At 50.7% G+C, this 57,671-nt stretch carries 54 protein-coding genes (1 of these 54 running past the window's edge); 31 read left to right on the top strand and 23 right to left on the bottom strand.

What is annotated here, in order from left to right; all coding sequences use genetic code 11:
* The 9 genes from ACYVJM_RS29895 to ACYVJM_RS29855 all read right to left on the bottom strand — a co-directional run.
* Nucleotides 1-175 carry the 5' portion of a hypothetical protein gene (locus ACYVJM_RS29895; RefSeq protein WP_461151797.1) on the bottom strand. It extends 59 nt beyond the left edge of the window, so only the first 175 of its 234 coding nucleotides appear in the window; its start codon is at nt 173-175; its stop codon lies beyond the left edge, outside the window.
* A gap of 586 nt (nt 176-761) precedes the next feature.
* The gene (locus ACYVJM_RS29890) at nt 762-1,340 is read right to left on the bottom strand and encodes a class I SAM-dependent methyltransferase (RefSeq protein ID WP_461151796.1); all 579 of its coding nucleotides are present in this window, start codon (nt 1,338-1,340) and stop codon (nt 762-764) included.
* A 194-nt stretch (nt 1,341-1,534) separates the two neighbouring features.
* A complete protein-coding gene (locus ACYVJM_RS29885) occupies nt 1,535-2,812 on the bottom strand; it encodes a sensor histidine kinase (protein WP_461151795.1) in 1,278 nt (425 codons plus the stop codon).
* Nucleotides 2,813-3,060: 248 nt separating this feature from the next.
* Nucleotides 3,061-3,519: a response regulator gene (locus tag ACYVJM_RS29880; RefSeq protein ID WP_461151794.1), complete on the bottom strand. Its 459-nt coding sequence runs from the start codon at nt 3,517-3,519 to the stop codon at nt 3,061-3,063.
* 299 nt (nt 3,520-3,818) lie between these two features.
* Nucleotides 3,819-4,487 carry a TetR/AcrR family transcriptional regulator gene (locus ACYVJM_RS29875; protein WP_461151793.1) on the bottom strand — a complete coding sequence of 223 codons (669 nt, stop codon included), beginning with the start codon at nt 4,485-4,487 and terminating at the stop codon, nt 3,819-3,821.
* A gap of 60 nt (nt 4,488-4,547) precedes the next feature.
* On the bottom strand, nt 4,548-4,781 hold the full coding sequence (locus ACYVJM_RS29870) for a hypothetical protein (RefSeq protein ID WP_461151792.1): 234 nt from the start codon (nt 4,779-4,781) through the stop codon (nt 4,548-4,550).
* 303 nt (nt 4,782-5,084) lie between these two features.
* Nucleotides 5,085-5,378 carry a hypothetical protein gene (locus ACYVJM_RS29865; protein WP_461151791.1) on the bottom strand — a complete coding sequence of 98 codons (294 nt, stop codon included), beginning with the start codon at nt 5,376-5,378 and terminating at the stop codon, nt 5,085-5,087.
* Nucleotides 5,379-6,440: 1,062 nt separating this feature from the next.
* Nucleotides 6,441-6,845 (bottom strand): response regulator, encoded by a 405-nt coding sequence (locus ACYVJM_RS29860; RefSeq protein WP_461151790.1) that lies wholly within the window; start codon nt 6,843-6,845, stop codon nt 6,441-6,443.
* A gap of 882 nt (nt 6,846-7,727) precedes the next feature.
* Complete coding sequence (locus ACYVJM_RS29855) at nt 7,728-8,711, bottom strand: alpha/beta fold hydrolase (RefSeq protein WP_461151789.1); 984 nt, start codon at nt 8,709-8,711, stop codon at nt 7,728-7,730.
* A 193-nt stretch (nt 8,712-8,904) separates the two neighbouring features.
* On the opposite strand from ACYVJM_RS29855, the gene ACYVJM_RS29850 reads away from it, so the two are divergent.
* From ACYVJM_RS29850 to ACYVJM_RS29835, 4 genes are all read left to right on the top strand, one after another.
* Complete coding sequence (locus tag ACYVJM_RS29850; protein WP_461151788.1) at nt 8,905-9,603, top strand: response regulator; 699 nt, start codon at nt 8,905-8,907, stop codon at nt 9,601-9,603.
* A 511-nt stretch (nt 9,604-10,114) separates the two neighbouring features.
* Nucleotides 10,115-11,194, top strand: a complete 1,080-nt coding sequence (locus ACYVJM_RS29845) for an HlyD family secretion protein (RefSeq protein WP_461151787.1) — start codon at nt 10,115-10,117, stop codon at nt 11,192-11,194.
* A gap of 57 nt (nt 11,195-11,251) precedes the next feature.
* Nucleotides 11,252-11,923, top strand: a complete 672-nt coding sequence (locus tag ACYVJM_RS29840; protein WP_461151786.1) for a DUF4956 domain-containing protein — start codon at nt 11,252-11,254, stop codon at nt 11,921-11,923.
* 50 nt (nt 11,924-11,973) lie between these two features.
* Nucleotides 11,974-13,332 (top strand): TolC family protein, encoded by a 1,359-nt coding sequence (locus ACYVJM_RS29835; protein ID WP_461151785.1) that lies wholly within the window; start codon nt 11,974-11,976, stop codon nt 13,330-13,332.
* Nucleotides 13,333-13,532: 200 nt separating this feature from the next.
* Here the strand turns inward: ACYVJM_RS29835 and ACYVJM_RS29830 are convergent, their stop codons facing one another.
* Together ACYVJM_RS29830 and ACYVJM_RS29825 are read right to left on the bottom strand one after the other, a co-directional pair.
* Nucleotides 13,533-14,078 (bottom strand): RNA polymerase sigma factor, encoded by a 546-nt coding sequence (locus ACYVJM_RS29830; RefSeq protein WP_461151784.1) that lies wholly within the window; start codon nt 14,076-14,078, stop codon nt 13,533-13,535.
* A 410-nt stretch (nt 14,079-14,488) separates the two neighbouring features.
* Complete coding sequence (locus ACYVJM_RS29825; protein WP_461151783.1) at nt 14,489-14,986, bottom strand: hypothetical protein; 498 nt, start codon at nt 14,984-14,986, stop codon at nt 14,489-14,491.
* A 1,058-nt stretch (nt 14,987-16,044) separates the two neighbouring features.
* On the opposite strand from ACYVJM_RS29825, the gene ACYVJM_RS29820 reads away from it, so the two are divergent.
* Nucleotides 16,045-18,021, top strand: coding sequence for a peptidoglycan D,D-transpeptidase FtsI family protein (locus ACYVJM_RS29820; protein WP_461151782.1), 1,977 nt, complete (start codon nt 16,045-16,047; stop codon nt 18,019-18,021).
* Nucleotides 18,022-19,806: 1,785 nt separating this feature from the next.
* Here the strand turns inward: ACYVJM_RS29820 and ACYVJM_RS29815 are convergent.
* Together ACYVJM_RS29815 and ACYVJM_RS29810 are read right to left on the bottom strand one after the other, a co-directional pair.
* Nucleotides 19,807-20,910: an alpha/beta hydrolase gene (locus ACYVJM_RS29815; protein WP_461151781.1), complete on the bottom strand. Its 1,104-nt coding sequence runs from the start codon at nt 20,908-20,910 to the stop codon at nt 19,807-19,809.
* A 1,081-nt stretch (nt 20,911-21,991) separates the two neighbouring features.
* On the bottom strand, nt 21,992-23,116 hold the full coding sequence (locus ACYVJM_RS29810; RefSeq protein WP_461151780.1) for a Fic family protein: 1,125 nt from the start codon (nt 23,114-23,116) through the stop codon (nt 21,992-21,994).
* Nucleotides 23,117-23,793: 677 nt separating this feature from the next.
* On the opposite strand from ACYVJM_RS29810, the gene ACYVJM_RS29805 reads away from it, so the two are divergent.
* The 10 genes from ACYVJM_RS29805 (at nt 23,794) to ACYVJM_RS29760 (ending at nt 36,026) form a co-directional block, all read left to right on the top strand.
* Nucleotides 23,794-24,675: a hypothetical protein gene (locus ACYVJM_RS29805; RefSeq protein ID WP_461151779.1), complete on the top strand. Its 882-nt coding sequence runs from the start codon at nt 23,794-23,796 to the stop codon at nt 24,673-24,675.
* Nucleotides 24,676-24,678: 3 nt separating this feature from the next.
* Nucleotides 24,679-25,458 carry a LytR/AlgR family response regulator transcription factor gene (locus tag ACYVJM_RS29800; RefSeq protein WP_461151778.1) on the top strand — a complete coding sequence of 260 codons (780 nt, stop codon included), beginning with the start codon at nt 24,679-24,681 and terminating at the stop codon, nt 25,456-25,458.
* 4 nt (nt 25,459-25,462) lie between these two features.
* Nucleotides 25,463-27,472 (top strand): tetratricopeptide repeat-containing sensor histidine kinase, encoded by a 2,010-nt coding sequence (locus ACYVJM_RS29795; RefSeq protein WP_461151777.1) that lies wholly within the window; start codon nt 25,463-25,465, stop codon nt 27,470-27,472.
* A gap of 378 nt (nt 27,473-27,850) precedes the next feature.
* Nucleotides 27,851-29,026: a hypothetical protein gene (locus ACYVJM_RS29790; protein WP_461151776.1), complete on the top strand. Its 1,176-nt coding sequence runs from the start codon at nt 27,851-27,853 to the stop codon at nt 29,024-29,026.
* 275 nt (nt 29,027-29,301) lie between these two features.
* Nucleotides 29,302-30,540, top strand: a complete 1,239-nt coding sequence (locus ACYVJM_RS29785) for a serine hydrolase domain-containing protein (RefSeq protein WP_461151775.1) — start codon at nt 29,302-29,304, stop codon at nt 30,538-30,540.
* A gap of 239 nt (nt 30,541-30,779) precedes the next feature.
* Nucleotides 30,780-32,000, top strand: a complete 1,221-nt coding sequence (locus tag ACYVJM_RS29780) for a serine hydrolase domain-containing protein (protein ID WP_461151774.1) — start codon at nt 30,780-30,782, stop codon at nt 31,998-32,000.
* A gap of 72 nt (nt 32,001-32,072) precedes the next feature.
* Nucleotides 32,073-33,386, top strand: a complete 1,314-nt coding sequence (locus tag ACYVJM_RS29775; RefSeq protein WP_461151773.1) for a serine hydrolase domain-containing protein — start codon at nt 32,073-32,075, stop codon at nt 33,384-33,386.
* A 124-nt stretch (nt 33,387-33,510) separates the two neighbouring features.
* Nucleotides 33,511-33,768: a hypothetical protein gene (locus ACYVJM_RS29770; RefSeq protein ID WP_461151772.1), complete on the top strand. Its 258-nt coding sequence runs from the start codon at nt 33,511-33,513 to the stop codon at nt 33,766-33,768.
* A gap of 66 nt (nt 33,769-33,834) precedes the next feature.
* Entirely contained in the window at nt 33,835-35,316 is a 1,482-nt protein-coding gene (locus ACYVJM_RS29765) for a capsule assembly Wzi family protein (RefSeq protein ID WP_461151771.1), read from the top strand.
* Between the two features lie 272 nt (nt 35,317-35,588).
* A complete protein-coding gene (locus ACYVJM_RS29760; RefSeq protein ID WP_461151770.1) occupies nt 35,589-36,026 on the top strand; it encodes a hypothetical protein in 438 nt (145 codons plus the stop codon).
* A 188-nt stretch (nt 36,027-36,214) separates the two neighbouring features.
* Here ACYVJM_RS29760 and ACYVJM_RS29755 read toward each other — a convergent pair whose 3' ends face one another.
* On the bottom strand, nt 36,215-37,342 hold the full coding sequence (locus tag ACYVJM_RS29755) for an acyltransferase family protein (protein ID WP_461151769.1): 1,128 nt from the start codon (nt 37,340-37,342) through the stop codon (nt 36,215-36,217).
* A 151-nt stretch (nt 37,343-37,493) separates the two neighbouring features.
* Nucleotides 37,494-37,658, bottom strand: a complete 165-nt coding sequence (locus tag ACYVJM_RS29750; RefSeq protein ID WP_461151768.1) for a hypothetical protein — start codon at nt 37,656-37,658, stop codon at nt 37,494-37,496.
* A 1,144-nt stretch (nt 37,659-38,802) separates the two neighbouring features.
* Here ACYVJM_RS29750 and ACYVJM_RS29745 point away from each other — a divergent pair.
* Nucleotides 38,803-39,078, top strand: a complete 276-nt coding sequence (locus ACYVJM_RS29745) for a hypothetical protein (RefSeq protein ID WP_461151767.1) — start codon at nt 38,803-38,805, stop codon at nt 39,076-39,078.
* 211 nt (nt 39,079-39,289) lie between these two features.
* Here the strand turns inward: ACYVJM_RS29745 and ACYVJM_RS29740 are convergent, their stop codons facing one another.
* The 4 genes from ACYVJM_RS29740 to ACYVJM_RS29725 all read right to left on the bottom strand — a co-directional run bounded on the left by ACYVJM_RS29740 (nt 39,290) and on the right by ACYVJM_RS29725 (nt 41,193).
* Nucleotides 39,290-39,574 carry an RNA polymerase sigma factor gene (locus tag ACYVJM_RS29740; protein ID WP_461151806.1) on the bottom strand — a complete coding sequence of 95 codons (285 nt, stop codon included), beginning with the start codon at nt 39,572-39,574 and terminating at the stop codon, nt 39,290-39,292.
* On the bottom strand, nt 39,529-39,942 hold the full coding sequence (locus ACYVJM_RS29735) for an RNA polymerase sigma factor (RefSeq protein ID WP_461151766.1): 414 nt from the start codon (nt 39,940-39,942) through the stop codon (nt 39,529-39,531). The genes ACYVJM_RS29740 and ACYVJM_RS29735 overlap by 46 nt, the downstream gene beginning before the upstream one ends.
* 85 nt (nt 39,943-40,027) lie before the next feature.
* Nucleotides 40,028-40,183: a hypothetical protein gene (locus ACYVJM_RS29730; protein ID WP_461151765.1), complete on the bottom strand. Its 156-nt coding sequence runs from the start codon at nt 40,181-40,183 to the stop codon at nt 40,028-40,030.
* A gap of 47 nt (nt 40,184-40,230) precedes the next feature.
* Nucleotides 40,231-41,193 carry a glycosyltransferase gene (locus ACYVJM_RS29725; RefSeq protein ID WP_461151764.1) on the bottom strand — a complete coding sequence of 321 codons (963 nt, stop codon included), beginning with the start codon at nt 41,191-41,193 and terminating at the stop codon, nt 40,231-40,233.
* A gap of 817 nt (nt 41,194-42,010) precedes the next feature.
* Between ACYVJM_RS29725 and ACYVJM_RS29720 the strand changes: the two genes are divergently transcribed.
* The 14 genes from ACYVJM_RS29720 (at nt 42,011) to ACYVJM_RS29655 (ending at nt 52,744) form a co-directional block, all read left to right on the top strand.
* On the top strand, nt 42,011-42,388 hold the full coding sequence (locus ACYVJM_RS29720; protein ID WP_461151763.1) for a LytR/AlgR family response regulator transcription factor: 378 nt from the start codon (nt 42,011-42,013) through the stop codon (nt 42,386-42,388).
* A gap of 740 nt (nt 42,389-43,128) precedes the next feature.
* On the top strand, nt 43,129-44,010 hold the full coding sequence (locus ACYVJM_RS29715) for a helix-turn-helix domain-containing protein (protein WP_461151762.1): 882 nt from the start codon (nt 43,129-43,131) through the stop codon (nt 44,008-44,010).
* 62 nt (nt 44,011-44,072) lie between these two features.
* Nucleotides 44,073-44,849, top strand: coding sequence for an SDR family NAD(P)-dependent oxidoreductase (locus ACYVJM_RS29710; RefSeq protein WP_461151761.1), 777 nt, complete (start codon nt 44,073-44,075; stop codon nt 44,847-44,849).
* Nucleotides 44,846-45,358 (top strand): trehalase-like domain-containing protein, encoded by a 513-nt coding sequence (locus ACYVJM_RS29705; RefSeq protein WP_461151760.1) that lies wholly within the window; start codon nt 44,846-44,848, stop codon nt 45,356-45,358. Before ACYVJM_RS29710 ends, ACYVJM_RS29705 begins: the two co-directional genes overlap by 4 nt.
* Nucleotides 45,359-45,394: 36 nt before the next feature.
* Nucleotides 45,395-46,582, top strand: coding sequence for a glycoside hydrolase family 15 protein (locus ACYVJM_RS29700; protein ID WP_461151759.1), 1,188 nt, complete (start codon nt 45,395-45,397; stop codon nt 46,580-46,582).
* 85 nt (nt 46,583-46,667) lie between these two features.
* Entirely contained in the window at nt 46,668-47,411 is a 744-nt protein-coding gene (locus ACYVJM_RS29695) for a 3-oxoacyl-ACP reductase family protein (RefSeq protein WP_461151758.1), read from the top strand.
* A 12-nt stretch (nt 47,412-47,423) separates the two neighbouring features.
* Entirely contained in the window at nt 47,424-48,491 is a 1,068-nt protein-coding gene (locus ACYVJM_RS29690) for an SDR family oxidoreductase (protein WP_461151757.1), read from the top strand.
* 16 nt (nt 48,492-48,507) lie between these two features.
* The gene (locus tag ACYVJM_RS29685; protein ID WP_461151756.1) at nt 48,508-49,227 is read left to right on the top strand and encodes an SDR family oxidoreductase; all 720 of its coding nucleotides are present in this window, start codon (nt 48,508-48,510) and stop codon (nt 49,225-49,227) included.
* A gap of 9 nt (nt 49,228-49,236) precedes the next feature.
* Nucleotides 49,237-49,692 (top strand): hypothetical protein, encoded by a 456-nt coding sequence (locus ACYVJM_RS29680; protein WP_461151755.1) that lies wholly within the window; start codon nt 49,237-49,239, stop codon nt 49,690-49,692.
* Nucleotides 49,693-49,856: 164 nt separating this feature from the next.
* Entirely contained in the window at nt 49,857-50,666 is an 810-nt protein-coding gene (locus ACYVJM_RS29675; RefSeq protein WP_461151754.1) for an aldo/keto reductase, read from the top strand.
* A 1-nt stretch (nt 50,667) separates the two neighbouring features.
* Entirely contained in the window at nt 50,668-51,105 is a 438-nt protein-coding gene (locus tag ACYVJM_RS29670; RefSeq protein WP_461151753.1) for a nuclear transport factor 2 family protein, read from the top strand.
* Nucleotides 51,106-51,115: 10 nt separating this feature from the next.
* Nucleotides 51,116-51,370, top strand: coding sequence for a DUF5661 family protein (locus ACYVJM_RS29665; protein ID WP_461151752.1), 255 nt, complete (start codon nt 51,116-51,118; stop codon nt 51,368-51,370).
* Between the two features lie 11 nt (nt 51,371-51,381).
* Nucleotides 51,382-51,690, top strand: a complete 309-nt coding sequence (locus ACYVJM_RS29660) for a putative quinol monooxygenase (RefSeq protein WP_461151751.1) — start codon at nt 51,382-51,384, stop codon at nt 51,688-51,690.
* Nucleotide 51,691: 1 nt separating this feature from the next.
* Nucleotides 51,692-52,744 (top strand): aldo/keto reductase, encoded by a 1,053-nt coding sequence (locus ACYVJM_RS29655; protein ID WP_461151750.1) that lies wholly within the window; start codon nt 51,692-51,694, stop codon nt 52,742-52,744.
* Between the two features lie 654 nt (nt 52,745-53,398).
* Here ACYVJM_RS29655 and ACYVJM_RS29650 read toward each other — a convergent pair.
* Nucleotides 53,399-53,824: a response regulator gene (locus ACYVJM_RS29650; protein WP_461151749.1), complete on the bottom strand. Its 426-nt coding sequence runs from the start codon at nt 53,822-53,824 to the stop codon at nt 53,399-53,401.
* Between the two features lie 458 nt (nt 53,825-54,282).
* Here ACYVJM_RS29650 and ACYVJM_RS29645 point away from each other — a divergent pair, with 458 nt between their 5' ends.
* Entirely contained in the window at nt 54,283-54,792 is a 510-nt protein-coding gene (locus ACYVJM_RS29645; protein ID WP_461151748.1) for a YybH family protein, read from the top strand.
* A 118-nt stretch (nt 54,793-54,910) separates the two neighbouring features.
* On the opposite strand, the gene ACYVJM_RS29640 is transcribed toward ACYVJM_RS29645, so the two are convergent.
* The 3 genes from ACYVJM_RS29640 to ACYVJM_RS29630 all read right to left on the bottom strand — a co-directional run bounded on the left by ACYVJM_RS29640 (nt 54,911) and on the right by ACYVJM_RS29630 (nt 57,360).
* The gene (locus ACYVJM_RS29640; protein WP_461151747.1) at nt 54,911-55,591 is read right to left on the bottom strand and encodes a VOC family protein; all 681 of its coding nucleotides are present in this window, start codon (nt 55,589-55,591) and stop codon (nt 54,911-54,913) included.
* 144 nt (nt 55,592-55,735) lie between these two features.
* Nucleotides 55,736-56,560, bottom strand: a complete 825-nt coding sequence (locus ACYVJM_RS29635) for a helix-turn-helix domain-containing protein (protein ID WP_461151746.1) — start codon at nt 56,558-56,560, stop codon at nt 55,736-55,738.
* Nucleotides 56,557-57,360 carry an alpha/beta fold hydrolase gene (locus ACYVJM_RS29630; RefSeq protein WP_461151745.1) on the bottom strand — a complete coding sequence of 268 codons (804 nt, stop codon included), beginning with the start codon at nt 57,358-57,360 and terminating at the stop codon, nt 56,557-56,559. The genes ACYVJM_RS29635 and ACYVJM_RS29630 overlap by 4 nt, the downstream gene beginning before the upstream one ends.
* Nucleotides 57,361-57,671: the final 311 nt, after the last annotated feature.

Here is a 57,671-nt window from a genome sequence, read left to right as displayed (position 1 = left end):
GGGCGGCACATTTCCTGGCCAGAGATTTCATCCGTTTTTTTGCCTGAGCAAGCCCAAGGGGTTTCCTCGTGAAACCAGCGAGGGGATCATTTCGGCTGCTTTTCGGGGGTAGCTCCACTACAGCACACCAGTTCTGCCGTTCAGGGTCCCACACCTCAATATAATAACTGTTCATGCCAAGTGGCCAGGTAGTTCAGGACGCCTGGGAAAGTAAGTGGGTTTGCCTTCATATATTGAAGTAAACTAACGCCTTAGCCTGGATTGGGCGTATCCTTCGGGTATTGGTTGCCAGGGATACTAATAAGCCCTCCAATGGCACACCCCATTAATGAACAGGTAAATCCGGGCTGTCTCTAAACGCTTTTTATCAGACGATCAACTTTTACTACCTCTACAGGCTAGTTAGTCGCCTAAGCCCGGGGTTACCCTAATTGAGTTTTACGAGAACTCCCCATTTATCCCTTCATAGCCTCCTCTTAACAAAAAAAGCCTGCCATCAACTGTGAGCAGGCTTTTCGAGTCTATCCACCCCCCCGAGATTCATTTTAAAATGGGCATAAGATACCAGCAAGATACAACAAAAGCCGAGTAAGGGGGTAGGAGTCCGCAACGATTGTCCCCTTTGGGTATACTCGGGTCAAACTAGGCTGGTGATTGATCCGTTCAGAGTAGTTGGTTGAACCTGATAAAACCAGCATTTGCTGAGAATAGTATTGCCGCCCTGTCCCCAGCAATCGCTGCCTTTTCGAGTTATTAAAGGCCTATTTACCAACTTTGACGGCATGATAGTAATGGTTTCCCCCTTCATCGTCGAATTCCTCAACGATGAAGAGCATGGACGCTGCTAATAACGTTTTATACTGCTCGGCTCCTAGCGAGAGCGCCTCCTGTTCCGTCATCACATCGGTCCACTTGACGGCTTGTGAGGGGGCGGTAAACAACAGCTTGCCACCAGTCGATAGGGCAGCCGCTACTTTTTGTAGCACAAGTACCTGTACTTCCCCAGGTAAGAGAAACAATAGCCCCCAGGCGATAATGGCATCAAATTGGCGGTTGAAAAATAAAGAATCTTCTACGGCTTCGCAGGCAGCAGGCGAAGAGGGGAAATTGAGTTGGAACGTTTGGATCATTGTTGGGGAGGCATCAATACCATACACTTGCATGCCTTCCTCGCGCAGTACTCGAGTAATTGGCATCCCTGATCCGCAGCCCAAGTCGAGTACCGAAGCGTTAGGGGGCAATGTTTTGGCCCAATACCGAACCGATGCTTGGCCGATGGCTTGTGCGCGACTGGTGATAAAACGAGCCGCTATGGCTTCATAGCCGTTTGATTTATCCATTCCCTTCCTATCAAGAATAGCGGAGAGCGTTTGAATTTAAATTGCTAGTACCCCTGTAGCGAGAAACCGAGCGTTTTTATAAGACGATTCGGGCATGTTCGATAACGTGTGTCATTTTCTCAAATCGTGATGTTATCTCCGACTCGGTCATCAACCAGAGGCCTACACGGCTGACAGGCTGTAAACCTAAACGATTAGTGCTGCCAGTGCGTTGAAAGACGAATCCGAAACAGGGTGCCCATCCCAGGATAGCTTTCAATCTCCAAACCCGCCCGCAGCAGTTCACATAAGCCCTTGACGATCGATAAGCCGATACCTTCCCCCTGGTGAGCAAAAGACGAACCAGTCGCCTGGGTGATGGTGGCCTCCTCAGCGTCAGCCTCGGGGTTGGGTAGGCCAAAGGCCGCGGTTGATTCGGGGCTGGGGCTCAACACCTGAGGTAAAGAGCCGTTCTGGTTGGTGGTCGGCAGGCCCGGACCTGAATCCTGCACACTCAGCGTCCAGCGGGAGTCGCTCTCCCGGCTCCAGGAAATCGATACAAAGCCGGTTGGGGTATACTTGAGGGCATTGAGAACCAGATTCTGGACAATACGCTGCAAATGGTGCGGATCACATTCGACCGCTAACTGATCGGGACCATCCGCTTTTAAAACCAGGTTTCGTTCCTGAGCCAGGAGCTGGTAGTCTTCAACCAGGTCGGACAAAAACCGGCCCGCATTAAAGGGCTGGATTTGCAGCGGTTCCTGGCCGGCCTCCAGGCGAGCCAGGTCGATGAGTTGGCTCACCAGCGAGCGGCTATTGGCCAGGTTGCGTTGCAACATGGCCAGAAACTCGGTTCGCTCTTCTTCAGAATCACCCGCCATCTCCAGCAGAGAGGCCGCTCCCTGAATGATCCCAAAGTTGCTCCGCAGGTCATGAGAGGATTGGTGGAGTAAGGTACTGCGTTGCTTACTTACCTCATTTAACTCCGTCAGTGTTTTCTCCAGGGCTTCCACCCGGCTCGAGGCACTTATCCGCTGCAGGGTGGTGTACTGTTCCAGGCTTCCGGTGGTGATCTGGTTAGTAAAGGTGGCGATGTACTCATAAGCTGTTCTCAGGATCTCCCTATCAATTGAGGGGTAGACTTCCAAAAATAGTCGTAGCTCCTCCAGCAGCGTCTGGTTGAGGAGCTGCATTTCGGTCAACAATTCATGGAGACTATAGCCCTTCTGCCAGCGATGCAGTCCATGTTCAGCCGCTAGCAGGCTAACGGGGGCCTGCTGGGCTTGTCCCTTCAGGTGGCGCTCCAACTCATTGAGCATGAAAGGGGTTTTGTTATTAAACTCTTCCCGGCTTAAGCTGACAGTGCTGTTTAGGCTCGGATCGTTTTCGCAGGTGGTGCGCCACTTGTTGAGGATGGCTTCTCGCCGGATGAATAAGTAAGCGGCCAGGTTACCCAGCGATGGGGAAGAGTCGAAAGAAGAAGTCGTCATTTAAAGGGAGGGGAGGGAAGCGACCGACGGCCGGTTAGAGTGGCCATTGTTCACATGGGCCACCGGATGAGATGGTGTGTTCACCTATCCCCGGTAAATATACCATTATAAAGACGTTCCGTAGACGTCTTTCAGAGCGATATACCGACAAATTAATTGAGTTTTCTGACTACTCCGGCGACGCTACGAACCATTTTTGATACGAAGAGTAAAGGGCAGCTCCCGGATGAATATAGAACTTGGATGAATCACTGCCGCCCTTCAGCGGCATCCTTTATGTACACTGCACGTTTGTGCCAGTAAGACTGGATGGTTCGGATGAATTCATCCCAATCGTCCTTGCTCAAAGGCTTGGTCTGAAAAGTCCCCCCCCGGCGTTCCACCTCTTGACGGTCCCGGACCTGGGTAGACGAGCTCACAATGAGTACCGGCAGCTGATGAAGGCTCGCCGTGGGATCTTTCAGTTGGGTTAAAAAATCAAGACCATCGTGTAGGTGAGGCATATACAGATCACTCAGGATCATACCCGGCAAGGGCTGTGGGTCAGCCCTACAACGCTGGAGATACCGTAGCGCCGTTGGGCCATCGGCAAGGTGGCGTAAGGGTACTTGGGGCAACCCCCTTTTTAAGTGAAACCGAAGCAGGGTCCACACCTCCATTTGATCCTCCACAATCAACAACCAATCGGTCTCCTGGCTTAAGTTCATACTCGTGCTAGATTATATACCGGGTAACTGCCATACGGCTGTTTCAGAACGAATGCGGAAAGAAATTGAGGAAGTGGTCACACCTCTGCTGTTGGTAGTCATTTAGAGTTATGAAACGATTCATCTCGTGAAGTGCCCTGTTTAAGCAGTAAACACAGACGATTCTTACGAGTCTCATTGGGGAGGGTTTTATTAGACAACGATTTCTAGGTTCCGTCAACGACTCTCAGTAGCCTAAACGAGGCTGACTACCGGCTGGCTTTAGCCGTCAGCGGCCTATTGACAACGCACTCCACACCTTACTGAACCGACCACTGACCCGGGGGATTGGCTTCCGGCGTTGGGTAGGTGATGTGAGGCGAGGCCATCGCCAGCTGGTTGAGGGCCACATAGATCAACTTGACGGCTCCCTCAACCCGCTGCCACTCCGCTTCGCCCCGCAGGTCCAGACCTAGCATCGGCCGGTTAGTTTGGGCCAGCACCGTCAGATACGACAGGCCGCCCAGAATCACCGCTGACAGCGCCTGCGCATCGGCCCCTTCTACCTGCGCCAGTTGCTCCACTAACCGGGTGAGCTGCTCGTCGACCGCTTGGCTGCTGGTCTCCCCCAGGGGCTCGTTGGCTTGCAAGGTTGACTTGAGCACTTCCCGGGCCGCTTTCGATCGCCGGAACGCCCGGTAGGTGGCCAGGGTTTGGCTGTACCAGCGTCGAGCCAGATCGGCTTTATTGGCCGAGGGGCTTATGGCCAAGGGTGCCAGGGGTGGCAGGAACGCTTCGCTTTGGATGTAGTGCTGAAGCAGGCCCTCCAAGCCCCCGAAATAGCGATAGATCAGTACTTTGCTCACCCCGGCTTTCTCGCTCACCCGGCTAATGGTGGTTTCCTGAATACCCCATTCGGCCAGGACCTCTTCGAGCGCCTCTAGAATGCGCTGGATGGTTTGCAGTCGGTTTCGCTTTAGGAGTTCCATAAGGGCCAGGGCAGGGTCGCTCTTGAGTAGTTGAGGTGACAAAGTTAAAGCAGGGCTAGCTTACAGTACTGCTTTTTTCGATAGAATGTTTTGCCAGCCTGTTTTCAGGCATCGGTGGAGGAATGATGGAGTCAAGATTAGTGGGTTGTAGACACCTGTTGGGACGTATTCCTGACCAGCGAAGGAGTAGCCTGAGCGGCTTGTCGACAAGACGCCACCAAAGGGCTGCTGGCCCAGCCGTATTGCCTGGACCCGGTGGTCAGTGAGGGAAATACGCTTTTTGAGGGCCCTCATTGAGGCCGTCTTCCCAAGCGCTATTGTGGGACTAGTGTTTCACGATTTAGAATGGAGTCGGGGACGCTCCCCTACCGCTGGCTCAGGGTCAACATAGGCTTAGTAACCCGCATCTGAGCGTGTGCAAACGACGTTGACGTGGTCCTCCAGAGTAGCCCTCAGCGTACGTTCAACGCCCAAGGCCTTCCCGATTAATTACGGAACAACCGAGGGGTTGACCCCTAAAAAAAAAGCCCGGGTAGTACCCAGGCCTTCCCTATTGGGCTCACTGACTCCAGTTTAGGGAGTCTAGTAATGGGGCGATTAAACCCGTTTCATTTCGACCGGTTGCCCACACCGAGACGGTGCAGTATCCGTCAAGATACGTGTCCATTGGTCTTCCAGTTGGTGAAAGGGAAGGGTGAAGCTCGTTCCATCAAAGATGTCAACGGGTAGTCCAACCCGGTGCTCCTGTTCCACCCATTCCGCCTGTATAATGCGTCGACCTTTTGCCCCCAGGCTGCTGAGTACATCCAACGAGGCTTCTAACGAGTTAAACCACCATGAGTAGTTTTTCTGACTTCCATCAGGTCTTAATTCCGTAAAATTTATAATCATGAACTAATCAGTTAGTACGTATACAAAAAATTACGTGATGAAATATAGCGCTAAGTTAGCCAATCGAATGTTCACTTTATGTGTCAGCGCTACACAAATAATAACTTTAGATTAACCAATTTAAGTAGTTTATTAATCTTAATTCTAAGTAGTAATCCTTGTGCGACGGGTAGACACGGAATGGCCAGACGACTGCTTGTGGCCCGGTATTGGCTCTGATGGCGTGGGTGGGGCAGCCGCAGCTCACCGTATAGGTATCCGAACCTTGGCTTTTGGCAAAGCTTCTCTGCCCGCTTTCGCTGGTCCATTTAGGCGGTGTGAGCCGCTGGGCGGTCAACTCGTTCGACGGTCTCATGAGATACCTGCTTTTTAATGTTTGTGTAAGTTGATCTGCCGCCTAGGATTCGCCCTATCCGGCAAAATTGCAGTGATCGAAGTGGCGTGACTTCGCTACTCAGTGGGTTGGGTTACTCAATTAGTCTGGCTGCCTTGAGTGGGTAACTGGCGGAAAGTCAACTTGCGAGGGCCGCTAACCACGTACTCGTTCCAGCACTTTCGGCAACGGTAGGCTTTGGTCGCCATCAACCGGGAGAAGAAACGAGTCAGCCTGGTAGGGGTAATCCGTTCTTGGCCAGTCTTGCCACATGTAGGGCATTTCATAGAACGGGAAACGAGCCGATACAGATAGGTTAATGCTGCACCGATAACTAATCCGGCCATCGAGCAAAAAACAAGTTTCCTAGAATTGGAAAGCTAAACTGAATCCAGAACGACCCAACAGGGCTAGTAGACAATTGGGCTTGCTGATGGACATTCTGTTCGTTTGGTAACCAAAGAAAAGAAGTTTACGGCAATCAGGTGCCTGTTGAGGAGGTTGAGCCGCTTGGCCGTATGCGACGAATGGCCCGTCCGCCGTCGCACCGTTTCGGTTAGACAGTTACTTTCATCAACTTCAAAGATTGGCGAGCAGGGCTCCCTAATCAATTTAGACGTCAACCTAACTGCTTGATACGGGTATTTTCCCCGTATTCTCCTAATAGCCGGGGCATCGCTCTGTTGTTCTTAGGCTAAAGCCCACTGCTGACTCAGTGACTGCGCGATCAGCCGGAGAGGTTGCTGGCCTACCGGTTTAATCAAGTAGTCATTGGCACCCAGGCCCAGGGCCGCCTGACGATCCTGAGGATCAGTGGAGGTGGTGAGCATGATAATGGGTAGCTGAGCATAGCGGGGCAGGCGACGTAGCTGGGCCAGCAGCTCAAACCCATTGAGGCGGGGCATGTTGATGTCCAGCAGCATGAGTTTGGGTAAGTCCACACAAGCCCCTAACTGAGCCAACAGGTCGGTGCTATCCTGGATGAGACGGATCTCGATGGCTGGCCTTTCGTAGGCGAAGGCGGATTGAATAAACAACAGATCGTCTTCATCGTCATCGATTACCCACACCGGGGCATCAGACAAGAGGGTCATGGCGAATAAGTATAAGTACGGGATAAGCAAAGGTAACAAAAGTGAGCGAAAAAGTGATTCATCACCTACATATAGACAGGGCTAGAATTGTAAATAGTTACTTACGAAAAAGTTATCGTTCCTGTATGTCGGTGTGCAGGTAATGGGTGGGTCCGCTGTTTCCTTGAATGAAACAGGGAATAACTTACAGAAAATACTTAGCGTAAGTTTCTGCTCGAAGCCACAGCGATGGCTGGCTGTTCAGGACGATTGATCTTGCTTTCCTGTTTGGTTGCCAGTCCGGCTTACTTTTGTAAGAACGGAGGCTCCTCATCAGGTAAGGCCCTTCTAGCAGGCAGCGTCTTGTTTCAGTCGGCTCGATGACGCGGCAGCTGCTCGCCTATCAGATATGACCTATTGTGAATCAAAACGGGGCTTATTTTTTCATGGTAAGACGCCAGAGGTCATTTTTTTTAACTATCAGCTCAAAAGGTATACGATCCAGACCATATTGTGTGTACCAATACTATGATTCGTGACCAGGTACAAGCTTGCTCCTTAACAGGTGAGCAAGCGGCTTTTGACTTTGCTACACCGTAACTGACGAACGAATAAATGGCGTTTAAACTTGTTCAGTTCATAGGTGTAGCAGGTGGTAGGTAGTGTTGCTTAGGAAGTAGGCCATCGGGGCTATTTGTTACCAGTAACAGGAAGCCCCGATCTGGCTTAGAGCTATGCAGGGCGGGGCAACTTACGTTTGTAGGTGTATTCGTTTATTGGAACGCCTATCCCGAACAAACGTGAGTTTTGTCTTACCTATGGGAGCGTTTTCATGAGACGTCCTACTCAACGAGTAACATATGCCTGCCTACAATCGTCTTGCAGAGGCCAGGCACACCCAACTTAACGGCTCGTTGACCCCAGCAGTGACTGAATCATCGGAATAGCCTGACCAACGCGTTGAATACCGTGGCCCAGCCTGGGTAAGATAATCAGACTCGCCGCCGAAGCCAGCACCTGAGTCGCTCGCTTTAGGCTAGCCGGGTAGGGGTAGATCTGGTCGTCGGCCCCCAGCAACACATGTAGTTTGGTGGTAATGGCCCGCAGCTCGTCGTCGGCTAAGGCCTGGTGCCACCACGTGGCGGGGTTAAACTCTGACAGCGCGTACACCTGGTAATCCACCACCAGCTTCTCGTATGCGGCGGGCAGGGCCGGCGCCGACTGACTCAGGATGGAGTTTTGTAAAAAGGCCTGCACCGACTCGTAGCCAGGGCGATGCAGCGCCAGCCAGTAGTAGCGCAGCAAGGCGAAGCTGGGCGACAAGGCCTGAAGACCGGCGGGGTTCACCAGGATGGCCTGCTTGATTAGGTCAGGGGCCACCCGGCAGGTCTTCAAACAGATGAGCCCGCCTAACCCATGCCCCAGCAAGCTCACCCGCCCCGGGCCCAGTCGCCCCAGGACCTGAAGCGCCCAGTGGGCGTACTCATCCGATGCCAAAGCGGGACTGTGGCCCGCACTCAAGCCCGGTTGCCCATTGATCTCGACCAGACAAAGTCGGTACTTCTTTTTTAAGGGGGCTAAGTTGTGATTGATGTCCCAGGCCAACGCCGGGCTATGAAAACCTGAGAAAAAGACGAGTGTCTCGGCGAAGCGTCGCTTGGGTAGGTGTACCCAAACGACGGTTTGGCCCCAGTCGGTGGTCAGGGTAAGCCGTTGATAGGGCAGCCCATTAAGGACCTGGAGTTGGTGAGCCCACTGCTCGTTAAAGAGTCGAGCCTGCTGGGGGTTTCGATAACGGGAAAAATCAGGGACTACCATACGCAGGATCGCATCGTCGTTCAACAATATACGACCTGCCGGCTGGCGAGCTACATACTTTCGAGCCATCGGTCAAGAAGGAGCGATTTACGGCAGGATTACGTTCTGCCCCCTTAAGGGCAGGAGTCGATCTACAGTCTATAAAATATATCTACATAATAGACATATTGTTTAACTATAAATAGTCAATTCAATTTGTTATGTTTATTAAATAAACATAGCTTTATCTATCGTTCTGTTAATCTATCACGCCTCTTTACCCATGGATACGTATCTCCCAGTCTTGGTGGTGGACGACGACCCTGCCTACGCCCAGGTAGTGGAGCAAGCCTTAATGGCCTGTCAGCCATGCCCACCCAGTCAAGCTTTCCACCGAGGCACGGATCTATTCGCCTGGTTAGCCACGAACCGACGACCTAGTTTGATTCTCTTAGACATCAATATGCCCCTCACCACTGGCTTTGATGTGTTAGCCACGTTGCGCGGCCATGACCACTATAAGGCCATTCCGGTGGTAATGCTCACCGTATTAGGCCAGCGAGCCGATGTGGAAAAAGCGTATGCTTGTGGTGCCAATGCGTATATTATTAAGCCCGCGAGTTTTGCCGAGTTGCAACGCCGAATCAACGCGTTAAGCCCCTATTGGACGCATAACGCTCAATCCTCGCTCGTTGGTCGCGACTTTGAGCAACTCTTCAATCAATACCGGCGAGCCGGGTACGAGTCGATTCAACAGTGGCTGGAAGAGAGAAGTATCTCCCCTTCGAAGGGCTCAGCTAAAGATTCGAAGGAAACGGATCATCCCTACACGCCAGTAGCTGATCACTCATCGAGCTGTCGATTGACTGCTTCAATGGCTCCCCCAGCGCCCAGCATCACTACCCTTAGGGGTAGGCTAGGGTTCTTGCGCCAGCTTGTTGTAGCGTTGGGCCGGTCGGCCACTGGCAAGGGTTATGCCTAAAAATCGGAGCGTTGGAACCCTCAGCCTCTCTTCGCTGACGACTGGCTCATTGCGCTTTAAGAACGATGGGGCCAGTGCCAAATAACGAGTGGCTGCCGCTGTTGCGGGGTTAGCTCATCGGGTGCTTTTCCCTGGGCGTCGACGCGGTAAGCTCAGCCAGGCAGGTTTCATCCTGGGCGACTCGGCTGATGGGGCTTTTCAAGGGGCCCTCGAAAAGCGTCTGTACTTTCTTGGCTTTGAGCGTTTTTTTAAGATAGCAATCACTGAAAGCGGGTTTTATACGACAGCGCCTTTTTTACTATCTGTCCAATGTAATCCGTCGCCTACGACCGGATTACTAGCGGCCACCAGTTACTCCCCTTAATCACCGGTTTTAAGCACTTCTGGAGAGATTGTTTTTTTATTATCCCTCACCAACTATCCCTCTCATAGGTGACCTCGCCAGGCATGATGCAGTCCTATGGTGTGTGGAGTTGAACAGCGTTTGCCCCCTTCCGACAACGAACCGATCATGAAAAGAAACATGCTTCTTGGCGCTAGTTTTGTCCTGGTCATCGCCCTGGTGAAAGACCTGCTGCCTGCTACCCTACCGTATCCGGTTCGAACCAGCAGCCTGGTTATGCCCGCCAGCGAATGGACTTTGAGTCGAGTCCAGAACGGGAATTTGATTTCTACTTTAAAAGACAATCGCACGGGGCGACTGAGCGCCTTTTCCGCTTCGGTCTTTCAACGGGGGGACCTGGCCAATTTTCAGCTTGATCCGACGCTCTATCACCGAACCTACCTCCACAAAGGGGATACCGTTGCCAGGATGTACTCGAATCAGGATCAGGAGCGGCTAACGCAGCTGATGGGCGAATTGGATGTACAGAAAGCTGAACTTCAACTCGCCAGTTCGGGCCGTAAAGCGGCTGACATCGAGGAAATTGTTGATCAGCTGGCCCTGGCCAAACAGGAACTGGCCGCTCAAACCGCCTTAACAAAACGTATCGAGGCCCTGTATAGCGATTCCCTGGCCTCCGCTCAGGAGTATGAAACGGCCATTCATAGACGCCGGGTGTGTGAATTGACAGTCCAGGCGAATGAAGCTGCTTACCGGTCTGCCACGACCGGTAGCAAGCCCGAGCAACTTCAGGTAATCCGTAGCCGAATGAACACACTTCAACAGCAGATTCAGCACCTGCAAACTAGTCTCAAGGAACTGACGCTTGTCGCGCCGGTATCCGGGACAATTCTCCAGAAAAAATCGTTGGCAGTGCCCACGGAAGAAGTGCTTTTATCCGTAGCCGACCAGTCGGACTATGTGTTAGCGCTGCCGGTAAATTTCCTGGAGCGAGACTATGTTCAGCTTAATCAAGACGTAGAAATTGCCATTACGGGCACCATGAAAGTAGCCTTTGGACGGATCATCGGAATGGATAACACGGTTCAGCTGGTTGATGGCCGTCAGGCATTTTTCGTGACGGCCATCATTGATTCGAAAAACCTGCCGCTTGTTCCGGGTATGCTCGTTAAAACAACAATCTGGGGCCAATCGCTTACCCTAAAAGAGCACCTCGTACGGGCAGCTAAATCGCTTTTCATCTATTAAAACTACCCACAGGAAGGGCCCATTCTGACCTCATTTGCCGCTTAAACCCTCATTGTTATGCATCAGGAGCTTCAGCAGGTGTTTAATTTTTCGATTACCATTCGGGAGGTAGTCATCAATACTGTACTAGCGACTGTTTGTGGGGCCGCTGTCTCTTTTTTCTATATCGCAACCTTCCGAGGGGGTAACTATTCCATCCATCTGATCAAATCGATCGTGATGTTGTCCATGATTACGGCTTTCATCATGATGGTGATCGGCGATAATCTGGCTCAGGCCTTTGGGATGATTGGCATTATGTCGATCATCCAGTTTCGGTCGGCCATGAAAGGCGCACAGGATTTCATGTTTCTGTTCTTTGCGTTAGCCCTTGGATTAGCCTGCGGAGAGGGGTTATACGCGGTGGCTTTATCCGGGTGTTTGCTCATTGGCCTTATCACGGTTGGCCTATCATACGCCCTGGCCCACACACGGCAGAGCGATTTTATTCTGAATGTGCTTAGACAGTACGGGCATGGAGCGCCCCTCGACGACAGTGTCATTTTACACTCCTTTTGTAAAAAGTATAAGTTGATAAGCACCAAAGTGTCTATGAAAGGTGAGGATACATTGATGAAGCTATCCTACTCGGTACGGATAAAAAAAGGCTATAGTAGCGAAGGGTTTGTGGCCTCACTGAAAGAAGTTGACGGCGTCATCCAGGTCAATCTCATAGCCGAGGAAGTGTAGTCACGTCCGGCACAAGCAAGCAGATCCCATAACGACTAATTTCTACGAATATGGCTGTAACTCTACTCTTCAAAAGTAATGTGCTGAAAGTCAGTCGATACAGAAAGTACTGGATCGGGTTGTGGTGTTACTGGCTCAGCTACACGGCGTCCGCCCAAAAGAACTGGACGTTAGCGGATTGTCTGGCCTTCGCCCAAACCAATAACATTCAGTTGCAACAGGCCAATCTGATTCAGGACAAACAGGTTTTAGCGTTTCAGCGAGCAAGAAACCAGGCCCTGCCGACCCTTGATGCCCGGGTACGTTCGGCAGGTAACTGGGGCTTCCTCATTGATCCATCGACGAATGTGTTGTCGAACCAGTTCAATCTGGGCAACCAGGCTTCGCTTACCCTAAACCTGGATCTATTCAACGGATTCGCCAACGCCAATCGACTTAAGCTGAGCCGACAGGAAATAAGTACGGCCAACTATGCCTATCAGATAAGGCGTAATGCCATTTCGCTGGAGGTAATGGATTCGTTTCTGGAGGTATTGGTGGCTGGTGAACAACTGAGGAATGCAAAACAGCGATCCGCTTATTTGGCTAAACAGCACCAGAAAGTAAAGGCTCAGGTCAGCAAGGGCGTCCTAAGCAAACGCGATATCCTTACCCTTCAATCGCTGATTGCGACGGAGGATCTAACGGGGGTTTATGCGGAGGTCAGCCTGGAGAAGGCCCGTTTCAACTTAATGAAAGTCATGGGCTTACCGCTTACGGAGGCTATCTCGGTCGATACCATCCGTCTTCCTGACTACTGGCTGCCAGCCGAGCGAACGCTCGATGAGGTTATGGATGCTTCCTTGACATCCCTACCCGAGCTGAAAGCAGCCGAATCAATGGTTCAGTCAACCGACCACGCCTGGCAAATTGAACGAGCCAGTTTTAAGCCTGTGCTGGCCTTTACGGCCCAACTAGCCACCAGAACCTCTAATTATAAGCCCGAAGGGTTCAGTTCACAGCTAAGAGACAACCTGAATCAACAGGTTGGCTTTTCCTTCTACATGCCTATTTTCAATCGATTTTTAATGAAGAATACCGACCAGCGGGCCAAGCTGGATATACGCTTTTCGCAGCTGGCCTATCAGCAAGTTGACCGGGACCTGCGAGACAACGTGATGCAGGCGTTTCTGGCTTGCAAAGGAGCCGCCAGAAAGCTCAAGGCCCTTCAGATTCAGTACGATGCGATCAGTGAGGAATACCGGTATGCCGTAAAAATGCTGGAACTGGGCGGTATTGATGCGGTTGGCTATAGTGAGACGCGAAGTCGGTTGATTGCTGCGCAGTCCGAACTCCTGCAAACCAAATATGATAGTTTTTTCAAGGACAAGGTGCTGGATTTTTACCAGGGGAAACCCTTGTCCTTTTAGCCTTTTGTTGTACAACCAGCCTTGGCTGGGTTCAGAAAGGTATATACATATGATATGCCTTTTAAGCGGAAGGGTTCAGCGCTATCCTGAAGGATGAGCCCCAACTGGCACCCGAGCAACGCGGTTTCACCCCCTAGTCGGGCGGAGTGAGTAGCCTACAGGTTTAAAGCACATCGTGAACCCAACTAGAAGTCCCCCGCCTATTGGTTGGCTACTTGTTGATAGCACTGATAGGCTTTCTGGCGGGAACGCCTCAGGCGCATTTTAACCGCACTCTCCTGCAGCCCCAACTGGCGGGCAATCTGGTGGATCGGCAGGCCCTGCTGATACTTCATCTGCAGGAGATCAACCTCCTGCGAAGAAAGCTTGCCGAGCACCTGCTGAAGCAGCTCCAACCGTTCCCCCAGGAGCGTTTCCTCCTCGCTGTCCGCTAGTTGATGGGTCGCATAGTCCTCTACATTCGCCATGGGTAGGCGCTTGGTAGCTTTGATCTGGTCCAGACAGTAGTTGAAGGAGATGGAGTAAAGCCAGGTGGAGAAGGTGGACTTGCCCTCAAAGCGGTCCAGCCGGTCGAAGGTGCGCATAAAGATATCATGGGTGTAATCCTGGGCTATCTCCGCATCTTTGGTCAGCGACAGACACCGGTTGTAGACCTTGCCCACATAGCGGTTGTAGAGGGCCTCGAAGCAAACAGCGGGATTGGTGGTGAAATGCTGGCGGATGAGTTCTTCGTCGTTGAGTTTCATGGTTTACTAGCGAAAGAGGTTATGCAAACAAAAAATTTTCATTTTTGATGTAACGACACAAATTTGTTTAGACTTCCTCGCTAAAGAGAACGCATTTCGATGAAGTGTCCGTTTTACCCACTTTTCGGTTACGAATGTGTGCTGAAGCAGTCCGTCGGCCAGCAGATTCATCATCAAGCTCTGGGAGGGTACTGCTGATCCTAAGCAATACCCCCCTTCTGAGCGCAAAGAAACAGACGAATCAGCTGGCCGACAGTGCCCCTAGTTAACTGCTGTTTCAAAAGGTAGTCAGCCCACGAGCCGTCAGGTCAGATCAACTCTTTTCACCGAGTGAGCCGCCTTGGTTTCACGGCTGACTCCTAAGCGTAGCCAGTGCCCTTCCTATCAGCCCTGGTCGCGTCTTAGCCATGCTAGGGCAGGGGTTGCCCGCCTACTTTGTAGCTAATCACGCCGTGCAGGTCGGCCTGCAGTTTCTGGGCTAGCTCATGGAGGTAGAGAAAACCCCGGTGCGCTAAGGTTGATGGCCGCTTTTCATAACCATACCTCACCATTAACGGGTGGCTTTCCGCTCCCGCACCAATTTCCTTCCCCCCCTGCAGGGTACCGGTGAGTTTGACCAGCCCTGCGTTGACCGATAACTGACTCACAAAAACAACGTCTTTGCGTTGGTCAAAGGGATAGCCCGGGGCGCTGATCAGCAAACAGTCATTTGCCACCGAGAAGGGAATGGCTTGCTCGGCAAGGATCCGAGCAATAGTTAAATAGGCCTCCTTATCGGCCAGATCCGTGGTAATCAACACCGTGTTAGCTCCCGAGAAGGGGCGGGCTTGCCCATAGCTAAGGGTCAGGCTGCCACTCAGCAGCAGGATGAAGCAGTAGCGTAGCTGGCTCGTAATTCTGTGTACCATAAGAGAACTATCAACGTGTGTCATTACTTCGTCAGACGCCGCCCTCAGGGTAATCAGTCCTGATCATTATTCCTCACCGTCGGTGTGCCTGCGTACCGAGTAGGGTTGATTTCTGACTACAACCGGGTTTACTCGTGCCCTACAGCCAACTTACAGGCGGATCCGATCGTTGAAAAAGCGAATTCCGGCATACAAGTAGAGTACAGTACCGTGGGTTCCGGGTAACGTCACAAAAAGATTAGATGTAAGCACCCCTTGTTGGTCATCCAGTAACCAGTTTAGCAGGGCAGCGCTCTAGCCAACAAGAGCTAGTAGACAACCGGTTATTAAATGGAGTCGAAGCAAGGTTTTCTACACGGTTTGAAAAAGAACAGGAGTTTATTGATTATCGAAGGCTTGGCCATATAAGCTCGCTGTCACAAAAAGAGCGCCAAGTGATTGGGTGTGTTGAATATATATACTTAGCGGTAATCTTTTTTTGAACAGTAGTTATAGTAAACTACCCTTATAGCTAAGGCTTGTTATTCAACTCGGTTTATTAACCGTGTAAAGCGTCTACAAACGTCGCCCAGGGTAGTATTTTCTACACATATGAGGTTTTTAAGCCGCATCTACAGTCAGGTGCTGATCAGCTAGGGAGGGATAGTACCGGCTAAGAAAGGATGAACTGACAAAGCAAGAGAGGCAAAACAGGCGCCTTTTATTCAAAGATAAATAATGCTGCATTAATCAGTTGGGCCAGGCGCTCGGGCGTAGTCAGGCCAATGGGATACGAGTCACTCGATTGGGCAACCTTTTTCCGGCAAAGCCTATTAGCGTCTCGAATCAGGACAGGTGGGATTCAGTCCGTTTTCTACGCAATCAATCGCAGCGGCCGGTCGGATAGCCGGCCCGCACCACCGGGGCGGGGCTACTGGCCAATGGCTCTGAGCTTGCGCAGCAAGGGGCTACACTCCCCCGTTAAGTAGACTCATTCTCAGCTTGACCATGGGAAAACAAACGGAATTGGCCTTACCTTTGTTAACGGCAACAACGGTAACGGGTAAGCGTAGTCAATCATGTTGGAGGATCGTCAGTGGGTGGTTATTGGGCTCTTCTGTAGCGTGGGCCTGCTTTATTTAGCTCGCTTGTTCTATATGCAGGTATGGGATGATACCTATTCGCTGGGGGCTTCCAAGAACTCCATCAATCGAGTTTATGAGATACCTTACCGGGGAAAAATCTTTGATCGGAACCAGAAACTACTGGTCGACAACGAAACGGTGTATGATCTGTACGTGACGCCCAATAAAGTGACCATCGCCGACACCACGGCTTTCTGCCAGCTGATGAAGCTGACCAGACCCGCCTTTGACAGCTTGATGGGCGCCGCGAAACAGTACTCCAGGGTGAAACCCTCGCTCTTTCTGCGACGACTAGCCAAAAAGGACTTTGCCCATCTGCAGGACGCCCTAGTCGACTATGGGGGGATTCAGGCCCAAATCAGTTCCATTCGAAGGTACCCTGGCCACACCCTGGCCAATGTGCTGGGCTATGTCAGCGAGATTACCCGCCAAAAGCTCGATGAGCAACCAACCCCCTACTATCGGCTGGGAAACGCTATTGGCCAGACCGGATTGGAGGCCTATTATGAAGAACAACTGCGGGGGCGGCGGGGCGTTAAGTTTGTGATGCAGGATGTGCATGGGGTGCCTAAGGGATCCTGGAAAAAGGGCGCCTATGATACCCTGGCTATAACGGGCCACAACCTGATCACCACCATTGATTCAGATTTGCAACGATTTGCCGATAGCCTGATGAGCCATAAAGTGGGCGCCATTGTGGCCATCGAACCGGCAACCGGTGAGATTCTGGCTTCCGTATCGGCTCCTTCCTTCGATCCGGATTTGTTGTCGGCTCCCCACTTGGCGGCACACTATGGGGCTTTGGTCAGGAACCCTTACAAACCCCTCTTTAATCGACCGGTCATGGCCAGTTACCGACCGGGCTCCACCTTCAAATTGATCCAGGCGCTGGTGGCCCAACAGGATGGGAGCCTGTTACCGGGAACGGTTTACGGCCATGCCGGTTCGCCCATGCGCTGTCACTGCCGGGGCGGCAACAGCTTGCGGGGCGCCATCGGGAATTCGTGTAATCCCTACTTCTATCATGTGTTTCGTCGCATGCTTTATAACAATGCCGAATCCAATCCCTTTAAAGCCTCGGCCGTCGGGCTGGCTAAATGGCACGAGCGGGTAGAAAAGTTTGGCATTGGGGAAAAACTGGGCGTTGATCTGCCCAGCGAGCGGCGGGGCAATCTACCCGACGTGTCGTATTATGACAAGATGTACAAGGGGGCTAACCGCTGGAAGTTCTCCTACGTATCCTCGTTAAGTATTGGGGAGGGGGAGCTGCTGATCACGCCCCTGAAGCTGGCGAATCTCGCTGCTGCGATTGCCAATCGGGGTTGGTTTATCACGCCTCACTACCTCAAAGGCGTTGACCAAGCAGGTCACCAGCTGCCTGGTCAGTATCGGGTGCATCAGGCTACCGGCGTTGATCGTCCCTACTACCTACCCGTCATTGATGGCATGCGTCGGGCCGTTGTGAGTGGCAGTGCCAAATCGGCCAATCTACCGGGGCTGGATATTTGTGGTAAAACGGGCACCTCCCAGAACGCCCGACACGGGGCCAAGTTCGACCACTCCATCTTTTTAGGCTTTGCGCCGATGAACGAGCCCACGATTGCGGTAGCGGTGTTTGTGGAAAACGCCGGTTGGGGGGGCGATGTGGCCTCTCCCATCGCCGCTTTGGTGATTGAGCGGTACATCAAAGGGCATACTGAGTCAACCCACTTAGCGGCCCGGCTGCGGGCCGCCCGGTATCTGCCGCCTCTTGGGGGGGGGACGGCCTACAAAAAGCCGGTCGTGGTGAGCTCAGGCACGGCAGCTGGTGAGCGAGGGGTAAGCCGTCGCTTCTTGCTTCCCCAAGGGCTCAAGTCCAGACCCCTCCTAGGGGATCTTCCGTCATGGGCGGGGGCGGCAGCACCGAAGTAGTGGTCACCTGTCGTTTGTTGGCCCCTGGTTGAGTGGACAGTTCGATAGGGTTGATCAGCGGATTTCGGATTCGGCTGACGGGTGATTTCACCTTGAGTTGACCGCGTCCTGTCAGCTAGTTAACGATCCTCGAATTTCCAGTTTAGTCACTTAGCGAACTTTTGGTTATTAATTGCCAGTGAACTACTTAAGCACTATCCCGATGCTGTTTCGGACCGATTTCGATTGAGAATCCGGTCCTACTCGATCTGACTAATTCTTACGCATTTAGCCGCTTGGCCTATGTGCTGCCACATGACATCACGGCTTTTCCGAGGATGACCCGGCCGATCACCTGCTTTGTATACCCGGTGGATGTCATGCTGCTGACGCGTCGGTTCGTCATTACACTATACGGGCAGATTGCTGCTTTACTGCATGCGGTCAGTCTGGAGAGTTTTTCTCATAGCATCGATCATATGTTATGTTTAAGGGTCAGCCCTACCCTAAACGCACTTAAGTGGCTTTCTCGGCGTATACCAATATTTAACTCGTCTTAGCCTGCTACGGCTACAAGTGGCCGGATTTTATCGACAAGGCGGCTTACCCCTTCTGCGGCAATCCGCCCTAGGGCTGTGTATCGACCCGGCTGGCGTACTTTTACCGCGATGGGTTTACTAAGCCGCTTGGAAAATTAGCACATGCAGCGAGTTACTTCTGTAAAAGGGTTTTTTAGGGGTTCTTTAGCTAAATTGGCGGATTTATATGGTAAGCAATCGCAGCCGCAGACGGTGGGTTTCATAGTTCAAATAGCTGGATTATTAATAATCAGCGCCTTATAAAATAGGGTGTTTAAAAAGGGGCTTCAAAAAGGTTATTCTGCACAATCAAAGAGGGTAGCCGCCCTTATCAAAAAGGAAATCAGAATTGATAAATGCTTGGTTGTATCGTTGAAAATCAGAATTTGCCTATACATAGTTGCTTACCGTATAAATTTGTTCGTTTGGCAAAAATACCCCTTTTAGGGCGGGTAGGGTCGCTCTGGTGACAAACCTAGGTGAGTCAGGTCTAAATAAGGCACGCCTCACCCGTTACCAGTCACTTACATGCGTATCAACGTATATTACCATCAGTTCTCTTTGACTATTTATCCCTCCATAGCTAGACGGCTAAAACTCACACCGGGGCAGCAGTTAAGCTCAATTCACCAAGCGATGGACGTGCTCAATCAAAATGCAACCCACCAAGCCTTAGTGAAAATGGCGAATCAGCGGTGCCTAAACTAGGAGCCTGTGTCTGGTTGGCTCTGGTAACTTACGGCCGGAAAGTCTTTGTCTTGTCTTGCTTTCCGGGGAACCAATCATTACTAATTTCTCAACGGCTAGCCATAAATGCCCTCTTGAAAGGAGTAATCGAATCGGTTGTTGATCTCCAAGGGCGCGGCGAATCGGAGTATATGCAGCCGGAAGAGGGAACCAAGTGAAAGGCCTTCGAAGCCATGAATAAAGTGTAGGTGAATCAGATCAAAAAGCCACTTTTTTATTTTTTGTCCCCTTCTACAGAGTAAGTGGTGCCTACTCTATCGCCTTCCTAAATTAACCGTATGCTACTAGAAAATCTAGTCAAAATCCAATATGAATACGCATCTTAATGACTTATTAGGCTATGAACGGGCCGGTGCGAAAAAAAACTCGACAACTATTCCCATGGAAGGTTGTCGAGTTAAGTTTTAGGCTTATAAGCCAACCTGGGGCAGCTTAGAACATTGGATTACTGACCTGCTTACAGGTCAGTAATCCAATACCCTTATTTAAAGGCATTAAGCAATTGGGTGGCCGCCAGTTCCTGAGCAGCCTGGGCCTGGGGCACCAGGGCATACATGCCAAAGAATTCATGCGTTACACCCGTAAAGAGTTGGTACGTAACAGGCACGCCCACCGACTGCAGCTTATCCCGCAATTGCATGCCTTCGCTCTGCAGAGGATCAATCTCCGCCCCAATGATGGTGGTGGGGGGTAAACCACTTAGATTGGCCACATCCACCAGCGAGATCAACGGACTGTCCCCATCAGCGGGCGAGTTGAAATAATTAGCCACAAAATACTGCACACCGGCTTTACTCAGGGGCTTGGCATTAGCATATTGCAAATACGACGGGGTGTTCAGGTCGTTATTCGCCACGGGGAACACCGATAAGATATGAACCGGCAACCCAATGTTTTGATCGCGGGCCATCATGCTTACCGTAAGGGCCATATTCCCGCCCGCACTTTCCCCGGCCACCGCTACTTTAGCGGGATCACCATTGAGGCTGGTCGCATTTTGCTTCACCCACTTGTAGGCCGCAAAGGCGTCTTCGTGCGCGGTTGGAAATTTGTTCTCGGGCGCCAGTCGATAATCGACTGACACCACAATGGCCCCTGTCTCTTCGGCCAGTGCCAGGGTGGAGTATTCATACACTTCGGGACTGGCAATCACCCAGCCACCCCCATGATAGTAGACGATGACGGGTAGTGTTCCCGATACATTGTTGGGTTTATAAATGACAATCCGAATGGGTGTACCCCCCGCGCCCGGAATCATTTGCTGACTCACCGTAACATTGGCCGTAGGGTGAGGGATTTTATTTTTGTCGAGTAGCGAATTGACGGCATCTTTGAAGGAGGGTTGCTGGCGGGCCTGTTGAGGGGTTAACTGCTCGATGGGGGTGGGCGCCAGCCGGCCTAGTTCTTCGATGACGGCCTGCATCTGGGGGCTAATGGTTGGGCCCCAGTCGGACTTGGGGCCCGTCGGTTGGATGGTTTGACCCGGTTGGGGAAGGCGGTGATCCTGGCAAGCGGTGAAGGCCAGCATAACTGAACAAGCCAACAGGAGCCGTAATTGGAGATGAGCGACGAACTTATTTTTCATGAACGTTGATTGATTTAGTAAGTAAACCAGCGGGTGAAATAAGGGTTATTGTTTATTTATTCGCTGGCTATACTGATTTCGTTACGGTAGGGCGGTTAACACCCTCATCGTTGGAGTACTTTCCGACTTGCTTGGCCATTAGGGCCGTTGCCAAGAGCAATTCAGAGAAACGAAAGGCCTGTTCTTTCTGCCAGGCAGTGCCAATTCGTCTGGCAAGTGCTTGTGGGGCCTGCTTTTGTTTTCTCCCTTTTATTGAGTGGTCGAATGAAGCGTTGTAGCTTTACGCATGGTTTGAAACTCTTCTTAGAAGAGGACACGATTCCTTTGTCCAGTACAGCCTATTAAAACTCTTTATGGATCAGTTTTCAATCGTCTACCGCGATGTGGCCTATACCGTTGTGGATCAACAGCCAGAGCGTGGTGATTTGTTCTACCATAGGTTTCTCAAACAAGTGGATCGAGTAACCGACATAACCCCGAACGGCAGATTTATAACTGGCACCGAACTAGGGGTTTGTCGAATGATTAACTGCCTCTTAGCGACTGAGATTAGCTAACTATTGGCTAAATAACGATAAGAAGCCTGCGCTTGATGAGTCGTCAGGCCATGTAAAAAAGGCACGGCTGGTCTTACCCCTAAAAGCCTGACTACATGTCTTCAGCTCAGGAGCCGAGGCGAGAACTTAATTTGACAATAGGAGACCGAAAGGGCTTGCCTGCTTGGGCGAGTCCTTTTTTGTGCGAGTAGTCCTTCTGGGTTGTTTAGCGTGCGTCATTTCGGTCTGTCCCCATTTCTAATTGGATTGAGCTATACTTCGGATAGAGTGTAATAACGTTTTCACTTGGATTATAACGACTAATCATTAAGTTCTTCACAAAAATTCTGGCAATTCCCTACCTAAGTGAATCAATCCCTATGTGGTCGTTGGGCAATAGAATGAACAAACAGTAGCTTTTACCTTCTGCCGACAAGCTTATCTTGCTAAAGCGACAACGTATCAAATAACGCCCGAATTATGAAGCATATAGATGGGGCAGCCTTTAGTTTCCTCCTGCCAGGCTACGTATCAATATATCCTTGCTAGCTTTGAGACGTTGTCTGAATCAAGGGAGTAGGCCCAACCGGTTGGCTATGGCCTACATCCACAAACAGTTTCATCAACGCTTGATTGATGTAGTAATTACTTCGCCCAATCTTCTGTTTATGCACTAAGCCCTGCTCGGTTAGTAAGTCCAGATAGCGCGTGGCCGTCAAGCGTGTCACGTGCAAGTCCGCCATCAGAAAATCAATCTTGGTGTACGGATGCTGAAACAAGTTGTTCAGTAAGTCCTGACTGTAGAGCTTGGGCAACCGCTGTCGCAGCGTGTGCTTGTAGTGCAGCATTAGCTCCCGAATGGCCTCTACCAGCACAATGGTTTGTCGGGCCGTTTGTTCGACCCCATCCAGCATATACAGCAGCCAGCCCTCCCAATCCTGTTGGTCGCGCACGGCCTGTAGCCGTTCGTAGTAGCCGCTCTTATGCTGAATAATGTACCGACTCATGTAGAGGATAGGCAAATGGAGCAGGTCTTGCTGCACCAGATACAGCATATTGATAATTCGCCCCGTACGCCCGTTTCCATCGTAAAAGGGGTGGATGCTTTCAAACTGGTAATGCACAATTGCCATCTTTACCAGCGGGTCGGCATCGAATAGGGTGTCGTCGTTGATAAACGCTTCGAGGTTAGCCATCAGGCTGGCAATCTGGTCAGCTTCCTGCGGGGGCGTGTAGACGACCTCTCCGGTTTGTCCGTTCCGGAGGGTTGTGCCCGGTAACCGTCGAAAACCGGCATTATTCTGCTCCAATTCCTGCTGAATGGCGATAATGTGTCGCAACGTCAGCAGCTTTTGTTGCCGCACGAAGGCAAATCCTTTTTTTAGGGCACTGGCATAGCGTTGTACTTCTTTGGTTGCCGGACTGGTAGCGGTATCGGTGAAGAGTTCGGCTCTAAACAGATCGTCATGGGTGGTAATAATATTTTCAACGGCCGAGGAGTCTTTTGCCTCCTGAAGCGCCAGCGTGTTGATCAGGATCGATTCATTGGGAATCGTAGCGGCTACCCCCTTGAGTTCTGCCAGATACCGATGGGCGGCCGCCGCTTTGCGAAGCACGGGGCGGGTTTCCAGATCAATCGTTGGCGGAAGAGGTGTTAAAACAAATGCCATAAAAACGGTAGGGACAAAAACTTCCTGAGCACATATGCATAAAAAGGAGACGTTATCTATGTATATTATACGCAATATATATAGAAAATGTCACTTTTCTATATATGTTATAGTCGCTACGGTTAGGTCAATCTGGTCATGTGTTTTCCTAAAGCCGTTTGATGGCACAAGCGAGGTATTCTATCAGCTTAGGCAGTCTCTGTGCTCAACTTGGCTTTGTATAGGAATGGCATACGTTGTAAAGTTGTTTTTGTGGCCAATGTGTGTTGTGGTATGGTCAATCCAAGCTTAAGAAACTTATCGTCTCACGTAGGAGGGTTTTATAAGACACGGGCTTTAATTACCTGTCCATCACTATCCGGAGAATAGGCAGCTAAATAGACTAATTAAGTCTTACTCCATAGGATCAGCAGACTTGGCATTTTGACCAAGATAGAAAATACTCAATACATACAGGCATAAAGCCAACTCTCATAATCCAGATTTATGGCTGACCGGGGGAACTGGCCACTACTTTATTCAGGTCGTTCATGTACGTGGCCCCGTCGTTTATGCCTATTTATTGGTACCCTTAAATTCCACTGCTTACTTTTCAGGTAAATGCCATACGGTTGACACATAGCTTTACTCAGTGTTTGATAAATTGACGTACCTTGAGTAGCCTTTCCCGTCTACCCATGCTGCGTCCGATAGACCCCTTAAAAATCCCCCTGTTCATCTCCCTGCTGTTGATAGCCGTGTTTGCCTGCACAACCACCGATCATCAAAACAGTATGACCAACGCCGATACTTTATCCGTTCGGGCGACTCCTCTCCGTCCCAAACGCCGGGTTCACCAGGTAGTATGGCATGCCTATAACACCAACTACTATACCTATACATTTAATTCCCGCCAGCAGCTAAGCGCCTGTTCAGCCATTGAACACACGTTTACGCTGAAAGATCAGCCCCTCAACCAGCAACTTATGTACACCAAAGCGGGCCTGCTGGACCAAGTACGCGGTGAGCGGGGCTTCAGTCAATATACCTACAAGAACGGACTGTTGGTAGAAATCGTCTTTATTCAGGATAGTCAGCCTATCTATCGCTATCAGGTCAGCACCAATGCGAAGGGGCAGATTACTGGGCTACAGGGTAGGCCGCTCAACGACAGTGGCCTGATGGCTTACTCGACCCAATACCAGTTGGATCAACAGGGGCGGTATGTGCAACTCGACGTGCGCAACGACCACAACCTGCTTTATTATCGGATCATACGGCGGGACTTTGATTCGTCGGTATTCAGTCCTTATCAGTTAATACGGGGCGTACCCTATGACCTCAACAGGCACCCTTGGATTACCTGGGGAGAGGTCTTTCCCATCAGCCAGGAAGGAGCCCGGCGCGTAGAAATTTACCGGTACGCGCCCCCAGAAACGCCCGACCAATTAATTAAACGGGCAGATTTGTCGATTACCTGGCAAACCGACACCTCGGGTTACGTAACTGGGCAGTTCAGCACCGATGCACTGACGGGTATCCGGGATACCGTTTCAATCCACTACCTTACCTTACCCTGAGCCATGAGTGACCCGATCAACATTCTGATTATTGAAGATGAAGCGATGCTTGCCATGGACCTGAGCGATTTGCTGGAAGAAGAAGGCTATTTCGTGATGGGAACGGCCAACAACGGCCCCAAAGCCCTGAGCCTGCATCAGCTAAACCGGCTGGACCTGGCCCTGTGCGATATTCATATCAAAGGCGATTGGGACGGCATCGAAACGGCGGAACGCCTACTGGCCGAACGGCCCATTCCTATCATCTTTCTGACGGCCCTAACCGATAAAGTCACGCTCGACCGCGCCATGCGGCTCTACCCATCGGCTTACCTCATTAAGCCCGTCACCGTACCCGGCCTGCGGGCCGCTATTGAACTGGCCCTGCGAAACTTTACCCAGTTGGTGACTACGGCGCCCGAACCGCGGCCTTCCCTGACGAGTCGGCCTGCGGTCAAAGAGGAGGCCCGCTCCGAGCCCATTCTGCGGATTGACGACGCGGTGTTTATCAAACATAACTATCAATTCGTCAAAATCAGCCTCGATGCCATTGACTATATCCAGGCCGATGGCTCCTATACGACGATAGTGACCCCCCAACACCGCTACGTCTTACGGCTAACCATTGGCCACGTGCTGGACCGGCTTAACTTCCCCCAGCTGATTCGCATCCACCGCTCCTATGCGATCAATCTGAATCGGGTGAGTACCTTCAACGAGCGGGAGGTGTGCCTCACCACGCTATGCCTGCCCCTGGGCCGGCTCTACAAGCCCGACTTTTTGCGCCACTTCAACATTCAGTAGTTCTATGCGTGCCCGTCTGTTTCTTTTTTTCTTGATGCTGAGCTTCAGCAGTTGGGCACACCCCCTACCGCTAATAGATTACGATAGCCTCTTTCAACGGCGGATGGCGAGCCTTACGCCCGTGCAGCGATTGGTCTGGGCTGACCAGTATGCCGTATTTCTGAGCGAACATTCCCGCTTCGCTGAAGCCAGGACCCTCTTACAAGCTTCGCTCCGGGTAGCCCGCCAAGCTCATTTAACTGCCTGGACGGCCCGATTCTACGAGCACTTAGGGTATATGGAAGAAACCAACGGCAATCTTGTCCGGTCCGTTGATTTTTTCCTCCAGGCACTGGCTATCTATCAGGCCACGTATGCTTTTGAACAGCAACAACAACTCTGTGTCCACATTTGCGCCGTGTACAGTAACCTTCAGAATCTGACTAAAAAAGAGGCCTACCATCGGCAGGCGGCTAGGGTACAACGCCAGTATCATCAACTCTTCATGCTGACGTTTATGTATGCCGATAAAGCGGATGATTTCGTAAGTGCCGGCAAACTGGACTCTGCCCTGGCCTATAGTCGAAAGGCCATGACCGTTCTCTGGGTATCCCGGCGATGGACAAGCTTTTATAGTTACCTAGATGGTTACGGCATTTTGTTGACCAAAAAGGGGCAGTACCGCCAAGCCGAAGAAACCTTTCGCCAGTGTCTGGCCTACAGTCTCCAGCAGGGCGATAAGCGACGGGAACTCTACGCATACATCCACCTGCCCGAACCGCTGCGACGACTGAACCGGCTGGACGAAGCTGCACACTACGCCAACCTAGCCCTGAGCCGTATTGCCTATGACCCTGAACGCCAGGATGAACACCGTATGCACGTCTATGAATCCCTAACGCACATTGCCGAAGCCAGGGGCCAGTACAAACGGGCCCTGGCTTACGAACGGCTGAGCAATCTGGCCCGAAATGCGCTGTTGAGCGTAGAGAAAAACCGGCAGCTTGCCGAAGTAGAAGCCCGCTACCAGACCGCTCAGAAACAGGTGCGCATTAACCAGTTAAGTATTGATAACCAGCGTCAGTTGACCCAAATCAGTCGGCAGGCGGTCGGCCTGACTGGGCTAATCACCCTGCTGGGTCTGGTTCTGTGGCAATACCGCGTCATCCGGCGGGTGAACGCCCGGCTGAGAAGCTCCAACCAGCAGATTAGCGAAAATAACCGGCAGATCAGCCAGCAGTCCGACCGGTTGGGCATTCTAATGCAGGAACTGCACCACCGGGTCAAAAATAACCTGGCCATCATCTCGAGCCTGTTGCGGATGCAGTCCAAACGACTCGACGACCCCCGGGCGGTAGAGGCCGTACAGGATGGCCAACGGCGGGTAGAAGCCCTCTCATTGATTCACCAACAGTTTTACCAGAGCGAGAACCTGGCCGATGTGCCCATCAAAGTCTACGTGACCGAACTCACCGAGAACCTGTTGCTGGGCTACGGGTTTGACCCTGCCACCTTCGACTGTCAGCTCGAGGTAGCGGATATCCATCTGGATGTGGATGTGGCCGTACCCCTGGGGCTGATTCTGAACGAAGTGCTGACCAATGCCTTTAAATACGCCTACATCAACGTAGAGAAACCTACGCTGAATGTTCGGCTCCAGCCGGTAACGGATGGCTCGGGTACCGGCTTACTGATTGAGGTTCAGGATAATGGTCCCGGACTGGAGAGTCCCGGACTGGAGGGTCCCGGACTGGAGGGTCCCGGACTGGAGGGTCCCGGACTGGAGGGTCCCGGACTGGAGGGTCCCGGACTGGAGGGTCCCGGACTGGAGGGTCCCGGACTGGAGGGTCCCGGACTGGAGAGTCCCGGACTGGAGCGTTCAGCCCCGGCTGTTTCCCGGCGAAAAGGCTCCTTTGGCCAACGACTGATTCGTGAACTGACCGGCCAATTAGAGGGCGAGATGAGCCTGACGACCCGGCACGGCACCTACTTCCGGCTGTGGATTCCGACCCCGGCTTGGATTGGTCCGGCCTGACGTCCCTGGCCCGGTCTGCATTGGCCCTACCTTTTACCAATTCTTCCTATTTATTCTTTGATCCACAGCCAAAATCCGGTCGTTCATGCACCGGATTTTGCCGTTTATTCCCCTTTCCAGGCGTGGTGAACCATTACTATCCAATTTTAAGCAGACGCTTTTCTAAAAGTTATCGTAGTTCGATCATTTGGTATCGTTTAGCGGAACGGCTACTCCTTACTTTTTGCCTACGCTTAGGCAGCCAATTTCCCTTTTTGAAAATCTAACTACCAGTCTTAAAGCCCACTACTCTATTAGTTATGTAGACCCTGTAAGCAAAGTGCTCCTCCTTTACTCTTCTCGCTTAATAAAAGTCAATGTAAAAAAACAAACAGTACCATGGAATTGCAAAACACACCAAACAAACAAAGTCGAAGAAACTGGCTGCGGGATGCAGCCATCGTGACAACCGGTGTTGCTGTCATGCCCTCGCTGCTGACCAACTGTACCGATCACCTTCCGGGTTTAGGGGCCGAACCAACACCAGCAGACATTCAATTGTATGGCGTGGCGGCAGAAAACATAATCCGTATGCGACAATGGTATGATAGTGTCTACTTAATTAATAATACGTATAACCTGGAAGTGTATAGCTATTTTAAATCAGGCACGCCTCCCCGAAAGACTTGGATAGACATTGTCGAAGACATTGCCTATAACATAGGTATCAGAATGTTAGAAGCAGCCGTAGCGGAAATTCCCGGTGCCTCTGCTGCAGTAGCAATCATAGCTGATCAAATTACGAAATGGTCCAAAGGACCAGATACAGGAAAAAAAATAGATAGTACGCTTGCCGATTATATGGATGTGTATAATACACAGTATCTAACCGTCACCAAGAGACTGTCTTCATTGTCCAGTAATCATGACAATTACAAGAACATGCGGGAAGCGTTTGCGGGGGGGGGAGTTGAGTTTAGCGGCAAAAAATATACCATTGAGGATCTGGCGCAACAGCGCTTTCCAGATATGAACGACGTAAATGATGTAGACGATTTTGAAACATTGAAGGCTGCTGCAGTCCTTAAGTACAAGCGGAATATATGGAATACGATGTTTGTTCTGGCCGGAGAAATGAAGTTCGATAATCCATCGTCATTTTATGTAAATTTTAAATCCAAGGAACGGGATTTACCCCGGCCATATGCGATAGAAAACTATTACCCGAATCATAAAGCCAGGTATCTGCGAGGGTACTATTACAGTACTCTGTTTGGTGAATACTTCTATTATGCTTCTTTTTATTTCACGTTCGACGGGGATGAATTGTCAGAAAGTGCAGCGAAAGTATTATTTAAAGATGACGCCCCTGGTCATATAATAAATCCAGAGGCTTTGTTTGAACGCGATTACGTATTCAAACAATTTCATGCAAAAAAACCTGATTTTAAGGAATATTTTGAAATCAGAAGGGACACAGAGATAGGACCCTGTACAGGAGTTACAGGTTGCCGATGGTTTGATCCTGATGCCAATAATTACCAGTTTACAAGAGGAGATTTAGGTGACAAATAGAGGGTCCCAAGTACTATTAATGTTCAATGAACACAACGGTGCTAATGCCTTCTAGGCGCAGTCAGCGTTCAAAGTAGTAAAAGTATTCTACCGGGAGTGTCTCTTCATCCGCTTCTATAAGCGGACGATTTGCGGGCGGGGAGACACTTTTCACTACGTTAGTAGACTCTGCTTTTCCCACAGCTTCATTCCACTTAACTGATAATTTTCGTTTCACATCAATTATGTTAACTAATTCATACCTACCAAAAGTTACTCTGCAGTTGAGTAGGGTTATGCTGGCTTCTGCAGGACTTGTAGCCTGTTCTTCCCTGTTCGAGGACCATCTGTCACCCGCGCAACTCAGTAGCCAAAGCCGGGTGCGAAAAGCGGTCGACAGTGTACGCACCGCCTTGGAAAAAGAACTAAGCACTTCGGTACCCTCGCTAAACCTGTATATTCAGACGCCCACCGAGACAATCTTTGCCTCCTCGGTACCGGCGGGCATGGCGCCCTTCACAGAAAATACCAATTTCCGATTCGCCAGCAACACTAAAACCGTTACCGCTACGGCCATCCTGAAGATGCAACAGGATGGCTGGCTGACAATTAAGGCGAAAATTACCGATAGTATTTCCGGAACCAGTACGCCCTACGTTCCCAACACCCCAGCCTGGAATTTTCCTTACAAGAACGACATCACCATCGAGCAACTACTGCAACACAGTGCCGGGGTTGTTGATGTCGATAATGATCCCCTTAAAGATCAGTTCAATGGAAAAACCTATACCGCCTATACCCAAGAACTTAATCCGAATCATCAATTTACAACGGAAGAAATGGTGTCTCTGCTTCCCAAATACAAGCCTTACTGGGCACCGGGCACTGATTTTCATTACAGTAACACCGGCTATTCCATACTGAGTTATATCATTGCCCGGGTCTATTCGCTGAAAAGTGGCAGCCCCAAAACGTATGATGACTACCTGCAGGATCATATAGTTGGGCCGGGAACGAGGGTACCTTTGGCGCTTCGGTTTCCCGTCCGAGCGGATGAAACGGTATTGCCTACTCCCCGGGCGGAAGGTTTAGAACGGACAGCCGCTGGACAAAACATCATCTTCGGTGACTACAACATGAGTGCCCAGGTAGGGGAGGGTAATGGCTATGGTACATCAGCCTCACTCAATACGTTCATACGAACGCTGATGAAAGGCCAGAACGTATTAACGCCCGAAACCGTGAAGCTGATGCAAACCGATGTTAGCCCGGGCAAAGCGAACGGGAACCAGTATGCCCTGGGCAGCTTCTACACCCCAAATCTGGGCTTTGGCCATAATGGAGAGCGCTGTGGTACGCTGTCGCTTATGATGTATGATCCAGCTAGGGATGTATCAGTGGTAGCGTTTATAACGCTGGTCGACAACAGCCATGTTACAAAGGACGCTAGCAGCACATTTTTCAAATGTTTCAATGCTGTATACGGCGCGGCTTACGGTGGCCGGGCGGCCCTCGGCTATCCAGGTAGGCCATAGGCCTGTAAATTAATTCTGCTTAACATGTCGACTACCTCAAGGCAGTAACGACCCATACCCGTCGGCCTAGAAGGTTAGTTAGACCATTTCTTACCGGTTTATGGTAGACCTGCCGTCTTCTTTGAGCCACAATGATCCGAAAGACCGCGGTTGAACAGGGTGGATCCAACAGCCATTCTGATCCATTCCGTAGCGTCACAAAACTTAATGTTTAGCCGTTTTACTTAACGTCCATTCCCATGAAACGCCTGTCCCTGTTTACCCGGGTTATCCTTCTCATCCTGGGAAGTACCACGCTTGAGTCCTGTGTTCAAGATCATCTACCTCTTACCAATGTTCAGCTACAGCTCCAACAGTTGACCGATAGTCTCTATCAGCACTTAAATCAGACATTAAGAATAGAGAAAAATAAAGGGGGACTTTTTTTACAAGTCAATAGCCCGGCCGGATCGAACCTGGTTTCCACTAATATTGAGACTGGCGTTCAGGCAAATTCACATTTCAGAATAGCCAGCCTATCCAAAACCTTTACGGCAGCGGCCATCATGCTCCTTGAGCAGCGGGGTAAACTGAACATCAACCAGTTTATTCCGGCTTATCTGCCGGCTACGTCCGCTTATGACATTCCGAACAAAGATAAGATTACCATTAAACAACTGCTTCAGCACCGGGCCGGCGTGTTCGATGTGACCAATCAAGAATTTCCCGAAACCGTCAATCAGCCCTACGCCAAGAAAAACTACGTTTTTTATGTCCGGGAAGACCTCATGCAGGATACACATACCTTCACCTTTGACGAACTGGTTGGGGTTGTGGCCCAAAACAAGTTGGCCAACTTTGCACCGGGAACTACATTCGGTTATTCCAACACGGGCTATAACCTGCTGGGCAAGATCATTGAAAAAGCATCGGGCATGTCGTATAGCGAATTCATTCGGACCCAGTTTCTGGAGCCTCTGCAGTTAACTAATACGTATGGTGTGTGGCAGGGAACCGATAACCGGATGAGAGATCCGTTTATTAACTCGTACCTATATGTACCCGGCCAGCCTGTGGAAGCTACGCCGGAAGACAACTTGTCAATGCACGTAACCGAGGGCGATATGGTTTCAACGCCAGCCGATATCACCCGCTGGATCGAGTTATTGATGACGGGCCAGGCCGGTTTGACGCCCCAAACGGTGGCTAGAATGCAGGAGATGGAAGTGGCCGACGTATCCCACGGGGTCTACGGATTGGGGATTACCTTCAACCAGGGACTGGGCTTTGGCCATGACGGCGCTCATTTAAGTTTTGTTTCTACGCTGCGCTACAACCCGGCCAACAAGACGACGGTACTGATGGTCGCCAACTTTATCGCAATCGGTGGCCTACCAACTGCCCCTAACGCTAATTTCCTAGAAGTGGCATACGGCGTACGGTACACCGCCTTGCGAGCGGCTCAGCTCGTGAATCGTTAACTATGTGGGTAGGGCTTTCTCCCTACCGGGCCGTAATTGCCCGTCTTTTAAAAAACCTAGCCCTAAACCAGCATGAAAACAGTCTCTATTCAAGGCCTGAGAAATCGGGTTAATTTCCTGCCCATGACGACACGTACCATTATTGTTTACTTTCTCCTGACGGGCGGGCTGACCGGGTTTCTATTCGGCTGTAGTTTCATCAACCTGGATGATCACCGTGATTCGCCAGACCGTAAGATGCAGGAAGCCGTCGACCAGGTACGGTTGGATCTGGAAAAAAGTCTGGGCAACACGGTGCCCTCGATGAACGTGTATCTTCAGACACCTACCCATACGTACTTTGCTTCTTCAGTACCTGCCGGGCGGCAACCCCTCACCCCTATCACCTTCTATCGTTTCGCCAGTGTTACCAAAAACTTTACCGCCACAGCTATTATGAAGATGCACCAGGAAGGCTGGCTCGACTATAAAGCGCTTATCACGGATTTGATCCCCGGTACCCATCAACCTTATATACCTGCCAGCCCCGACTGGAATATGCCCAATAAGAGTCTGATCACCATTAAGCAGTTGCTCCAGCACAGTGCCGGGGTCTACGATACGGATAATGACACCATTCCGGAGTTAAATAGTAGCTACGTCAATTATTATCTGTCCCGGGACTCAACGCATCAGTTCACCGCCGAGGAAATGCTCAAACCGATCATCGATAAGAAGACCAGAGTACCCAGTTACTTCGATCCCGGCACCGGCTATCACTATAGCAACACGGGCTACGTCATCCTGAGTCGGATCATCGAACGAATTTATTCGCTCAAGAGCGGTCAGGCTAAAACGTACGCCGATTACCTGTATGACCACATCACCGGACCCACTAGCCGGGTACCGTTGCCGATCTCATTTCCCTTCCGGGCGGACGATGTGCAGCTCCCCCAACCCAACGTTGCCAGCCTGGTCCGGTGGGCCTCAGGCCGGGCAGATGGATTCGGCCCGGTTAACATGAGTGCTCACGTAGGTGAAGGAAATGGCTACGGTACCTTGGCGGCATTGAACACTTACGTACGCTCACTAATGCGTGGAGAAAATGTCCTGAAGCTGCAGACGGTCAAGCTGATGCAAACCGAGGTATCGACGGCTAATCCGGCCTATGGGTTGGGCACTTCCTATCGCATCAACCTGGGTTACGGCCATAACGGGGCTATTGCAGGCTATCTGACAACGGTGACCTACGACCCGGCCACCGAGGTGTCGCTGGTGGCGATGCTACCCTTGTGGGATCTTACTCAGGGGCCGAATGGAGACACGACATTTGAAAAATGCTTCACGGCAATGTATGACGCTGCCTATGCAGCCCGGGCAGCTTTGGGCTATCCGGGCAAACTCTGAGAAAGACACGGCCGCCTGCGTTGGTTAAGACCGCTCCCTTGTTGAGGAGTGGTCGCCAAGAGAGCTTTTTCTCAAGAGTTTCATCAGTTACCCATTGTGGCTATAACTTAACCCGGCTTTTCAAATGGTTGTGCTTCACTTTACCTGTTCCAATCCACTGGCGGGCCTGCTTGAGTCCAAGGTGAGTGGGGCTGATTTAGAATCCTGCTTAGACTTATTTTCAACGCTGGTAGGATTGGGTTGGCAGCCCATTGAGGTAACGCTTTTAGACGATTCAGAACCGGCTATTGAGCTGCCCGTTAACGCCTTTGATGGAGTCCGGATGAGCGAACCAATCCAGTCACTTCAGCAGCAATGGCAAGAACGGTTATCTGATTATTAATGTGTCTTGACATTACTGACCCTATCAATTCGTACCAGGCATCGTACCAAGACTACCCTAACCACCATGTTAAGGACGCCTCTACCCCTACTTACTTACCTGCTGGTTAACGGATGGTGCCAGGCCCAACCCATAGACTCTACGCGTACCTGGTGGGTTCAAGCAGAATTAGGTGGTTGGCTATCAACGGCACATAGCCAGCCGTTTTGGCTCCAAACGAATCAATCCGGCATTGTTCCCCGTCAGACACCCGCCTTTGCCTGGCGGGCAGGTATCGGGAAAGATTACGCCCGCAATGACACACTGCCCAAACGTCGTCATAGGTTTGGCTGGGGGTTTGGTCTGATTTCGGTCATCAACGTAGGTAACCGAACGCAGGTACTATTGCCGGAAGCGTATGTTAAAGCTAAATGGGGCCCGGTTGAATTATTGGCCGGGTGGCGGCGGCAACTGATCGGACTGGGCGATTCCACCCTCTCAGCGGGCTTCGTCGCCCAATCCGACAACGCGTTGCCCATTCCCAAAATTCAACTGGCTACCCGTGGCTACATACCCTTGGGCTTTCTGCGAAACTGGATAGCCATCAATGCGGGTTACGGCCATGGCTGGTTCAACGTTCCTTACATTCAGGCCTCGTATCTGCATCAGAAATACTTATACTGGCGTTTTGGAAAGCCAGCAGCTAAGCTGAAGATCCACCTAGGTCTAAACCATCAAGTGCAATGGGGCGGCCATGCCGAATACCTGAAAAACCAACCCGGTCTGGCGGTTAACGGCCAGCTACCGGCTTCGATGAAGTATTACCCATACGTTGTTTTTGCCGTCAATCCCGGTGAGTGGTCAACCGCCGACTATACCAGTTTTGACGGGGCCTACCGAATCGGCAACCACGTAGGCAGTATCGATGGGGGGCTGGAGATCCGTTCTGGCTGGGGTAACTGGCTGGTTTATCACCAGCACCCCTACGAAGATGTATCGGGATTGTTATGGTTGAATTTTCCCGATGGCCTGACTGGTGTGAGTTGGTCGAGGCCAGCCAGCCAGGTGACCCATGCTGCCGTCACATTTCGGCGCATCGTCGCCGAATACCTGACTACGCTTGATCAAACAGGCCCAACTTTTGATCTACCCAACTCCCGCTATCAGGGCGCCGATAATTATTATAATCACGGGCAATATCGGGAAGGCTGGTCGTACCTAGGCCGAAGTTTAGGGACGCCCTTTATCGCACCCGGTGTTGATCTCCAGCTCCCCACGCAGGGGGGCGTTTATTTCCCCAACAACCGGGTACAGTCTTGGTACCTTGGGGCTGCAGGTCTACTGAATAACCGCCTGGTATGGACAATCCGCTTTGCCTTTAGTCGTAATTTCGGCACGTTCAGTTATCCCTATAGCTCACCCTTAAACCAGTTTTCGGGCTTAGTAACGACTCAGTTACCACTTCGATGCTGGGCCGGGACACAGCTGATTACCTCGCTGGCACTTGATCAGGGGCGGCTAGAGCCCAATGCGGCTGGCGGTTATATCGGTTTACGGAAGCAATGGTAGCCGTTCGCTTGCGCATTTGGAATAACCCAAATGCTAAGGATTCGGCCTTGACAGTTATTAAAACAAGCCGTCTCTTTAAATGGCCAGTTTTTGAAGCAGACACATGAACGTTTCTTTGTCTTATGAAGGAGGGTTTTGTAAGAACCCGATTTTTAATATCTGTCCAACTCAATCAGTCCCATACGATCTAGACTCTCAACTAACTTCGTTACTATTTTTGCGGTTGACAACAAAGCGGAAGCGACCGGCACTGCTCAGGCTAACCGAAATCTATGCAATCGTATTCAACCCCCAAAGACATTATTCGCTTGGAGCGAATGAATAAAACCTTTACGAAATATCACTTAGGCGATGGCCGGGTGCTTCATCATTTTACGGCGGCCAATGACGAGCTGTTTCATGATCACCCCTGGTCTTTTCGCACGACCATTTTGTCCGGGGGGTACATGGAGGTAGTAGCCGAGCCAAAAGACGACGGGACGTTAGCCCTGATCCGTCACAAGCGCCTACCGGGGACAACCCACCATGTCCAGGCGGGAACGATCCACAAGCTGAGTGGTCTGCTGAAAGGGGACTGCTGGACGCTTATTGAACCCGGCAGGCCTGAGCGCCAGTCGGGCTTCTACAAGGCGGATGAGGCAGGCGTCTGGCACCGGTTCTGGAACCAGCGGAAATGGCGGTTACTGGTTGCGGTACCGAGTCCAGTCTAAATCACTAACTACCGAAACCAGCGTTTTTGCGAGACTGGGACTTTAAGTAGCTTTCCTGTAGTCCCGTACCAAGACCGGTACGGCCGAACTCGGATGGCATTCCGACCGACCGGATACCGCACTCATTCAAGGGCCTTAAGGCCGTTTAACAGGCTGAAAGGGTTCTATCTCGTTTCCTTCACCTAGTCTCACCCTTTAGTAGTTGACCCCACCAGTCGAAGTCGCTTACCGACTTGTATAGCTGGCAACTCAACCAGCCGATATAACACAAAAGAGAGCAGCACTAAAACAAGTAAAACCACTGAAACCGAAACAAGCGAAAAGCCCGACACGGGGAGCCCCTTGAAAAAACGCAGTAACTTATTCAAAAATGGTTGATGGATCAGATACAGACTGTAGCTTATCAGCCCAATAAAGGTCAGTAGGGCCATGGGGATGGACCTCATTTTGACGCGTACGTTTAAAAACCACACGACCACCAAACTCCAGAATAAAGCGGCAAACTGCAACCAGTAATAGCAAGTGGCTTCAAAATAGCTTGATCCGCTCAGCAGGATAAACGAGACGAACATGCTCACCAAGACAATCCTTTGATTGAGTGATTGCCGATCATGATAAGCCTCCGCCAAATATGCCCCGGCTGCCCACACCGCCCAGTAAGTGGGAATTGAATTGATCAACACAAAGTCAACCGGGTCGGCTACGAGCTTGAACTGGCTCACCAAGGTGGAGCTGATGGACAAACCGATTAGCAGCACCAGGATCCGCTTGATGCCAAACCGGTTTCGGAGAAGCAGGAAGATCGGATACACCATATACAACTGTACTTCTAAGGCCAGGCTCCAAAAGCTGGAGTTGATCCCGTACACGGTGGATTTATGTAAATTCTGCACCATCAACAAGTGGCTCACCAGATTAAGCATGCCCGTCTTGGTGGTCACGTAGTAGCCAATGCCCTGGCCGGCTATACAGAAAAACAACAAGGCGAGTAGATAAGGGGGATAGATCCGCCAGAATCGTTTGCTGAAGAAGGTGGATACCTGGAACGATTCAGGCTGGTTCAGGTAGCCCCGGTGAATGAGAAAGCCCGAGATAAGTAGAAACAACTCGACGCCGGTCCACCCATAGGCCACGGGCGAGAAATTAAGCACGACCGGTGCTATACCCGTGCCGGTGAGCGCTAGTCGCCCATGGGTATAGGTATGGCTAATCTGATCCGGAAACAGTTCTAGCTGGGTGTGAAACAGGAAGACCCCTAGAATGGCAATGCCTCGTAGGGCATCAATTTTTTGGATGTGTAGAGCGGGTGCTGTCATCTATACGGATACTCATTACAAGTGTAGTAACTGCCAAACCTCAAGGCACACGATACACGCTGACCAGGCGAGATGTTGGCTGAGCGGTCCTTCAAGCTACTGGTTTAACCTACCCCTTACCGGAGGTATCATAGGCTAGGCATGGGGCCGGTTACTGCTCCAGCAGCCTCTGAATGGGGTTAGCGGCCTGCTGGATGGATTCGTAGACGGCTCGTTTATACTGAGCCAGCCGTAAAGCGAACTGGGCGTAACTAAGGGGCTCTTCATCAATACAGGCCTGAGTTGGCTTTACGGACCTTGTGCGATTGGACTTCATAAGCGGAACTGAGGAAACGAGTTGTCAAGTACCTAAACTAGCTTTGACCAGCTAGCAGATGAAGTAAAACTACCAGCCAAAACAGCGTAGCTATTCCTATTTTCGGCTAAGTGCAGATTTTGAGGGCTAGATGGCTCAAATCAAGGGGTTTACCTAGCGGGCACAGCGACCAATTGAGCGGGTGGTTTCCTCGCCAAGCGAAGTAGCTAGTCTGAAGTCAAGTAAGTATCTGGACTATCGTCTTGCTATTGCTTCCCAGGGGACAGCGAATGACCACTCATTGAAGCTAGATTCATTTTGAGGAGCAATTTGTGAGAACTTATACCTCTTAGATTACAATTTAGAACCGTCGTCAGAACCTTTACTGAGTTGTGGCTGGTCAGATAAGGTTGAAGAAGTATCTTTGTAAACCTTGATTATCAAGGTTGTTGAAAATAAAATGGGACGAGAAAGGCTGCGCTTGAGCGCAGCCTTTCTCGTTATAGATTGTGCTACTAATAAGATCAGAAATTCTAAGCATACCCCGATTTGAGCGTTTTAGGAGACATGTGTTTTAACTTCTGGCCTACGCTATCCGTCGCTTATGCTCCTTTACTTTTAGGTTAAGCGGAGCTGCGCTTTCGTTTAGCCAACGGCACCTGGTCTGGCCGGACGTTCGCCATTATCCGACCCCGCCGGCCACTTATTTTTACGAGCCTGTTGAAAAAAATAATGTTCCCGATTAGGCACTTTGCAGAACGGAAGTGTACCCATAACGATTGAACGCTACCTAGCGTTTTATCGTCCTCCCATTCCGTTTATTGTTAGTAGCCTAAACGATAAGATTGTAACCATCGAGTCTTATCCGGTAGCCTTACTGGTCCTGATCAACGGTTACTTTTGGCAGGTCTGCTCAGTCAAAATGGGCAAGAGCGGTCCCTACGGCCGCTGGTTAGTAGACAAGGGAAGACGGGTCATTTCGCTGGAACTACTATGTACTTGATACCAATCAGTTGATTTAAGGGAAAGCGTACCCCAGCCCGATCTACACCGTGGATCGCTTCATCGAATACGGTACGAGCGGGCTGGGGTGCCAGGTACTGAGCTCATAGAATTATACAACAAACCCTTCGCCACCAGTAAGCTTGCTCACACCACCATTTGAATGGGTAACGCACTAATTAAACCAAACTATTATATCCTTCATTTACGGGAAGGGCAGTACTGTCTGACGGCCACCCAGGATTGGGTATACACCTTTCATCGAATTGAGTTTTTAAGCCAAACCTTAAAGCTACTGGTGCTGGGTGTGTTTGATGCCCAGGCGGATCGATTCCATTGGCGGCTGAGCGAGGCTGAAAAGCCCGCCTATAAAGGGGCAGTCGAGGGGATACTGACAAACTTAAAAGCGACTACCGTCTATAGAATGGGCTTTTTATAGTAGTTGACCGCATTCGTGCTTAGGCTAAATGCGGTCTCCATCTACTTGATCGTCCCGGGTAAGCCGCCTAGCCTATTGGCTTTACCCCTACTGTGGGTTAAGCCAATAGAGGAGTACCGGATTGGTTTTAGGAAATCGCTAGGGGAGAAGGCGTTAGGGATGCTCTCTTTTCTCGCCCAGGCGCTAAATCGACCCCCTAATGATTGGCTCCTTATTTGTCATACTGATAGGCTTTCTGCCGGGACCGTCTCAGGCGCATCTTAACCGCACGCTCCTTCAGCCCCAGCTGGTTGGCAATTTGGTGGGTCGGCAAATCCAGTTCATATGTCAGCTGAAGCATACCCGCTTCCTGGGAAGAGAGTTGATAGAGTGCTTGCGTAAGTAGCTGCAACTGTTCCTCCAGGGTAGCCTCCTGCTGGTCATCGGCTAGTTGATCCATCCGATACTCATCTAAACTCGACATGGGCAATCGCCGGGTGGCTTTGAGTTGGTCCAGGCAATAGTTGAAGAAGATGGCGTAAAGCCAGGTGGAGAAGGTAGAGTTTCCTGGAAACGGTCCAGCCGGTCAAAGGTGCGCATAAAGAAATCCTGGGTGTAGTCCAGGGCGGTGTCGGCATCTTTAGTTAGGGATAGACACCGGTTGTAGACTTTACCCACGTAGCGGTTGTAGAGGGTTTCGAAGCAAACGTTGGGGCGGGTGGCAAAATGCTGGCGGATGAGTGCTTCGTCATTGAGCAGCATGCGTTCATCGCCGCTAACTTGTTGCGTCAATAACTTTATAAGATGGAGGTAGGGCCACAAACTTGTTGCTGAAAAGGGCTTACTCTTCCCTTTCGTCGACGGACCGCTGGTTTTAGCCTGCATTGGGTGAGCCTACCGGGCTGGTCTTTAGAACAAATCAAGGTTAACAAAGACCCCTTGGTCAGGGGCTCCAACCGATTTTAGTTTATTAGTCCCGTTTACTCAATGAACAAAAGCTGGATTCTATCCGGATCAATGCCCCATGGGGGTAGGTCTGCTGCATGAAGTGCGGTTGTTTCTGGAAGCGATCTACATGCAGCAAACGGATGACCACGGGTACGAACCGATGGGGTTCATCAAGCATTCGAACGGGCAGGGCCTCCCGCCGCCGTGGTCGGCTGATAGCCCTACTTAACTTCTTGACTGGCTGGATAACCCGCTCAAGCGGTCCTGTACGAACAGTCGGGTGGAGCGGGGTAGTCGCTGCAGGAGCCAGTAGCTGAGGTAAAGCCTAAGGTTGTATTTTCTTAACAGAGCCAGCGCCGGCTTTTTCAAGGACTCGGGAATCGCCCCGGCGGGTTGCCCCAGCAGGGTCTCATACACCAGCGTCCCGTAATAGTCCCGCCAATTAATCACCCCTCGTCGATAGGCCATTCGTTCCTGCCGACTCCGCAAGGCGCTTCTCTGCCGGGCCAGCACATGCAACACCCTCTCCAGCATCAGCGGCACATTGGCCGACATATTGCCCCCGTGAATGCGGTAGGCGGCAATGGGGTGGGTATGGTGCCGCACCGGATGCTGGCGGGCAATGCGCAGATACAGATCGTAATCTTCGCAGGCTTTCAGGGAGGGGTCGAACCGAAACGGATCGAACAGCGAGCGTCGGTACAACACCGTAGCGTGCATGCCGATGTAGTTACTTTGCAGCAGCCGCCAGTAGTGATCCTGCCCCACCGGCATCTGCTCCCGGGCCAGCAGCCGGCCGGCCGCGTCGACCTTGTCATGGGCACCGGAGACAAAAGCGGCCTGGGAGTGCTGTTGCAGTTGACGCACGTTGACCTCGATGCCATCGGGATACAACCAGTCGTCGGCATCCAGAAACGCCAGGTACTCGCCCTGACTGAGCTGCAGGCCCGTGTTGCGGGCGGCCGATAATCCCTGGTTGGGTTGATAGACATACTGCACCTGGGGGAACTGGCTGGCCACCTGGCGGGTGGTATCGGTGGAGCCGTCGTCGACGACAATGATTTCGCAGCTCGACCAGGTTTGGTAAAGCACGCTCTCAACGGCCTGCGCCAGGAAGTGGCCCTGATTATAACAGGGGATGATGATGGACACCAGCAGCGGTCGGGCGGCAGGGGGTAAGGGGACCATGAGTGGATTGTGAACAACAGGGATTATTCCCGGTAAATTAGTCTTTTACCAGGATAAAACCGTACGCTGAACCGTACGAAGGGGTAATATGAGTAAGTGGTCCCTTTCCCTGCTTCGTAACGGGAAGATGGTAAGTATAGTCATGAGATGACAGCGGGTAAATATTCCCATCCAGATCCCGCCTAATTTCACCCGTCTCCTTTGGCTACCCCTCGAAGGGGGTCTTTGGCTAGCTGAACCGGCAACTGCGTGGCCGCTCTTACCCGCTGGGTAAGACCGTGTCATTGTGCCCTTCTCTACATCGGAGCTTTATCCTAATCCCGGATTTTAATGAATTAGTCAGGTGAGGCCGTTACAACGGTCTCGCCTAAACAATGACCAACTTAACGAGCGGGCTAGCGAGGCCTGTTGTAAACCCATCCGTTGGACCAGGTAGATAATGAAAACCCCACGGATCATCCATCGCCCCGGCGGCTCAAGCCCTCCCTAACCAACTCCTTTCTTACCCAGGGTAGTGACTAACCCGGTTGTTCATCCCTACCGCAAAGGACAGTAGGAGCCAAAGGCTTACCCAAGTGGCCCGCTAGCTAATAAGTCAGCTGGTAGTCGTTTCTTTCCCCTGAATCAGCGTCTAAACCCTTGACGACCATACCGACACTACACCAATAGGGAGAATTCGTAAAACGCCTGGTCCAGCTGAACCAGGCGTTTTATGCATTGAGTCCATGGGCAGACATCAGGACCGCTGGCCAACCCTGCCGGAATTTCCACCCCTGTCCCCTAGTGCCCTGCGGAGTGGGTCCATTTAAGGAACGCCATGAAACCCATACCACTTAAGAAGGGTCGTTTAGTCCTGCCCGGCTACGGCACCCCCCAACCCGTGGCCCAAATCCGCTGGCTGGAAGGCCAGGGCAACTATACCCGCCTCCATCTGAGCGGGCAAAAGAGGCCCTTACTGGTGAGCCGAACCCTGAAAGCGTTTGAGGAGCCATTGCCCGAGTTTCTGCGGGCCAACCGGGGGGCCTTAATCAACCCTGCTTATGTGGGCGCTGTATCCCATCCCAACGCAAGGAGCATGAGCTTGACCCTGCTCGATGGGCAGCTAATCCGGGTGGCTCGCGGCCGGGTCGAGAAGATGGCCGCTAAACTGGCCGCTTTTCAGGAGAGGTCTCCCTTATCCGGATCCGGTCAATAGCCTGCTTGTCCCTGACGAGTGGAGCAGACGTGGTCAGGGGGGCACTTACCCCGGCCGGTGAGCCGACCCAGGTGCCCCCTCGTTTCGCCCCAATCGGCCTTTTTAGCACGCTACACTTAATTTATTGGGCGGTATTACGGCCTCCTGATGAGCGGCATTCAGCAGCATGTTTGTGTAGAGGCGACACTTGAGTATTTGATATTCAGTCATTTGAGTAGTTCGACCGATTAAATGGCAGTCCGTATCATACCCTAAGGAAAATAAGAATTTGGATTACTCAATAGATGACTTTTTGAAGGAGCGATTTGTGAGACACACTAATCTTCTCTTTATAGTGCCCAGCTACGGGCACAACAGTCCTGGTTGAGCTCATGCTAACGGATGTGCTAAGTATTAGAGATAATCTTCCTAACAGATTTTATACATTAAAACCTGTTCGAATTCCTAGAACAAAAAGTAGATCTTTCTAAAAGAGCCTGTTATTTTAAGGGCATGAATCAAAGTTAACGAACGTTTTGTGATTCAGTAAATAAGCTTGTAATCGGTGAATGGCTAATCGAAGCTCGACGTGAGATTAGTACCCAAACCGTCCCAAACCGATCTCCTTCCGTTCCTAGTAACTGGGCCTCTAGTGAGCGATGAAATTAACGTCAGCCGAGTGTTTGCCTTACTGGTCGGCTACATTCAGTAAGACAAACAAGGCACTTTGATTCGTTAAAATCCACTACTAGTAAATCAGAATGATTCCTACTTACCAAATTGCTGATTTTCCATCATTCCAGGCTATTGATAACCAATTCATGGTCGAGCGATTCGAGCATCTACAACGCCCACCGAAATTGCAATGGCCGCACAAGCACAGCTTTTATGAGATTATGTGGCTGACCAGTGGTAAATCGATTAACGTCATCGACTATCACCAAATCACTATTGAACCTGATATGCTCTTTTTTATCTCGCCAGGGCAACTGCATCTGATGAACAAGGCCGAGTCGGTAACGGGCTATTCGTTGACGTTTACGGAAGACTTCCTTTTGCTGAACACACCGAATAAAGATGCCGTCATGGAGTTTGCGTTTCTGGATAATTCGTACGCTAATCCCTATTTCAAGTTAGATGAAGAGGCAATCAAGGAATTAAGACCGGTTATGGAACTGCTGTTCGAAGAGGCAATGCGCCAAGAAAAATCACCTTTTATCATCGCGAATCTATTGTTCGTTTTTCTCAAGCGGATCCAACGGTCCATTACGAATCAGGAAGGCAGCGGCACTGACTTGATCAGCGTGGTGCGGTTTAAGCAACTCAAAAAGCTAATCGAGCATCACTTTAAGCGGGAAACTAGCGTGGAATTTTACGCGGATAAGTTGAATCTGACGGCCCACCGGGTAAACGAAATATGTAAACAGGTCACTGGAAAACCTACCGGAGAGATCATCCGTGACCGCCTGCTGCTGGAAGCAAAACGCCTGCTTTTGCATAGTGAACAACCGATCGGGCATATTGCTGAACTACTCGGGTTTAACGACTTTTCCTATTTTTCCCGGCAGTTCAAAAAAAAAGAAGGCATGACCCCGGCCGAATACCGCAAAGAACTGTACCAAAAATACCAAAGCTACCACTGAAAGTGCCAACATTTTGATCATGTATGGTAAGAATTTTGCGAAAGCAACTAGTGTAACATACAATGAAAAAACTTGAAGGAAAAACGGCTATTGTCACCGGTGCTGATTCCGGTATGGGGCAGGCTGTTGGAATAGAGTTTGCCAATGAAGGCGCCGATGTCGTGGTTTGCTATCACACCGACCTACAGGGCGCAAACAAAACCGTTAATGCGATCCGGGGGGTTAGTAAAAATGCGCTGCTCCAACAGATCGACATTACCGATGAACAGGCGGTGATAGCCTTGTTTGCTAAAGCCATCGACCATTTTGGGAAAGTCGATATTTTGGTCAATTCTGCCGGCGTCGTCGGGGCTAAAAAGCCAGTGACCGAATTAACGGCAGCGGAGTTTGATCTCACGATCAAGTCAGACCTTTATGGTTCATTTTACATATGCCGCAGTTTTGCCCAACACCGGAAGTCTCAAGGTGGCAAAGGAAAGATCATCAACATCACGTCTGTACATGAGGAGATTGCCGCCAAAGGCATGGCCGATTACAATGCGGCCAAAGGCGCCCTTAGGAACTTCACCCGTACGCTCGCGCTGGAGCTGGCTGAACTGCAGATTAATGTCAACAATCTTGCACCCGGTATGATTGTAACGCCAATGAATTCTGATATCCTGGAAAACATGGAAGAGCGGGCGAAAAAAGGCCCCATGACCCCCTGGAAACGCGCCGGTTACCCTGAAGAGATTGGTAAGCTGGCCCTTTTCTTGGCTTCGCCTGATTCCGACTACGTCACCGGAGCCAGCTATGTGATGGACGGTGGTTTGATGCAGCAGATGGGTGCAGAAGTATGACCCCACGCCAACCTGATATTGCTGATCTCGCTGTGATCAGCGATCGCTATACCTGTGCCCTCACTGACAAGGAGGGCACAATTTCATGGTATTGTCCGGGTAGATTTGACCATGAAGCGGTCCTGTCATTGTTGGTGAACGAAGACCTAGGCGGGTTCTGGTCCGTTTCCACATCGGACAAGTCGTTTATAAGCCGCCAGTACCAGGGCCGTTCGAGTATCCTGCAAACGTCTTATGCTATTGGTGACAGGGGAATGACCATCACTGATTTTATGCCGATGAATTCCCTGTTTCAAGGTATCTGCCGAAAATTCTCAGAAACACCGCAGGCGTTGCTAAATGTATTGCTTTTAAGAAAAGACTTTGGCCTGGAGCCGGAGCAACTGGTAGCGATCCGAGATACGATCATCCACTTTCCGTCAACAGGCCTGTATCTATCGGCATCGCACCCCGTAAAGATTGTTGGTGAACGGCTACACTTCGAGGTGCCCGCCGGGCAAAGTGGTTGAGCGGCCCTGACAGACCGGCAAATTTTCGGTGCAGAAATGCTGGAGCAAGCATTTGAAGTTACGTCAGAGGCATGGTTGACCCTTGAAAAGCGGGTCAATTATCATGGAATTTATGAATACGAGGTCAGAAATTCACTTCGTGCACTCCAGCAGCTTACCTACTATCCATCAGGTGGTATCATCGCTGCGGCAACAACCTCTCTTCCTGAAGTGACCGGAGGTGAACGCAATTACGATTACCGTTATGTGTGGATGCGCGACGCTGCGCTGATCACGGGTGCTTTAGTACAATTGGATACGACCGGACGACTGGAGCAGGACTTCCTTGGTTTTATTGCTGGAGCAATGCGAGAAAATCACGAGATCCATGTTTCCTGCTTTTATGCAATTGACCGCACCCTGAATTCTGCCCACCGTGAACTACCACTTTCCGGCTATCTGGGCAGCCGTCCGGTACGGGTCGGCAATACGGCGGCCAAACAGTTTCAGTTAGATGCGGAAGCAAACATACTATTGGCGTCGAAGCTTATTTATGACAAGTCCCATGAAAAGTTCCATTGGGACTACGTGGTCAGTATTGCTGATTTCATCTGCAAGAATTGGGAACGGAGGGACAATGGTATATGGGAAGAAGAACAGCAACAGCATTACACATCCAGCAAAGCTTTTGCCGCTCGCGGGCTAGAACTGATGGCTGATTATCAAAATGATAAGGCCGTGGCCGAACGCTGGTTGAGGAATGCTCGTCTTATCCGGCAATTCATCGATGAACATTGCATGACCAACGACGGTGCCTATGCCATGTTTGCCGGTTCACAAGACGTGGACGTTACCACCGCGTTGTTTGTCCCCTGGGGATATGACCGGGCGGACAGTAAAGCCATGATCACGACGATTTCGCGTATAGAAAGGGAATATAGCCAGAATGGGTTGTATCGACGCAGGCTTGAAGAATTTGATTCATCAAAGGAAGGTATGTTCCTGGCAGCAAGCTGTTGGATGTCCCATTACTACAGCATTGCTGGCGATCTTCATAAAGCACAGGCCATATTGGAAGCTGTTTTAAAATGTAGCAACGACTTGGGCTTTTTCAGCGAGGAAGCCGATGTGGAACACGGGGTGATGCTGGGCAATTTTCCCCAGACCTTTGTTCACTCTTCGTTTATATGCGCGGTGCAAGGACTGCAAAAAGCCTTGCATGGAATGGATAGCACCGTCCGATGAGTGATGCACGAAAAGTACCAATAGCTGTACAGCAAGTTCTAACGGGTTCGGTACCTCGCCAATACCTTTGTACAGCTATTCGACTATGAACAATTCGACACTGAAACAACAAGTAGCCTTGGTAACGGGCGCTTCTCGGGGGCTTGGCCGGGCAATTGCCCTATCGCTTGCTGAAGCGGGCGCAACAGTAATCATCAACTTTAACAGCAGCCCTGAAAAAGCGGACCAGGTGGTAACCGAGATACAGACATCAGGAGGCACTGCCCTGGCGATACAGGCTGATGTATCGGATGAGCAGTCGGTCAATGACCTGTTTTCGACGATCAAACGGGAGACCGGCAACGTGGACATTGTGGTTAATAATGCCGGGATCAATCCGGTTAAACCACTGCTTGAGGTTTCCTTGGCGGACTTTCAGCGATCGCTCGCGGTCAATCTGACGTCCGCTTTTTTAGTCACACAGGCCGCACTTCCGGCCATGATCGAGAAGCAGCATGGCCGTATCATTAATATATCATCCGTTGCTGCCCAGTTAGGGGGTGTGATCGGGCCTCATTATGCCGCAGCGAAAGCCGGCATGATCGGTCTGACGCATTCCTATGCGACCATGCTGGCCCAGTACGGCGGTATTACCGCCAATGCCATTGCACCGGCGCTGATCGAGACCGATATGATCAAAGGCAATTCAAGTATCAAACCCACACTAATCCCTATCGGCAGGTTCGGCCAGCCGGAAGAGGTAGCAGATGTGGTGAGGTTGTTGGCAACTAACGGTTACATCAATGGACAGACGATCAACGTCAATGGCGGCTGGTACATGAGTTCATAAAATTAAATCACGATGCAAGAATCCAATGTAGCCTTGGTGGTCGGTGGTAACGGTATTATTGGCCGCAACACCACCCGATACTTAGAATCGGCCGAAAACTGGAAACAGGTGATCGTCACGTCCAACAGGCCGTTGGATTATGACACTACCGCATCAACGGTACAGATGGACCTGCGCGACCCATCTTCGTTAGACCGGAAGGCAGCAATGCTGGCAGCAGTCACGCATGTGTTCTACGCTGCTTACATGGAACGCCCGACATTGGCCGAACAGACCAGTGATAACCTGCTGCTGTTACAAAACCTGGTCGAGGGCCTGGAAAGGCACGCGCCGGCATTTAAACACATCACCTTTATTCAGGGAGGCAAGGCTTACGGCGCCCATCTGGGTAAATACAAAACACCGGCGTTGGAGAGCGACGCAAGGCACTTTCCGCCTAACTTTTACTACAGCCAGCAGGATTACCTGACCAAACAATCTGCAGGCAAATCATGGAGCTGGACAGCGGTGCGTCCTGATATCATGGTGGGCTATGCCGTCGGTAACCCGATGAACATGGCCAACCTGATCGCTGTGTACGCAACCTTATGCCGGGAGCTTGATGTGCCTTTCCGTTTTCCGGGATCGGATAAAGCCTTTGATGTGCTGGTCAATGTCACGGATGCCGAGATCCTGGGGAAAGGCATGGAGTTCGCTGCCCTCAACGAGGAATGTTATGAAAATATCTATAACGTAACCAATGGAGACATCTTCCGCTGGCGACAGATATGGCCAGCCTTGGCTGACTATTTCGGCGTGAGTACTGCTGATCCGATTACATTTAATCTGGTGACCTATATGGCCGACAAAGAAATGGTATGGCAGGCTATCGTCAACCGTTACAACCTGAAGCCCTATACCATCGGCGATCTGGCTAACTGGCCTTTTGGTGATTTTATTTTCAACGTAGAAGCTGACGCTTTCTTTGATGTCAACAAGTTCCGGCGTGCCGGATTTCACCACATGCACAAGCCCAGCGTTGATTCTTTCCTTGAAACATTCGATGAGCTGAAAGCCGAGCGGATCATTCCTGCCTATTGACTAAGAAAGTAAGAAAATGAGTATCCAGAATAAAACCGTGGTAATCGCTGGAGGAAGTTCCGGAATGGGACTTGCACTGGCCAAAAAAGTAGTTGCTGAGGGCGGCACCGTACACCTGCTGGGCAGCAGTCAAGATCGAATGGATAAAGCCGTTGCCCAGTTCACCGATGCGGAAAAGGTCAAGGGGCATGTGCTTGACATCAGCCATGAGGATCAGGTGAAAGCGCTAGCGGAGCAACTCGGTGCGATCGATCACCTGGTGAGTACAGCGGCAAGGCTCACCTTCAAGCCCCTCTCCGAACTCTCATCATCCGAAATCAGCGATATGATCGGTTCCAAATTATGGGGTCCCATCTTATTGACTAAATGCCTGGCAGGCAAAATCAACAAAGACGGCAGTATCGTCTATTACTCCGGGGCCGCTGCCGATAAGGGTAGCGCCGGTGCGGCCATCGTAGGCGCGGTCAATAGCGCTTTACATGGGCTGGCCAAGAATCTGGTTTATGAACTGAGCCCGGTACGGGTAAACGTGCTCTCACCAGGAGTGGTATCCTCACCCACTTGGGATTTTATCCCGGAACGGGAACGCGCCGGTTTTTACAAAAGTGCCGCCGAAGGCCTGCCTGCCCAGATCATCGGACAACCGGACATGCTTGCTGAGGCTGCGCTGTACCTGATGTCAAATCCCTATACCAACGGAACAGTGCTTACTGTCGACGGCGGGGCTAACGCATAAGCTTTATCAATGCCTTACTACGAAATACTCGATCATCCACCGCTTTATATTTCAATTACCGACTCGCGGGACGGACGGGATGAGTACCAGCAAGAACTGGATGCTTCTGCTTGCCAACTGCGATGCGGGGGCAACTGCGTATGGCTCCGGCTGTTCAAAATGGACCGTGCACTGCCTAAGCCATCGAGGGAGAATAATGAAGCCAGGAACGTATGGCTGGATGAAAACAGGAGTCTGATGCGGCAAAAGGTGAAAGCGGTCATCAATGTCGTGGATGAGCCATTCTATGAACAAGCCAGACGGATCAATATCGAAAAGGCTTACGGCGTCTGCGGCACCTGCTGCCGCAATGTGCCGGAAGCACTGGAATGGATCAAATTGAACGTGTCTCTGCCGAATGTAGCGTCACTGAGGAGGGATGCGATCATGACAGCCATCGACGAACGCCTTCAGAAAGATTTATAACGGTCAAACGAAAGAATTGGAATGTATGCCAGGCTTCCTGGTACCGAAAATCCGGGTGCTGTTCTGTTGCCGTTGCTTTTCGTCCGTCAAACCAGGGGCAGTTTGTGCATTTATCCTGTAATCAGGACCGATCAGGCTCAGCTATGACAACTATGTTGAAACGAATGATACCCTCCACCGGTGAACCGTTGCCGGTGATCGGGCTTGGCAGCTGGCAGACACTTGACGTGAGCAATAGCCAGCGTAACCCCATTTACGAGCAGATCTTCCAAACGCTTTATACCGGTGGGGGACGCCTGATCGACAGTTCGCCGATGTACGGCCGTTCGGAGAAGGTCATCGGTGATATTACCTCCACGATGGAGGTGGGCGATGAATTCTTTTACGCCACCAAGGTATGGACGAATGGCATGCAGGAAGGCATTCGCCAAGTTGAAAACTCGCTGCATCAGATGCGCCGGTCGCGGCTCGACCTGGTGCAGGTTCACAACCTGGTGGACTGGCAGACGCATATCCGGTCTTTACGTCGCTTTAAAGAACAAGACAGATTGCGCTATATCGGGATCACGCACTACACCGATGCCAGCCATGAAGCACTCGAAAAGATAATCAATACGGAGCCGATCGACTTTGTCCAATTCAACTATTCCCTGACCGAGCGCCATGCGGAAGAGCGATTGCTTGGTGCAGCAAGCGATGCCGGGGTTGCAACGATCATCAACCGGCCGCTTGGCGCCGGGCTTCCCTTAAAAAGAGTGGTGGGGAAGCCAGTTCCCCAATGGGCTGCCGAGGCAGGTATGGATACCTGGTCTTCGTTTTTCCTGAAGTATATCCTGGCACACCCAGCCGTTACCTGCGTGATCCCTGCGACCAGCAACAGCAAGCATGCGATCGATAATATAGCCGCCGGTAGCGGTCCGCTGCCTGATGAGGCGCTCCGCCGGCGAATGGTCGACTACATAAAACAACTATGAGATGAACAAACTGGCTGCTATAGAAGAGATCAGGCAACTGAAGGCCCGTTATTTCCGATGCCTGGACAACAAGGATTGGCCAGGCCTGGCCGCTTGCCTCACCGATGATGTCAGTTTTCACTATCCTCCCGGCAAGATCAGCGTGGCGGGAAAGGAGGAACTGATCGGTAATTTTTCAGAACGACATGCGCATACCATTACGGCCCATTCGGGCTCTATGCCGGAGATCAACCTTAACACGGCTGTTGAGGCCGACGGAATCTGGTCAATGACCGATCTGGTGGTCAATAGAGATGGTCAGGATAAGCCGACGACCACCCAGGGTTTCGGAAGATACTATGAAACCTATCAGTACCTAGATGGCCGCTGGCTGATCAAAAGCATCAGGCTGGAACGGATTTTAGTTATCACCCCACAAGTCAAGATTTTACCAATATAAAAAGAGCAAAATGGAACAGGAAAATAAACAGCATTTTACAAAAGAAGAAGCCTACCAGATCGGTTCGCAGCTAGGTATAGACTGGACAAAAACTATTATTGAGGAATTCCGGCAGGGCCTGGAGATCGAATTGGAACACGGACTACACGACCCCTCAACGGACGTGACGGGTAACGATCCCCTTTTAACGGGTAAGATCGCTCTGGCCCACCTGAACGAATTCCCGGATTATTATTCAAGGTTGATCAAATGCTTTAGCCATTAAGCCGATTACGGATGAGAAAAAATACAACGATCGCCTTGACGGCAGAGATCACTATTCTGAACGGATTTGAAAGCGAAGTTCTTTTGGCTGCTCAGAAGGTGTGGGAAGCTACGCGAAACGAGGATGGCAGTGAACTGTTCCTGCTCAATACCCGAAAGGACACAACGAATGTTATCCTGTTTTATGAAGTGTTTAAAACCCAGGAGGCCTTCGACGCGCACGTACGCGTTGACCATACAGTCGCTTTCCTAAACTGCTTAAAGGGAAAGGTCGTAGGTGATGGCCCGGCATTAACGTTTTTAGACCAATATACTGATTAACATGGAATACAGACAACTGGGCCATTCGGGATTACGTGTGCCCGTTTTGAGCTTTGGTACCGCCACCTTTGGCGGTGGCAATGATTTCTTTAAGGCCTGGGGCAGTACCCAGGTCAACGAAGCGGCTCGATTAATTGACCTCTGCTTAGAAGCGGGGGTCAATTTATTCGATACGGCCAATGTTTATTCGGCCGGTATGGCCGAGGAAATACTTGGGCAGGCTATCGCAGGCAAACGGAACCGGGTGCTCCTGTCGACTAAAGCTACCTTCCCCATGGGTAACGGAGCGAATGATTTTGGCTCGTCCAGCGTACACCTGATCAGTGCCTGTGAAGATAGTTTAAAGCGGTTAGGTACCGACCACATCGATATTTACCACATGCATGGCTTTGATGCCAATACGCCGATCGAAGAAACATTAAAAGCGCTGGAACAACTGGTGACAAGTGGTAAGGTTCGTTATATCGCCTGCTCCAATTTTTCAGGCTGGCACCTGATGAAGTCGCTGTCCATTTCCGAGCGGTATGGCTGGTCACGCTATATCAGCCACCAGGCCTACTACTCGCTGCTAAACAGAGACTTTGAGTGGGAACTCATGCCCCTCGGCATCAAGGAAAACGTGGGGACCATCGTCTGGAGCCCACTGGCAGGCGGTAAACTTTCCGGAAAATACCGCAGGAATGAACCAGTTCCCCAGGAGGGCCGTGTCGCGCAGGGCGGCAGTCCCGTGGTCAACAGCGAAGAGGATGAACGCAGGCTGTATACTATTGTGGATGTACTAACTGAACTAGCTGAAGAAACCGGGAAATCGGTAACGCAGATCGCATTGAACTGGGTACTTCAGCGGCCTACCGTAGCCAATGTGATCATTGGAGCAAGAAACGAGCAGCAACTGCTTCAAAATCTGGAAGCGGTGGGTTGGAACCTCAACGTCGAACAGATTAAACGCCTGGATGCGGTTAGTGCTATCAGACCGGCGTATCCCTATTGGCATCAACGACAATTCGAAATGCTCAACACTGCCCCTAATCTGTACGGACATCTGCGGAAGTAAACAGTCAACATGCCGAGCGAAAGCAAACAAACGTTGCAATGAACAATAAGCCTTCGAATACCGTATGCTCTATGATTGAGCCGCGTTGGCGGACCACTGGACAGCTATTAAAACTAGCGAAATGCATCCTCCTATTGCACATTTCCGTACCGAACTTTTTTATACGGATACCAGCGCCCGGCGAAGTTTAGGTTTTCGCTTACGTTGATGCATCTAGTGGGGTCTTTGGGGCAATAGAATTCCGCTGGGGCTAGGCCGCCTGTTTTCCTTTTTATTATGGTATGGAGTTGGCTATGTGTGGTTGCCTGTGCGGTCGGGATGCTGTCAACAGGCAAGGGACTTGGCGGGGACGCCCGGGGGTAATCTGTAGCCGCAAAATCTTTTGTCAATCATATCATGCTTAAAAGTCGCTTCCTTAACGAGAAGGACTGGTCTACCGTTTCATTTAACGCCCGAATTATCGATACGCATATCGCCCTTCGTCTCAGATGGGAGCGTTTTTGTAAGACGATTAGTTTTTAATAATTGTCCAAATAGTTAGTAACCTACGCTCCTTGGGAAAGGACAACGCCTTGCACAACCGGGCGTTGTCCTTTTGGTCGATAGCTATAATTAATGCCACCCTGACATTAACCGTTTTGGGCGAGTGTCAAGTTAAAGATTACCATCCGGATGCAGACATTCACTCCAATAAGCCAGAATCAATCTGATCTGTTCTTTCAGGTTGGAATAGCGTACCGGTTTCTTAAAGTACCCCTGAACCGTTTCGTCGTAGGCCGTCCGAACTAATCCAGGATCGGCGGCCGTCGAGACAAACAGGAAGGGAATGGATTTTCGTCTCAGATACTCATTTTGGTTGAGCTGTTTTCGTAGCTCGATGCCATTGATGACCGGCAAATTGATGTCACACAAGATGAGAAAAGGTTTCTGGGCGGTACTCTCTAAATACTGAAGCGCCGTTTTGCCATCCCTAAAAAAGAGTAATTCATTGGCGACTTGAAGCTCCTTGAGGGCGACGCTCACTAACTGTTGGTCGTCCTCATCATCTTCGATACAAACTATGGGGCCGGTTGTTGACAAAAGAAAAGGATTGGAAATGAGCTTAGTACAAACTCACATGAACATTACCTATGAATCCATAGAAATGTTTCGTATGTATGAATGAGCGTTTCACCCTATACACTCAACCAGCTTACTGGCCATAGCCAACGGATAGATTCAGGGGTTGTCATAGCGATCACATAGCTGTTCTCCCTTCGGCTGACCTTCATAAAATCAGATCAGTCTACGTACTGGGCTCTACTCACTAACCGTTGACTACTTCGTCTTTTTAAGTGCCCATTATAGAAAGCCGCTTTATAACTGCTCTCTAGTCTCACGGGGGAGCATTTTATGATACAGTGATTTATAGGAACTGTCCAGTGGCCAGTCGAAATGCCTCAATAAAGGCTTCCCCTCGTTTACCGATGAATAAAGCAGGCGAGGTCAGGTGTATTTCTTTGGGTAGCTTACAAATTAGTTTATGTAAAGCCCAAATCATGAAAATAAACGCAGCTTTCCGACGAGCTTTGACCCTTACGCTCATGCTTACTTCATCGGGCCTCCTGGCGCAAAATGCCCAAGACTCGTTATCAATTTATACCATTCTCCGACAGGAGGAGCAGGCCTGGAACAAAGGGGATGCCCCGGCCTACTCCCAGTCATTTTCCGCTGATGGCACCTTTACCAATATTGGGGGTATGTTCTTCAAGGGCCATCAAGCGTTTTTGGATCAGCACGAGGTGATTTTCAACAGCTTTTTTAAGCATACGGTCTTAAGGCAGAAAATCGTGTCTTTGAAATTTGTCCGCTCCGATGTGGCCCTTTTAGAGACCTTGTGCCAGGTCTCCGGCTTTGCCAAAGAAGGGCTTCCCCCCAGAATTCAATTAGATGCCAAGGGGCAACTCAACACCCGTTTACTCCAGGTGGTCACCAAAGAGGCCGGTGCCTGGAAAATTGTCTCGTATCACAATGTCGATATAAAACCCGGCACCCCCATCCCCGAATAGGTAGTATCCGTTTTAAGCGTCTAATTAGGGGTGTAGCGACCAATCGGCCGGGATTGGATCGCACTCGTGTGCGTTTAAGCAGGTAGTGAAAAGCCTCTGGCCGGAAAGCAGGCATTCGCTACCAGGTAACGACTAAGGGAAGAAGAGGCATAAAACGTTGCTGTTGATCGTATTTGCCCACGTCAAATTGTAGCGTGATCCGGTAGTCCTCTCCGGGTGAACAGTGAATTAGGCTTTCAGCAAGCACCTTTTTCATCGCCGGCGATAAGGCGTCTGTGGACGGGGGTAGTGTTAAGGTTACCTTCGTCAGTTCCTGGAACCCCTTCGCATGCGTCAGAGGCTGTTGCTTTTCTGGCGGGTAGTCTTTAGGAGCTAAGCCAAAAAAGGGCATCTCAAAGAGCATGGGTTCAGCCGGATAGTCCTCATTGGAGGCTATGTTGTCATACTGGCCTGGGGGTAAATAATCGGAGTGATAGCGCCAGCCATCCTCAAAAAGTAAGCGAATGGACTGGCCCGATGGCGGCTTGGTTCTGAAACAAAGGCCAAAGGGACAATACTGGGTGCACTCGTATTGTGAGCGTTCCCATAGGTTGGTTCGTTTAAGCACCGGATTTTTAAGTTCATCCGCCCGAATCACCCAGGCCAATTCTAGATACGCATTCTGAAAAAAGAAGCGTCGACAAGCGGTTCCTTGTCCGGGATGGACATTAGGGGTGCCTTCCGTTAGGCCAACCGATTGTAAGGTGGTGGCGGCTTGTTGAGCCCGATGCGTAAAGATAAATACATGATCTAACTCCATTGTATGGACATTTAGTACTCGTCAGGGAAGACTTTCTAACGGGAGGAATGGATGGTTAAAAGCCACGACCCATCTACCAGGTGAGCTGGATTAACAGGTTAACCTAGGTTAGGTCGGCCATTTCAGTCGTATGTTTCGACTAGTTTAAAGATTGACGATAATCTGGGGACGTTGGCCATATTCTTTCATTAGTAAGTTCGGTGTAACACGGGCAAATTGCTTGAAATCTTTCACCAGGTGGTCATAATCGGTATAGCCGAATTCAACCGCTACGGTCAACCAATCCTGATCAGGGTGCCTTTCTTTATAGGTTATCGTCTGAAAAAATCGACTAATCCGACTGTAAAGTTTGGGGCCAATGCCAATCCGTTCGCTAAATTTTCGCTCAAATTGACGGGAACTCAGATTGGCTTGATCCGCCAGCCAATCCAATGAAAAAGGTACCGGGTGATGCAGTAATAGCTCCCCAATGCGATCAATGGGATGCGCTTCCCGCTTGACCTTTTTTAATTTACTTACCATGTACTGCTCAATCCGTTCGATCATCTCAGTCTCGTCTTTCGCATTCGCCAGTTGATCATTGACCGTCTGTAATTCCGAATTTAGGACGGACTCCCCATCACAAAACTGCCCGGTCAGCTCCGTACTGGGCATCCCGACTAAACGATAGAGAGCCCCCGGTTGAAAAATGACCTGTACCATCAGGAAGTCGGTCTGCACAACGCATTGGAAGTCAAGCCGGGAGACTTGTTGGCCAAACAGGGCATTTTGGGCGATCGGTACCGTTCTTCCCGTTCCTGAATCATGAGAGGTAATAAATCCCCGAACGAAAAATACCAGGGCCTGCTCCAGCCGCGTTGGATACGGGGTTTTGGGGAAATCAGCGGGATGATAAACCAGATTGACCAGCAGATAATTTCTTACATAGGACTGCAGGGCCAGGCAAGGACGTATTTCACGAAAGATCATAGCACCTGAAGGATAGCTACCAGTTTTTCGGGCATGGAGAAAAACGGGGAATGACTACTGGCTAAGGTATACATTTTCTGGATCGGTACGTTATTGGCTATACTCTGTTTGTCCAGGTCTTTGGCCTGAGTACAAAGAATATACACTTTTGGGATAGCTCCGTACTGAGCATCCGACACCTGTACCGGTGTCCCCAGACAACCCATGGGTTGCGGCCCTATGTGCGCTTTGGCAAAGGCTATATCGTCAGCCGAACAGTCCTGGTAAAATAACTGGGCGACTCGAGCCGGATCGACCCTGGAAGTCTGCTTGTCATCCGCTAGCAGAAGGCACTGACTTAGGGAGGGTCCTAACGCAGGTTTACCCGCGGCTTTATTCAGTTCTTCGGCTTTGGCGGCCAGGGCAAAAACAGACTCACCATTTTTAGGCATAAAGGCATCCAGAAAGACCAGTTTGGCCACTTTCTGTTTGCCTAATCGCTCAGCGGCCTGGGCAATCACAACGCCCGCCATGGAGTGGCCAACGAGAATAATGGGACCTGTTTGGGCCTTGGCGAGCTGAACGACTTTATTTGTATACTCCTCCAGAGTAACCGTAACGGGGGAAGTTTTGTCGTCACCGTGCCCGGGCAAATCCATCGCCACCACCCGATTACCCTTGGCTTCCAGCAGGGGTACTACCTTTTTCCAACACCAGGCCCCCTGCCAGCCTCCATGAACGAGCACGTAGGTTTTCGATTGAGCGCGGGAAACGGTTTGACATAGGCCAGCAAGGAGCAGCAAAAGAAGACTTATTTTCATGATTGTCGCGGTTTAATGTCCGTTACAAACCTATCCCTTCGCAAGCAGATACAACAAGTAAAAAATCGACATCTATTTCCGGCTAGTACAGCCTGTTATAGATTATACTAGCCTTGACCCACCCGTTCATAAAACGCCCGATTTAAGGAGCAAATACATATAATTTTTTTCGTCTCAGTAATCGCTCGTGGCTGTTGCACAACTCTGCTTTCTAACTTGACTTTTGGTTGTCTAATCAGGCTGATCGGATTTTCTACCTTCGGTTCCCTTTCTCAGTTAAGAAAAAGCAGCTCAAAACCTCGAAAAATATC

It is taken from the genome of Spirosoma pulveris (genome assembly GCF_054781875.1).
The sequence above is the reverse complement of the archived record's forward strand: the minus strand, read 5'-3'. Positions and strand labels throughout refer to the sequence as shown.

Excerpts from the sequence above, each read along its gene's own strand:
- ACYVJM_RS29725 (WP_461151764.1), bottom strand. The coding sequence starts at position 41,193 with ATGGTCCCCTTACCCCCTGCCGCCCGACCGCTGCTGGTGTCCATCATC.
- ACYVJM_RS29765 (WP_461151771.1), top strand. The coding sequence starts at position 33,835 with ATGTTAAGGACGCCTCTACCCCTACTTACTTACCTGCTGGTTAACGGA.
- ACYVJM_RS29760 (WP_461151770.1), top strand. The coding sequence starts at position 35,589 with ATGCAATCGTATTCAACCCCCAAAGACATTATTCGCTTGGAGCGAATG.
- ACYVJM_RS29855 (WP_461151789.1), bottom strand. The coding sequence starts at position 8,711 with ATGGCTCGAAAGTATGTAGCTCGCCAGCCGGCAGGTCGTATATTGTTG.
- ACYVJM_RS29860 (WP_461151790.1), bottom strand. The coding sequence starts at position 6,845 with ATGACCCTCTTGTCTGATGCCCCGGTGTGGGTAATCGATGACGATGAA.
- ACYVJM_RS29875 (WP_461151793.1), bottom strand. The coding sequence starts at position 4,487 with ATGGAACTCCTAAAGCGAAACCGACTGCAAACCATCCAGCGCATTCTA.
- ACYVJM_RS29735 (WP_461151766.1), bottom strand. The coding sequence starts at position 39,942 with ATGCAGGCTAAAACCAGCGGTCCGTCGACGAAAGGGAAGAGTAAGCCC.
- ACYVJM_RS29835 (WP_461151785.1), top strand. The coding sequence starts at position 11,974 with ATGGCTGTAACTCTACTCTTCAAAAGTAATGTGCTGAAAGTCAGTCGA.
- ACYVJM_RS29730 (WP_461151765.1), bottom strand. The coding sequence starts at position 40,183 with ATGCTTGATGAACCCCATCGGTTCGTACCCGTGGTCATCCGTTTGCTG.
- ACYVJM_RS29680 (WP_461151755.1), top strand. The coding sequence starts at position 49,237 with ATGCCTTACTACGAAATACTCGATCATCCACCGCTTTATATTTCAATT.
- ACYVJM_RS29745 (WP_461151767.1), top strand. The coding sequence starts at position 38,803 with ATGGGTAACGCACTAATTAAACCAAACTATTATATCCTTCATTTACGG.
- ACYVJM_RS29640 (WP_461151747.1), bottom strand. The coding sequence starts at position 55,591 with ATGGAGTTAGATCATGTATTTATCTTTACGCATCGGGCTCAACAAGCC.
- ACYVJM_RS29630 (WP_461151745.1), bottom strand. The coding sequence starts at position 57,360 with ATGAAAATAAGTCTTCTTTTGCTGCTCCTTGCTGGCCTATGTCAAACC.
- ACYVJM_RS29690 (WP_461151757.1), top strand. The coding sequence starts at position 47,424 with ATGCAAGAATCCAATGTAGCCTTGGTGGTCGGTGGTAACGGTATTATT.
- ACYVJM_RS29820 (WP_461151782.1), top strand. The coding sequence starts at position 16,045 with ATGTTGGAGGATCGTCAGTGGGTGGTTATTGGGCTCTTCTGTAGCGTG.
- ACYVJM_RS29635 (WP_461151746.1), bottom strand. The coding sequence starts at position 56,560 with ATGATCTTTCGTGAAATACGTCCTTGCCTGGCCCTGCAGTCCTATGTA.
- ACYVJM_RS29655 (WP_461151750.1), top strand. The coding sequence starts at position 51,692 with ATGGAATACAGACAACTGGGCCATTCGGGATTACGTGTGCCCGTTTTG.
- ACYVJM_RS29695 (WP_461151758.1), top strand. The coding sequence starts at position 46,668 with ATGAACAATTCGACACTGAAACAACAAGTAGCCTTGGTAACGGGCGCT.
- ACYVJM_RS29785 (WP_461151775.1), top strand. The coding sequence starts at position 29,302 with ATGCTGGCTTCTGCAGGACTTGTAGCCTGTTCTTCCCTGTTCGAGGAC.
- ACYVJM_RS29675 (WP_461151754.1), top strand. The coding sequence starts at position 49,857 with ATGATACCCTCCACCGGTGAACCGTTGCCGGTGATCGGGCTTGGCAGC.
- ACYVJM_RS29850 (WP_461151788.1), top strand. The coding sequence starts at position 8,905 with ATGGATACGTATCTCCCAGTCTTGGTGGTGGACGACGACCCTGCCTAC.
- ACYVJM_RS29670 (WP_461151753.1), top strand. The coding sequence starts at position 50,668 with ATGAACAAACTGGCTGCTATAGAAGAGATCAGGCAACTGAAGGCCCGT.
- ACYVJM_RS29815 (WP_461151781.1), bottom strand. The coding sequence starts at position 20,910 with ATGAAAAATAAGTTCGTCGCTCATCTCCAATTACGGCTCCTGTTGGCT.
- ACYVJM_RS29845 (WP_461151787.1), top strand. The coding sequence starts at position 10,115 with ATGAAAAGAAACATGCTTCTTGGCGCTAGTTTTGTCCTGGTCATCGCC.
- ACYVJM_RS29700 (WP_461151759.1), top strand. The coding sequence starts at position 45,395 with ATGCTGGAGCAAGCATTTGAAGTTACGTCAGAGGCATGGTTGACCCTT.
- ACYVJM_RS29795 (WP_461151777.1), top strand. The coding sequence starts at position 25,463 with ATGCGTGCCCGTCTGTTTCTTTTTTTCTTGATGCTGAGCTTCAGCAGT.
- ACYVJM_RS29710 (WP_461151761.1), top strand. The coding sequence starts at position 44,073 with ATGAAAAAACTTGAAGGAAAAACGGCTATTGTCACCGGTGCTGATTCC.
- ACYVJM_RS29750 (WP_461151768.1), bottom strand. The coding sequence starts at position 37,658 with ATGAAGTCCAATCGCACAAGGTCCGTAAAGCCAACTCAGGCCTGTATT.
- ACYVJM_RS29645 (WP_461151748.1), top strand. The coding sequence starts at position 54,283 with ATGAAAATAAACGCAGCTTTCCGACGAGCTTTGACCCTTACGCTCATG.
- ACYVJM_RS29665 (WP_461151752.1), top strand. The coding sequence starts at position 51,116 with ATGGAACAGGAAAATAAACAGCATTTTACAAAAGAAGAAGCCTACCAG.
- ACYVJM_RS29825 (WP_461151783.1), bottom strand. The coding sequence starts at position 14,986 with ATGGTACACAGAATTACGAGCCAGCTACGCTACTGCTTCATCCTGCTG.
- ACYVJM_RS29685 (WP_461151756.1), top strand. The coding sequence starts at position 48,508 with ATGAGTATCCAGAATAAAACCGTGGTAATCGCTGGAGGAAGTTCCGGA.
- ACYVJM_RS29775 (WP_461151773.1), top strand. The coding sequence starts at position 32,073 with ATGAAAACAGTCTCTATTCAAGGCCTGAGAAATCGGGTTAATTTCCTG.
- ACYVJM_RS29885 (WP_461151795.1), bottom strand. The coding sequence starts at position 2,812 with ATGACGACTTCTTCTTTCGACTCTTCCCCATCGCTGGGTAACCTGGCC.
- ACYVJM_RS29890 (WP_461151796.1), bottom strand. The coding sequence starts at position 1,340 with ATGGATAAATCAAACGGCTATGAAGCCATAGCGGCTCGTTTTATCACC.
- ACYVJM_RS29880 (WP_461151794.1), bottom strand. The coding sequence starts at position 3,519 with ATGAACTTAAGCCAGGAGACCGATTGGTTGTTGATTGTGGAGGATCAA.
- ACYVJM_RS29810 (WP_461151780.1), bottom strand. The coding sequence starts at position 23,116 with ATGGCATTTGTTTTAACACCTCTTCCGCCAACGATTGATCTGGAAACC.
- ACYVJM_RS29715 (WP_461151762.1), top strand. The coding sequence starts at position 43,129 with ATGATTCCTACTTACCAAATTGCTGATTTTCCATCATTCCAGGCTATT.
- ACYVJM_RS29770 (WP_461151772.1), top strand. The coding sequence starts at position 33,511 with ATGGTTGTGCTTCACTTTACCTGTTCCAATCCACTGGCGGGCCTGCTT.
- ACYVJM_RS29800 (WP_461151778.1), top strand. The coding sequence starts at position 24,679 with ATGAGTGACCCGATCAACATTCTGATTATTGAAGATGAAGCGATGCTT.
- ACYVJM_RS29755 (WP_461151769.1), bottom strand. The coding sequence starts at position 37,342 with ATGACAGCACCCGCTCTACACATCCAAAAAATTGATGCCCTACGAGGC.
- ACYVJM_RS29660 (WP_461151751.1), top strand. The coding sequence starts at position 51,382 with ATGAGAAAAAATACAACGATCGCCTTGACGGCAGAGATCACTATTCTG.
- ACYVJM_RS29805 (WP_461151779.1), top strand. The coding sequence starts at position 23,794 with ATGCTGCGTCCGATAGACCCCTTAAAAATCCCCCTGTTCATCTCCCTG.
- ACYVJM_RS29830 (WP_461151784.1), bottom strand. The coding sequence starts at position 14,078 with ATGAAACTCAACGACGAAGAACTCATCCGCCAGCATTTCACCACCAAT.
- ACYVJM_RS29870 (WP_461151792.1), bottom strand. The coding sequence starts at position 4,781 with ATGAGGGCCCTCAAAAAGCGTATTTCCCTCACTGACCACCGGGTCCAG.
- ACYVJM_RS29840 (WP_461151786.1), top strand. The coding sequence starts at position 11,252 with ATGCATCAGGAGCTTCAGCAGGTGTTTAATTTTTCGATTACCATTCGG.
- ACYVJM_RS29720 (WP_461151763.1), top strand. The coding sequence starts at position 42,011 with ATGAAACCCATACCACTTAAGAAGGGTCGTTTAGTCCTGCCCGGCTAC.
- ACYVJM_RS29705 (WP_461151760.1), top strand. The coding sequence starts at position 44,846 with ATGACCCCACGCCAACCTGATATTGCTGATCTCGCTGTGATCAGCGAT.
- ACYVJM_RS29780 (WP_461151774.1), top strand. The coding sequence starts at position 30,780 with ATGAAACGCCTGTCCCTGTTTACCCGGGTTATCCTTCTCATCCTGGGA.
- ACYVJM_RS29790 (WP_461151776.1), top strand. The coding sequence starts at position 27,851 with ATGGAATTGCAAAACACACCAAACAAACAAAGTCGAAGAAACTGGCTG.
- ACYVJM_RS29865 (WP_461151791.1), bottom strand. The coding sequence starts at position 5,378 with ATGATTATAAATTTTACGGAATTAAGACCTGATGGAAGTCAGAAAAAC.